Origin of the sequence: Prauserella salsuginis (assembly GCF_024648885.1) — a bacterium.
Taxonomy (GTDB): Bacteria; Actinomycetota; Actinomycetes; order Mycobacteriales; family Pseudonocardiaceae; genus Prauserella; species Prauserella salsuginis.
The window spans coordinates 57,672-114,020 of the sequence record NZ_JANBBF010000002.1 but is presented as its reverse complement, the minus strand read 5'-3'; the positions used below and the strand labels follow the sequence as shown (position 1 = coordinate 114,020).

Annotated in this window: 56 protein-coding genes and 4 tRNA genes (2 of these 60 running past the window's edge); 48 read left to right on the top strand and 12 right to left on the bottom strand. The window is 70.1% G+C overall.

Going from position 1 to position 56,349, the window contains the following annotated elements:
* Positions 1–295, bottom strand: the 5' portion of a protein-coding gene (locus LY40_RS01180) for a cation:proton antiporter regulatory subunit (RefSeq protein ID WP_183786537.1). It extends 188 nt beyond the left edge of the window; the window shows 295 of its 483 coding nt (coding positions 1–295); its start codon is at positions 293–295; the stop codon falls past the left edge of the window.
* Positions 296–442: 147 nt separating this feature from the next.
* Between LY40_RS01180 and mbhE the strand changes: the two genes are divergently transcribed.
* From mbhE to LY40_RS01125, 11 genes are all read left to right on the top strand, one after another.
* The gene (gene mbhE / locus LY40_RS01175) at positions 443–2,809 is read left to right on the top strand and encodes a hydrogen gas-evolving membrane-bound hydrogenase subunit E (protein WP_258935652.1); all 2,367 of its coding nucleotides are present in this window, start codon (positions 443–445) and stop codon (positions 2,807–2,809) included.
* Positions 2,809–3,378, top strand: coding sequence for an MnhB domain-containing protein (locus LY40_RS01170; protein WP_183786597.1), 570 nt, complete (start codon positions 2,809–2,811; stop codon positions 3,376–3,378). The genes mbhE and LY40_RS01170 overlap by 1 nt, the downstream gene beginning before the upstream one ends.
* A 7-nt stretch (positions 3,379–3,385) precedes the next feature.
* The gene (locus LY40_RS01165; RefSeq protein ID WP_183786535.1) at positions 3,386–3,859 is read left to right on the top strand and encodes a Na(+)/H(+) antiporter subunit C; all 474 of its coding nucleotides are present in this window, start codon (positions 3,386–3,388) and stop codon (positions 3,857–3,859) included.
* A complete protein-coding gene (locus LY40_RS01160; protein WP_183786534.1) occupies positions 3,856–5,388 on the top strand; it encodes a Na+/H+ antiporter subunit D in 1,533 nt (510 codons plus the stop codon). Before LY40_RS01165 ends, LY40_RS01160 begins: the two co-directional genes overlap by 4 nt.
* A complete protein-coding gene (locus LY40_RS01155) occupies positions 5,388–6,089 on the top strand; it encodes a Na+/H+ antiporter subunit E (protein ID WP_258935651.1) in 702 nt (233 codons plus the stop codon). Before LY40_RS01160 ends, LY40_RS01155 begins: the two co-directional genes overlap by 1 nt.
* Positions 6,086–6,352 carry an MrpF/PhaF family protein gene (locus LY40_RS01150; RefSeq protein WP_183786532.1) on the top strand — a complete coding sequence of 89 codons (267 nt, stop codon included), beginning with the start codon at positions 6,086–6,088 and terminating at the stop codon, positions 6,350–6,352. Before LY40_RS01155 ends, LY40_RS01150 begins: the two co-directional genes overlap by 4 nt.
* Positions 6,349–6,690, top strand: coding sequence for a monovalent cation/H(+) antiporter subunit G (gene mnhG, locus LY40_RS01145; RefSeq protein WP_183786531.1), 342 nt, complete (start codon positions 6,349–6,351; stop codon positions 6,688–6,690). The genes LY40_RS01150 and mnhG overlap by 4 nt, the downstream gene beginning before the upstream one ends.
* A 177-nt stretch (positions 6,691–6,867) precedes the next feature.
* Positions 6,868–7,572, top strand: a complete 705-nt coding sequence (cmk, locus tag LY40_RS01140) for a (d)CMP kinase (protein WP_183786596.1) — start codon at positions 6,868–6,870, stop codon at positions 7,570–7,572.
* Positions 7,569–8,252 (top strand): lysophospholipid acyltransferase family protein, encoded by a 684-nt coding sequence (locus LY40_RS01135; protein WP_258935650.1) that lies wholly within the window; start codon positions 7,569–7,571, stop codon positions 8,250–8,252. Before cmk ends, LY40_RS01135 begins: the two co-directional genes overlap by 4 nt.
* Before the next feature lie 2 nt (positions 8,253–8,254).
* Positions 8,255–9,700, top strand: coding sequence for a ribosome biogenesis GTPase Der (der, locus tag LY40_RS01130; RefSeq protein WP_183786529.1), 1,446 nt, complete (start codon positions 8,255–8,257; stop codon positions 9,698–9,700).
* Positions 9,701–9,813: 113 nt separating this feature from the next.
* A complete protein-coding gene (locus LY40_RS01125; RefSeq protein ID WP_183786528.1) occupies positions 9,814–10,716 on the top strand; it encodes a proteasome assembly chaperone family protein in 903 nt (300 codons plus the stop codon).
* Positions 10,717–10,789: 73 nt separating this feature from the next.
* On the opposite strand, the gene LY40_RS01120 is transcribed toward LY40_RS01125, so the two are convergent.
* The gene (locus LY40_RS01120) at positions 10,790–12,064 is read right to left on the bottom strand and encodes a benzoate/H(+) symporter BenE family transporter (protein WP_258935649.1); all 1,275 of its coding nucleotides are present in this window, start codon (positions 12,062–12,064) and stop codon (positions 10,790–10,792) included.
* Between the two features lie 153 nt (positions 12,065–12,217).
* Positions 12,218–12,805: a TetR/AcrR family transcriptional regulator gene (locus LY40_RS01115; RefSeq protein ID WP_258935648.1), complete on the bottom strand. Its 588-nt coding sequence runs from the start codon at positions 12,803–12,805 to the stop codon at positions 12,218–12,220.
* 69 nt (positions 12,806–12,874) lie between these two features.
* On the opposite strand from LY40_RS01115, the gene LY40_RS01110 reads away from it, so the two are divergent.
* Entirely contained in the window at positions 12,875–14,251 is a 1,377-nt protein-coding gene (locus LY40_RS01110) for an MFS transporter (protein ID WP_258935647.1), read from the top strand.
* Positions 14,252–14,336: 85 nt separating this feature from the next.
* On the opposite strand, the gene aztA is transcribed toward LY40_RS01110, so the two are convergent.
* Entirely contained in the window at positions 14,337–15,158 is an 822-nt protein-coding gene (gene aztA / locus LY40_RS01105; RefSeq protein WP_258935646.1) for a zinc ABC transporter ATP-binding protein AztA, read from the bottom strand.
* A 66-nt stretch (positions 15,159–15,224) separates the two neighbouring features.
* On the opposite strand from aztA, the gene aztB reads away from it, so the two are divergent.
* The 19 genes from aztB to LY40_RS01010 all read left to right on the top strand — a co-directional run bounded on the left by aztB (position 15,225) and on the right by LY40_RS01010 (position 36,602).
* A complete protein-coding gene (aztB, locus tag LY40_RS01100; RefSeq protein ID WP_183786523.1) occupies positions 15,225–16,091 on the top strand; it encodes a zinc ABC transporter permease AztB in 867 nt (288 codons plus the stop codon).
* Between the two features lie 8 nt (positions 16,092–16,099).
* Positions 16,100–17,272, top strand: a complete 1,173-nt coding sequence (locus tag LY40_RS01095; RefSeq protein ID WP_258935645.1) for a YncE family protein — start codon at positions 16,100–16,102, stop codon at positions 17,270–17,272.
* A complete protein-coding gene (aztC, locus tag LY40_RS01090) occupies positions 17,269–18,204 on the top strand; it encodes a zinc ABC transporter substrate-binding protein AztC (protein ID WP_183786521.1) in 936 nt (311 codons plus the stop codon). The genes LY40_RS01095 and aztC overlap by 4 nt, the downstream gene beginning before the upstream one ends.
* A gap of 63 nt (positions 18,205–18,267) precedes the next feature.
* Positions 18,268–19,458, top strand: coding sequence for a zinc metallochaperone AztD (gene aztD / locus LY40_RS01085; protein ID WP_258935644.1), 1,191 nt, complete (start codon positions 18,268–18,270; stop codon positions 19,456–19,458).
* A 308-nt stretch (positions 19,459–19,766) separates the two neighbouring features.
* Entirely contained in the window at positions 19,767–21,722 is a 1,956-nt protein-coding gene (gene htpG / locus LY40_RS01080; protein WP_183786519.1) for a molecular chaperone HtpG, read from the top strand.
* Positions 21,723–21,937: 215 nt separating this feature from the next.
* On the top strand, positions 21,938–22,393 hold the full coding sequence (locus LY40_RS01075) for a hypothetical protein (RefSeq protein WP_258935643.1): 456 nt from the start codon (positions 21,938–21,940) through the stop codon (positions 22,391–22,393).
* Positions 22,393–23,988, top strand: coding sequence for a putative T7SS-secreted protein (locus tag LY40_RS01070; protein ID WP_183786517.1), 1,596 nt, complete (start codon positions 22,393–22,395; stop codon positions 23,986–23,988). Before LY40_RS01075 ends, LY40_RS01070 begins: the two co-directional genes overlap by 1 nt.
* Positions 23,989–24,027: 39 nt before the next feature.
* Positions 24,028–24,558, top strand: coding sequence for a hypothetical protein (locus LY40_RS01065; RefSeq protein WP_258935642.1), 531 nt, complete (start codon positions 24,028–24,030; stop codon positions 24,556–24,558).
* The gene (locus tag LY40_RS01060; protein WP_258935641.1) at positions 24,555–25,049 is read left to right on the top strand and encodes a YbaB/EbfC family nucleoid-associated protein; all 495 of its coding nucleotides are present in this window, start codon (positions 24,555–24,557) and stop codon (positions 25,047–25,049) included. The genes LY40_RS01065 and LY40_RS01060 overlap by 4 nt, the downstream gene beginning before the upstream one ends.
* Before the next feature lie 87 nt (positions 25,050–25,136).
* Positions 25,137–25,847, top strand: coding sequence for a hypothetical protein (locus LY40_RS01055; protein WP_258935640.1), 711 nt, complete (start codon positions 25,137–25,139; stop codon positions 25,845–25,847).
* Positions 25,848–26,118: 271 nt separating this feature from the next.
* Entirely contained in the window at positions 26,119–27,093 is a 975-nt protein-coding gene (locus LY40_RS01050; RefSeq protein ID WP_258935639.1) for a YdcF family protein, read from the top strand.
* 150 nt (positions 27,094–27,243) lie between these two features.
* On the top strand, positions 27,244–27,741 hold the full coding sequence (locus LY40_RS01045) for a winged helix-turn-helix transcriptional regulator (RefSeq protein ID WP_258935638.1): 498 nt from the start codon (positions 27,244–27,246) through the stop codon (positions 27,739–27,741).
* Between the two features lie 161 nt (positions 27,742–27,902).
* Entirely contained in the window at positions 27,903–28,427 is a 525-nt protein-coding gene (locus LY40_RS01040; RefSeq protein ID WP_258935637.1) for an SRPBCC family protein, read from the top strand.
* The gene (locus LY40_RS01035) at positions 28,427–29,473 is read left to right on the top strand and encodes an LLM class flavin-dependent oxidoreductase (protein ID WP_258935636.1); all 1,047 of its coding nucleotides are present in this window, start codon (positions 28,427–28,429) and stop codon (positions 29,471–29,473) included. Before LY40_RS01040 ends, LY40_RS01035 begins: the two co-directional genes overlap by 1 nt.
* A gap of 223 nt (positions 29,474–29,696) precedes the next feature.
* Positions 29,697–31,040, top strand: a complete 1,344-nt coding sequence (gene gdhA, locus LY40_RS01030; protein WP_258935635.1) for an NADP-specific glutamate dehydrogenase — start codon at positions 29,697–29,699, stop codon at positions 31,038–31,040.
* 367 nt (positions 31,041–31,407) lie between these two features.
* Positions 31,408–32,592: a PucR family transcriptional regulator gene (locus LY40_RS01025; protein ID WP_258935673.1), complete on the top strand. Its 1,185-nt coding sequence runs from the start codon at positions 31,408–31,410 to the stop codon at positions 32,590–32,592.
* A gap of 477 nt (positions 32,593–33,069) precedes the next feature.
* Positions 33,070–33,975 carry a hypothetical protein gene (locus LY40_RS01020; protein ID WP_258935634.1) on the top strand — a complete coding sequence of 302 codons (906 nt, stop codon included), beginning with the start codon at positions 33,070–33,072 and terminating at the stop codon, positions 33,973–33,975.
* Positions 33,975–35,738, top strand: a complete 1,764-nt coding sequence (locus tag LY40_RS01015) for a GMC family oxidoreductase N-terminal domain-containing protein (protein WP_183786508.1) — start codon at positions 33,975–33,977, stop codon at positions 35,736–35,738. The genes LY40_RS01020 and LY40_RS01015 overlap by 1 nt, the downstream gene beginning before the upstream one ends.
* Before the next feature lie 192 nt (positions 35,739–35,930).
* A complete protein-coding gene (locus tag LY40_RS01010; protein WP_183786507.1) occupies positions 35,931–36,602 on the top strand; it encodes a class I SAM-dependent methyltransferase in 672 nt (223 codons plus the stop codon).
* Positions 36,603–36,694: 92 nt separating this feature from the next.
* Here LY40_RS01010 and LY40_RS01005 read toward each other — a convergent pair.
* The 4 genes from LY40_RS01005 to LY40_RS00990 form a co-directional block, all read right to left on the bottom strand.
* Positions 36,695–36,769, bottom strand: a tRNA-Val gene (locus LY40_RS01005).
* 1 nt (position 36,770) lies between these two features.
* A tRNA-Cys gene (locus LY40_RS01000) sits at positions 36,771–36,842 on the bottom strand.
* A 54-nt stretch (positions 36,843–36,896) separates the two neighbouring features.
* Positions 36,897–36,969, bottom strand: a tRNA-Gly gene (locus LY40_RS00995).
* Between the two features lie 151 nt (positions 36,970–37,120).
* Complete coding sequence (locus LY40_RS00990; protein ID WP_258935633.1) at positions 37,121–37,546, bottom strand: SsgA family sporulation/cell division regulator; 426 nt, start codon at positions 37,544–37,546, stop codon at positions 37,121–37,123.
* A 454-nt stretch (positions 37,547–38,000) separates the two neighbouring features.
* Between LY40_RS00990 and LY40_RS00985 the strand changes: the two genes are divergently transcribed.
* The 4 genes from LY40_RS00985 (at position 38,001) to LY40_RS00970 (ending at position 41,675) form a co-directional block, all read left to right on the top strand.
* Positions 38,001–38,072, top strand: a tRNA-Val gene (locus tag LY40_RS00985).
* Between the two features lie 277 nt (positions 38,073–38,349).
* Entirely contained in the window at positions 38,350–38,961 is a 612-nt protein-coding gene (locus LY40_RS00980) for a malonic semialdehyde reductase (RefSeq protein ID WP_258935632.1), read from the top strand.
* Positions 38,962–39,061: 100 nt separating this feature from the next.
* Positions 39,062–41,101, top strand: a complete 2,040-nt coding sequence (gene thrS / locus LY40_RS00975; RefSeq protein WP_258935631.1) for a threonine--tRNA ligase — start codon at positions 39,062–39,064, stop codon at positions 41,099–41,101.
* Positions 41,091–41,675 carry an HIT family protein gene (locus tag LY40_RS00970; protein WP_372497792.1) on the top strand — a complete coding sequence of 195 codons (585 nt, stop codon included), beginning with the start codon at positions 41,091–41,093 and terminating at the stop codon, positions 41,673–41,675. Before thrS ends, LY40_RS00970 begins: the two co-directional genes overlap by 11 nt.
* Before the next feature lie 327 nt (positions 41,676–42,002).
* Here the strand turns inward: LY40_RS00970 and LY40_RS00965 are convergent, their stop codons facing one another.
* The gene (locus LY40_RS00965; RefSeq protein WP_258935630.1) at positions 42,003–42,548 is read right to left on the bottom strand and encodes a YceI family protein; all 546 of its coding nucleotides are present in this window, start codon (positions 42,546–42,548) and stop codon (positions 42,003–42,005) included.
* A gap of 236 nt (positions 42,549–42,784) precedes the next feature.
* Here LY40_RS00965 and LY40_RS00960 point away from each other — a divergent pair, with 236 nt between their 5' ends.
* From LY40_RS00960 to LY40_RS00935, 6 genes are all read left to right on the top strand, one after another.
* Complete coding sequence (locus LY40_RS00960; RefSeq protein ID WP_258935671.1) at positions 42,785–43,354, top strand: MarR family winged helix-turn-helix transcriptional regulator; 570 nt, start codon at positions 42,785–42,787, stop codon at positions 43,352–43,354.
* Between the two features lie 192 nt (positions 43,355–43,546).
* Entirely contained in the window at positions 43,547–44,155 is a 609-nt protein-coding gene (gene pgsA, locus LY40_RS00955) for a phosphatidylinositol phosphate synthase (protein ID WP_258935629.1), read from the top strand.
* Complete coding sequence (locus LY40_RS00950) at positions 44,152–45,078, top strand: phosphatidylinositol mannoside acyltransferase (protein ID WP_183787534.1); 927 nt, start codon at positions 44,152–44,154, stop codon at positions 45,076–45,078. Before pgsA ends, LY40_RS00950 begins: the two co-directional genes overlap by 4 nt.
* A 5-nt stretch (positions 45,079–45,083) precedes the next feature.
* On the top strand, positions 45,084–46,226 hold the full coding sequence (locus tag LY40_RS00945; protein ID WP_258935628.1) for a glycosyltransferase family 4 protein: 1,143 nt from the start codon (positions 45,084–45,086) through the stop codon (positions 46,224–46,226).
* Positions 46,223–46,753 carry a LemA family protein gene (locus LY40_RS00940; protein ID WP_183787532.1) on the top strand — a complete coding sequence of 177 codons (531 nt, stop codon included), beginning with the start codon at positions 46,223–46,225 and terminating at the stop codon, positions 46,751–46,753. Before LY40_RS00945 ends, LY40_RS00940 begins: the two co-directional genes overlap by 4 nt.
* A 291-nt stretch (positions 46,754–47,044) precedes the next feature.
* Entirely contained in the window at positions 47,045–47,473 is a 429-nt protein-coding gene (locus tag LY40_RS00935; protein ID WP_258935670.1) for an XdhC family protein, read from the top strand.
* Positions 47,474–47,508: 35 nt separating this feature from the next.
* Here the strand turns inward: LY40_RS00935 and LY40_RS00930 are convergent, their stop codons facing one another.
* On the bottom strand, positions 47,509–49,632 hold the full coding sequence (locus LY40_RS00930) for an elongation factor G-like protein EF-G2 (RefSeq protein ID WP_258935627.1): 2,124 nt from the start codon (positions 49,630–49,632) through the stop codon (positions 47,509–47,511).
* A 187-nt stretch (positions 49,633–49,819) separates the two neighbouring features.
* Between LY40_RS00930 and pdxS the strand changes: the two genes are divergently transcribed.
* Positions 49,820–50,737 (top strand): pyridoxal 5'-phosphate synthase lyase subunit PdxS, encoded by a 918-nt coding sequence (pdxS, locus tag LY40_RS00925; RefSeq protein ID WP_258935626.1) that lies wholly within the window; start codon positions 49,820–49,822, stop codon positions 50,735–50,737.
* 91 nt (positions 50,738–50,828) lie between these two features.
* Here pdxS and LY40_RS00920 read toward each other — a convergent pair whose 3' ends face one another.
* Positions 50,829–51,155 (bottom strand): carboxymuconolactone decarboxylase family protein, encoded by a 327-nt coding sequence (locus LY40_RS00920; RefSeq protein ID WP_258935625.1) that lies wholly within the window; start codon positions 51,153–51,155, stop codon positions 50,829–50,831.
* A 614-nt stretch (positions 51,156–51,769) separates the two neighbouring features.
* Positions 51,770–52,408 (bottom strand): helix-turn-helix domain-containing protein, encoded by a 639-nt coding sequence (locus LY40_RS00915; RefSeq protein ID WP_258935624.1) that lies wholly within the window; start codon positions 52,406–52,408, stop codon positions 51,770–51,772.
* Between the two features lie 67 nt (positions 52,409–52,475).
* Between LY40_RS00915 and LY40_RS00910 the strand changes: the two genes are divergently transcribed.
* From LY40_RS00910 to ruvC, 6 genes are all read left to right on the top strand, one after another.
* Positions 52,476–53,213, top strand: coding sequence for an AzlC family ABC transporter permease (locus LY40_RS00910; RefSeq protein ID WP_258935669.1), 738 nt, complete (start codon positions 52,476–52,478; stop codon positions 53,211–53,213).
* Positions 53,210–53,533 carry an AzlD domain-containing protein gene (locus LY40_RS00905; RefSeq protein WP_258935623.1) on the top strand — a complete coding sequence of 108 codons (324 nt, stop codon included), beginning with the start codon at positions 53,210–53,212 and terminating at the stop codon, positions 53,531–53,533. Before LY40_RS00910 ends, LY40_RS00905 begins: the two co-directional genes overlap by 4 nt.
* A gap of 203 nt (positions 53,534–53,736) precedes the next feature.
* Entirely contained in the window at positions 53,737–54,375 is a 639-nt protein-coding gene (pdxT, locus tag LY40_RS00900; RefSeq protein ID WP_258935622.1) for a pyridoxal 5'-phosphate synthase glutaminase subunit PdxT, read from the top strand.
* Positions 54,372–55,124, top strand: a complete 753-nt coding sequence (locus LY40_RS00895; RefSeq protein ID WP_258935621.1) for a YebC/PmpR family DNA-binding transcriptional regulator — start codon at positions 54,372–54,374, stop codon at positions 55,122–55,124. Before pdxT ends, LY40_RS00895 begins: the two co-directional genes overlap by 4 nt.
* 219 nt (positions 55,125–55,343) lie before the next feature.
* Positions 55,344–55,880, top strand: coding sequence for a DUF4262 domain-containing protein (locus LY40_RS00890; protein ID WP_258935620.1), 537 nt, complete (start codon positions 55,344–55,346; stop codon positions 55,878–55,880).
* A gap of 125 nt (positions 55,881–56,005) precedes the next feature.
* Positions 56,006–56,349, top strand: the 5' portion of a protein-coding gene (gene ruvC, locus LY40_RS00885) for a crossover junction endodeoxyribonuclease RuvC (RefSeq protein WP_183787012.1). It continues 268 nt past the right edge of the window; the window shows 344 of its 612 coding nt (coding positions 1–344); its start codon is at positions 56,006–56,008; its stop codon lies off the right edge, out of view.

The window sequence follows — 56,349 nt, the reverse complement described above, 5'->3', positions numbered from 1 at the left end:
CGTAGGGCGAGGCGGCCTTGATGGTCAGCTGCCGGGTGCTGATGCCGGGCAGGTCCTTCTGCTCCTCGGTGAGTTGCGCGACCAGTTGGGGCGCACCGAGCAGGTTCGCCAGCGCGCCCGCCTCGTCGGCGGTCAGCGGCAGCGACGCCAGGCACGCGTCGGGATCGTCCGACTTGGAGACGATGAGGTCGGTCGTGCCGTCGCGGTGGTTGACGACGCCGATCCGACGGCCGTTGCCCGCGACGAATTCCTTCCGGACACCGATGCCCGGCAGTGGAGTCACTTCGACGTTCACGGCTCCACCGTAACCCTGGGCGCCGGAAGTGGGACGGAGGTCGGCACCGTCGCCGCGTGACCATCCATTCTGGCCGGTCGCGCGGAGTGATCGTTCAGTTCGTAGGATGTCGGTATTGCGGGCCGACCGAGGGGACGGTGAAACCGGGTGCTGGTGGCGATCGTGGCGCACTTCGCACTCGCCGCGGTCCTGCCGCTGGTCGCGCGCCGCTACGGCAGGGCCGCCTTCGTGGTCGGCGCTCTCGCTCCGGCTGCGACCCTGGTCTACACGCTGGCCAGGGTTGGTGAGGCCGTCGGAGACGCTCCGCCGCTGGAGACGGTGGCCTGGGCACCCGCCATCGGCCTCGAATTCACCGCGCGCTTCGACGAACTCGCACTACTGCTGATCCTGCTGGTGAGCGGCATCGGCGCGGTTGTGCTCTGCTACTACGCCCGGTACGCCAAGGTCGACGATCACCGCACCACCGCCCGTGACTCGGCGCTGCTGGTCACATTCGCGGGCGCGATGCTCGGACTGGTCCTGGCCGACGACGTCATCTCGCTGTACCTGTTCTGGGAGCTCACCACGGTGTGCTCGTTCCTGCTCGTCGGCGGGGACGGGGTCGCGAAACGGCTGCGCACGTCCGCGACGCAGGCGCTGCTGGTGACGACGCTCGGCGGGCTGGCGATGCTGCTCGGACTCATCCTCCTGGGCACCGCCGCGGGCACGATGCGGATCTCGGAGATCCTGGCGGACCCGCCGTCGGGCGGCGTCGTCACCGCGGCGCTCCTGCTGATCCTGCTCGGCGCGCTGACCAAGTCCGCGCAGGTGCCGTTCCACCCGTGGCTGCCCAGCGCGATGGTCGCGCCGACGCCGGTCAGCGCGTATCTGCACGCCGCCGCGATGGTGAAGGCGGGCGTCTACCTCGTCGCCCGGTTCTCGCCGGCGTTCGCCGACCATCCCGCGTGGTGGATCCCCGTCGTCGGGTGCGGGTTGTGGACGATGCTGCTCGGCGGCTTCCGCGCGCTGCGGCAGTACGACCTCAAGACACTGCTGGCCTACGGCACGATCAGTCAGCTCGGGTTCCTCATGGTCATGCTCGGCTCGGGCACGTGGATGTCGGCGCTCGCGGCCGGCACGCTGATCCTCGCGCACGGACTGTTCAAATCGGCGCTGTTCTTGACCGTGGGCATCATCGACAAACGCGCGGGCACCCGCGACATCCGGGAACTGTCCGGCCTCGGCAGGCAGTGGCGGGTGCTCACGACCCTGGCGACGCTCGCGGCGATGTCGATGGCCGGGCTGCCCCCGTTGCTGGGATTCGTCGGCAAGGAGGTGGCGCTGGAGGCGCTGTTCGGCGGCGGCACCATCGACGTCCTCGTGGGGATCGGGGTCGCCGTGGGTTCGGTGCTGACGGTCGTCTACAGCCTGCGCTTCGTCCGCGGCGCGTTCGGCACCAAACCCGACACGGCGCCCGCGGCACCCGTGGCGTGCGGACGCATCATGACCGGCCTGGTGGCCGTGCCCTCCCTCGCCGGGCTGGCACTCGCGTTCGTGCCGGGCGTGATCGAGCCGATCGAGGCGGGCTACGCCGACCTCTACGGCAGCGATCCCGGCTATCACCTGGCGCTGTGGCACGGCATCACGCCGGCGCTGTTGATCAGCGCGGGCATCGTCGTCACCGGCGTGCTCGTGCACCGCTACGCGGGTGTGCAGCGCCTGGGCGGTCACGTGCCCGAGCCGCTGCGAGCCCAGACCTGGTACGGCAGGTCGGTCGACGGCCTCGAATTCCTGGCGCGGGGCGTCACCGGTCGCATCCAGGTCGGTTCCCTGCCGGTGTATCTGGGCGTCATTCTCACCACGCTCGTCGTCGTCCCCGGCGCGGGACTGCTCGCGGGCGGCGTCGAGTTCGGTGAGCTGCGACTGTTCGACAACTGGCTCCAGGTGCCGATCACGCTGCTGGTGCTGGTCGCCGCCGCCACGTCACTGCTGGCGCGGCGCCGGCTCACCGCGGTGCTGCTCGCGGGCGTCGTCGGATACGGCATCGGCGCGTGGTTCGTCGTCGACGGCGGCGCCGACCTCGCGCTGGCGCAGTTCCTCGTCGAAACGCTCACGCTCGTCGTGTTCGTGTTCGTCATCCGCCGCTTCCCACCCCGTTTCGCCGAGGACAAGGCGTACGTGCACGGCCGGTGGGTCAAAGCGGCGATCGCCGGGGTCGCGGGCACGTTCGTGGCGGTCCTGGCGGTGCTGTACTCGGGCTACACCGAGGGCATGCCGGAGGCGAGCCGGCAGTACATCGAACGAGCCGAGGACGAGACGGGCGCGACGAACGTGGTCAACGCGATCATCGTCGACTTCCGTGCCTTCGACACGATCGGCGAGATCACGGTGCTCGCGGTGGCGGCCACCGGTGCGGCCAGCCTCATCCTGGCGCGGTCGCGCAAGCGCGGCCGCACCGACGATCGTCCCGACACGGCGGACACCGGCGGTGCCGCCGACGGCTCCGCCACCGAGACGCCGGAGGTGAGGTCGTGATGGACCACCGCCCCGATGACGCGCGCAAGCCGGTGCCGTGGACCGAATGGGACACGCCCCGTGAACGTTGGCTGATGACCGAGCAGGACGCCTACTCGTGGCCCCGGTCGATGTTGCTCGAGGTCCTGGCCCGGGTCCTGTTCCCGACGGTGCTCGTGTTCTCGGTGTATCTGCTGCTCGCCGGGCACCACAACGCGGGCGGCGGGTTCAGCGGCGGCCTGGTCGCCGCGCTGGCGTTCGTGCTCCGCTACGTCGCGGGCGGTAGCGCCGAGCTGGCGATGATGGTGCGGGTGCGCCCGCCCGTCGTGATCGGCACCGGGCTGGCCATCTCGGTGCTCACCGCGCTCGCGCCGGTGTTGTTCGGCGAACCCGTGCTCGCGTCGGCGATGTGGAAACTGCATCTGCCCGTGCTCGGCGAGCTCAAGATCACCTCGAACCTGGCGCTCGACCTCGGTGTGTACCTGTTGATCATCGGCGTCGTCGTGGACCTGTTGCGGACCGTCGGCGCGGGCACGGAGGTCGGCGGCCCCGGTGTCGACGACGAGGAACTCGAGGAGGAGAGGGGATGAGGCGGCCGTGACCATCAACATCACCATGGCCGTGACCCTCGCCGGCCTCTACTCCATCGGTTTCTACCTGCTCATGCAGCGTTCGCTGATGCGCGTGATCCTGGGCATCGTGATCCTCGGTCACGGGGCGAACCTGTTCCTGCAGGTGGCGGGTGGTCCACCCGGTGAGCCGACGTTCGCGGGTACCGCCGTGCTCGAGGCGATGGTCGATCCGCTCCCGCAGGCGCTCGCCCTCACGGCCATCGTGATCACGTTCGCGCTCACGACGTTCCTGCTCGCGCTCGCCTATCGGTCCTGGGCGCTGCTCGGTCACGACGAGGTGCAGGACGACGTCGAGGACCGCCGCATCGCCGAGGCCGAACGCGCTGCCAGAGAGGTCGAGGAGGAGACGCCCGAGAGCGAGCGGGTCGCCGGGTTCGAGGCGCCGGAGGCGCCCGAGAGCCGGCCCGGCGAAGACGACGAGGAGGCCAGGCTCCGATGACGTTCCTCGTCGCACTTCCCGTGTTGTTGCCGTTGTTGGCGGCGGCACTCTCGCTGGTCGCGGGCCGCTCCCCGCGCGTGCAGCGACTGATGGGTGTCGTCGTGTTGACCGCCATCGCCGCGGTCGCGGCGGTGTTGCTCGTGCGCGCCGACAGCGAGGGGCCGGTCGTCCTGCGCCTTGGCGGGTACGGCCCGCCGTTCGGGATCACCCTCGTCGCCGACCGCCTCGCCGCGCTGCTGCTGCTCGTCTCGGCGCTCGTGACTCTCGCGGTGCTGATCTTCTCGGTCGGCCAGCGCATCACCGACTTCGGGCGGAGAACGGCCTCGACGGCGTTCCACCCGATGTACCTGGTGCTGTGCGCGGGCGTGTCCCTGGCGTACCTGACCGGCGACCTGTTCAACCTGTTCGTCGCGTTCGAGATCATGCTGGGCGCGTCGTACGTGCTGATCACGCGGCGCGTGACCGCCCAACGGGTTCGGCCGAGCATGACCTACGTCATCGTCAGCCTCACGTCGTCGCTGTTGTTCATCACGATGATCGCCCTGGTCTACACGGCCACGGGCACCGTCAATCTCGCCGCGATGCCGGAGAAGATCGCCGCGCTGCCGGCAGGGGTGCAGTCGAGCCTGGCGGTGTTCATCGTCGTCGTGTTCGGCATCAAGGCGGCGATCGTGCCGTTGCACTTCTGGCTGCCCGACAGCTACCCGACGGCACCCGCGCCGATCACCGCCGTGTTCGCGGCACTGCTGACCAAGGTCGGCGTGTACGCCCTGATCCGCACGCAGACGCTCGTGTTCGTGCACGACGACAGCTGGGCCGTGTTGCTCGGCGTGGCGCTGGTGACGATGCTTGTCGGGGCGCTCGGCGCGATCGCGCAGAACGACCTCAACCGTATGTTGTCGTTCCTGCTCGTCAGCCACATCGGGTACATGCTGTTCGGACTTGCGCTGTTCACCGTGATCGGCCTGGCCGGCGTGATCCTCTACGTCGTGCACCACATCACGGTGCAGGGTGCGTTGTTCCTGGTCAGCGGTCTCGTGACCCGGCACACCGGGACCGTGTCGTTGCAGGCGATGTCCGGGGTCGCCAGGGCGTATCCGCTGGTGGCGGTGCTGTTCGCGATTCCGGCGATGAGCCTCGCCGGCATTCCGCCGTTCTCCGGCTTCGTGGCCAAGATCGCGCTGCTGCAGGCGGGCGCCGCGGTGGGCACTCCGATGGCGATCGCCGTGACGGCAGGCGCTGTCGTGACGAGCCTGCTGACGCTCTACGCCGTCACGAAGATTTGGGTCGGCGCGTTCTGGGGACCGCCGACCGAACCGTTGCCGGACGACGATCCGAACGACGACGTGACCGTGGGCACGGGCTCGACCTCGGCGGCGATGCTCGGTGCGACGGGCGGTCTCGTCCTGATCAGCGTGTTGATCGCCGTGTTGGCGGGCCCACTCGCCGACATGAGTGCACGCGCGGCCCACGACCTGCTGCACGACGAGGGCTACCGCTCCGCGGTGCTCGGAGAGGGGAACGGCTGATGCCCCGGCGCGGCAGGCACGGCACCCGCGTCGCCCCGTCGCTGGTGATCTGGCTCGTCATCGTCTGGATGTTGCTGTGGGGCACGTTCGACGTGGCGACGGCGGTGTACGGCCTCGTCGTGGCGCTGATCGTCCTCGTGTTGTTCCCGTTGCCCTCGCACCGGTGGAACATCTTCCGCAGACCGTGGCGGCTGGCGGTGCTGGCCGGGTACGTCCTGGTCGACCTGTTCGGCTCGGCGCTGCGGTTCGTGGCGGATGCCGTGCGCAACTCGGGCAGGGTGTCCGCGGCGATCATCGCGGTCCCGGTGCTGTCCGACGTCGACCACATCATCGCGTCGGCCGCGAACGTCGTGTCCCTCGCGCCGGGCAAGTTCGTGCTGCAGATCGACCGGCCCGGCGGCATCTGGTACGTCTACACGACCGGCGTGCGCGCTGCACAGGACGCCCACAAGGCCTACGACGACGTGGTCGACATGCAGCGGGTCGTCGTGTGGGCGTTCGGCGACGAGCAGGAGGCGCCGGAGGCGCGAAGCCGTGCCGAGGAGGCGAAACGGCAGCGGGACCGCACCGCGGCCAGCAGGCCGCAGGAGCCGGCTCCCATCGAGGCGGTCGCTGAGTCGGAGGCCGAGGCCCGTGGCGCCGATGCCGACACCGATGCCGATGCCGGTGACGGTGACGAGAACAGGCGGGAGGACCGATGAGCATCGTCTTCGCGATCACGTTCGGCCTGTTGGCAGTGGCGGGCCTGCTGACGCTGCTGCGCATCGTGCGAGGTCCGCGCACGCTCGACCGGATCCTCGCCGTGGACGTGCTGGTGGTGCTGATCGTCGCGGGAACGGCGGTGGGCATGGCGATGTCGTCACGGGGCATCTACATCGCGCTGATCGTGGTCGTCGCGCTGCTCGGGTTCGTAGGCACGATCTCGGTGGTGCGGCTGGTCGAGCGCAGGGAGGAGTACCGATGAGCGTGCGGGACTGGATCAGCGCGGTGGGGCTCGTCTCGGGTGCGCTGTTCTGCGTGATCGGTGCCTGGGGCATGGTGCGGCTGCCGGACACGCTGAGCAGGCTGCAGGCGGCCACGAAGCCGCAGACGCTCGGGCTGCTGCTCATCCTCGCGGGCACGGCGGTGCGGCTCGAACCGCACTTCGCTGCCGGTCTCGTGCTGGCAGGGCTGTTCCAGGTCATCACCGCGCCGGTGCTGTCGCAGCTGTTCGGGCGCGCCGCCTACCGGACCGGTGGCGTCGACCGTTCGACACTGGTGGTCGACGAGCTCTCGCAGCGCCTGCGTGCCGGGCGGGAGTGACCACCAGGCAGAATGGGACGGCAGCACAGCGCGGCACGCGACCGGGACGCGGCGCGGCACGGATCGTGGTGCGCCGGCGACGGCGGCACGGGGCGGCGTGGGTGAGCGGTTCCCCGCGGGTGCGCGTGAACGCAGGCGAGTAGCGAGGAGACGTCGGTGACGGGAGCCCTACGCGGCGTGGTCGCCCTCGACGGGCCGTCGGGGACGGGGAAGACCACGGTGGCGCGGAAACTGGCGGCCAAACTGGGCGCCGGGTACCTCGACACGGGTGCGATGTACCGCGTGGTGACGCTGGCGGTCCTCGATGCGGGTGTCGACCCGCACGACACGGACGCGGTGGTGGCGCTCGCGCGGTCGGTCCGGTTGGACGTGGCGACCGATCCGGGCAGGCCGGAGGCGCGGCTCGACGGCACGGACGTGGGAGAGGCGATCCGGACGCCGCGGGTCGACGCCGCGGTCTCGGCCGTCTCGGCAGTGCCGGAGGTGCGGGACCTGCTGGTGCAGCGGCAGCGGACCCTCATCGAGGAGGCGTCGCGTGACGAGGGCGGCATCGTCGTCGACGGACGGGACATCGGCACCGTCGTGGCGCCGGACGCACCGCTGAAGGTGTTCCTCACCGCGGCGCCGGAGGTCCGCGCGGCGCGAAGGGGTGCCCAGGACACCGCGGCGGGGCGGGAGTCCAACCAGGCCACCGTGCTGGCGTCGGTGGAGCGCCGGGATCGGCTGGATTCGAGCCGTGCGGCCTCGCCGCTACGGCCCGCCGACGACGCGGTCGAGTTCGACACGTCGGAGCTGTCGATCGAACAGGTGCTCGTGGCGCTGACCGAACTGGCCGGCACGCGTGGGCTGCTCGGCGAGGACGTGGCGGAGCCGTGCCGGTGAGCGGACCGGCGGATCCGGCGCGATCCGGCGAACTGCCGGACGGTGCCGTGCCGTGGTTGCACGACTTGGGCCGGACGATCGCCCGGCACCTGTACCGGCCCGCGTACCGGTTGCGCGTGGCTGGCATGGAGCGGGTGCCGCGCACCGGCCCCGTGGTGCTCGTGGCCAACCACAGCACGATGATCGAACCACAGTTGCTGTTCGGTCTGCTGCCACGGCGGTCGGTGTTCCTGGTCAAGGACGAGATGTTCGACGCGGCCGCGGGGCCGTGGCTGCGGCGGATCGGGCAGGTTCCGGTCACCAGGGGAGCTCCGGACCGGACGGCGCTGACGACGGCGACCGGCGTGTTGGCCCGTGGCGGGCTCGTGGGAGTCTTTCCCGAGGGCACCCGCGGCGCCGGTGAGGTGACCTCGGCACATCACGGTGCGGCATGGCTGGTGCGCAACTCCGGTGCGGTGGTGCAGCCCGTCGCGGTGCGCGGCACGTTGCGTCCGCCGGAGCTGCGGCGCAGACGGCTGCGCCCCGCGGTGGACGTCGTCGCGGGGGAACCGTTCACACTGGAGGTCGGGCGCGGCCGCAGCGGGCTGGCCGACGCGACCGAGCACATCCGCGGGACGCTCGCCGACCTGGTCTCCCGCGTCGACGCGACCAGGCACAGCGACAGGGAAGAGAAGCAGTAGCGATGACCGAAGCAGACGGCACGGCCTCCGGTGAGGTCGACGGCACCTGGTCCGACGAGGCCGAATTCGCCCGTCTCGACGAGCTGGGCGCCCAGTCCGGGACCGACGACGGGGAGGTCGTGGGCGCGCAACCCGTGCTGGCCGTGGTCGGCAGGCCGAACGTGGGCAAGTCGACGCTGGTCAACCGGATCCTGGGCCGCCGCGAGGCGGTCGTGCAGGACGTGCCGGGCGTGACCCGTGACCGGGTTGCCTACGACGCCCTCTGGGGCGGCAGGCGGTTCACGCTCGTCGACACCGGCGGCTGGGAACCGGACGCCGACGGCCTGCAGCGCTCGGTGGCCGCGCAGGCGGACCTGGCGATGTCCACATCGGACGCGGTGCTGCTGGTGGTCGACGCGACCGTCGGGGCGACCGCCACCGACGAGGCCGTCGCGAAGGTGTTGCGCCGGTCGAAGCGCCCGGTGATCCTCGCGGCGAACAAGGTCGACGACCAGCGGCTGATCGCCGAGACGGCGTCGCTGTGGTCGCTGGGCCTCGGTGAACCGCACCCGGTGAGCGCGCTGCACGGCCGCAGCTCCGGTGACCTGCTGGACACGATCCTGGAGGTGCTGCCGGAGGCGCCGCGGGAGCGGCGCGCACCCGTCGCGGGACCGCGCCGGGTGGCCCTCGTCGGCAAGCCCAACGTCGGGAAGTCGAGCCTGCTGAACAAACTCACCGGCGAAGAGCGGTCCGTTGTGGACGATGTCGCGGGTACGACGGTCGACCCGGTCGACTCGCTCGTGGAACTCGACGGGCAGGACTGGCGCTTCGTAGACACCGCGGGCCTGCGCAAGCGGGTCCAGACGGCCAGCGGCATGGAGTACTACGCGTCGCTGCGGACCAAGACCGCGATCGACGCGGCCGAAGTGGTGATCGTGTTGCTCGACGCGAGCGAACCACTGTCCGAACAGGATTTGCGGATCATCACGATGGTCTCCGAGGCGGGCCGCGCGCTCGTGCTCGCGTTCAACAAGTGGGACCTGGTCGACGACGACCGCAGGCATCAGCTGGAACGGGAGATCGATCGCGGCCTGGTGCGAGTACCGTGGGCGGAGCGGGTCAACGTGTCGGCGCTGACCGGGCGCGCGGTGCGCAAGCTCGCACCGTCGCTGCGGACGGCGCTCGCCTCGTGGGATCAGCGGGTCCCCACGGGTCAGCTGAACAGCTGGCTGTCGGATCTGGTCGCGGCGACGCCCCCGCCGGTGCGCGGCGGTAAACAGCCGAAGGTGCTGTTCGCGACCCAGGCGGGAATCCGGCCGCCTACGCTGGTGTTGTTCACGACGGGCTTCCTCGAGGCCGGCTACCGCCGGTTCGTCGAGCGCAAGTTCCGGGAGCGGTTCGGGTTCCACGGCTCACCGGTACGGATCAACGTCCGGGTGAGGGAGAAGAAGCCGAAGAAGCAGCGGTAGCGACGGGCGCACTGGGGCGCCGGCAACCACCCATCGCGGCTGGTGCGCGCCCCGCCTCGACACGGCCGGGCAGTGCGGATCGCGACGCGATGGGCCGAGGAGGAGGTGGCGACATGACCGATGCGGACGAGTTGTACGTGGTCGATTCCGACGTGCCGGTGCTCGACGGTGCGGTCCTGCTGTACCACCTGGACGGATACGTCGACGCGGGCAGCGCGGGCGAACTGCTGACCGAACACCTCACCGAGACGTTCGACGGTCCGGTGGTGGCGCGATTCGACGTCGACCGGCTGATCGACTATCGGTCGCGGCGGCCCGCGATGACGTGGGACGGCGACGGCTGGGCCGATTACCAGGTGCCGGAGTTGACGGTGCGGCTGCTGCACGACGCCGACGAGACCCCGATGTTGCTGCTCACGGGTCCGGAACCGGATCGCGAGTGGGAACTGTTCGCCGAGGCGGTGCGCCGGCTGGTCGAGCGGTGGAAGGTCCGGCTGAGTGTGCAGTTCCAGGGGATCCCGATGGCTGTGCCCCATACGCGACCGCTCGGGGTGACCGCACACGCGACGCGGACGGAGTTGGTGCGCCAGTTCAGCCCGACGTTCAACCGGGCCACGGTGCCGGGCAGCGCGGAGGCGCTCGTCGAGTTCCGGCTGGGGCAGGCGGGCCACGATGCGGCGGGGTTCGCCGCGCACGTGCCGCATTACCTGGCGCAGTCGCGCTATCCGGTGGCGGCCTTGACCCTGGTCGACGCGGTGCAGAAGGTCGCGGGTCTGCAGCTGCCGGACGACGCGCTGCGGGAGGCCGCGCGGCGCGCCGAGGTCGAGGTCGAACGCCAGGTCAAGGATTCGGACGAGGCGGCGAGCGTGGTGCACTCGCTCGAGGAGCAGTACGACGCGTTCACCTCGGCGGAGAACAACCTGCTGGTCGGCGACGCCGAGATGCCGACCGGCGACGAGCTGGCGACGGAGTTCGAGCAGTTCCTCGCCCAGCAGCCGGGCTCCGAGCAGGACTGACCCAGCAGGGCCGATCGGTCAGGTTGCCGGCGCCGCCCAGGGCGTCGGCGACCCGACCGGGCGCCGGTGCCGGTCAGGTCGTCCGGTCGGCGGCGAAATCCGCACGTTCCATGAGGGCCGAGACGGCGAGTCCGGCGAGCAGGCCCCAGAAGGCGGCGCTGATGTTCAGCGGGTCGACGTCGGAGACCGTCACGACGAAGGCGACGAGGGCGCCGAGGCTGAACCGGCCGCCGAAGGCGCTCACGAATGCCCCTTGCAGCGCGCGGAGCATGGCGAGGCCGCCGAGGACGGCGATGAATGCTTCGGGTGTGGCCAGCATGAGCCGCACGAACGCCGGTGCCAGCAGGCCGACGAGCATCGCGAGCACGCCGCACACCATGCCGGCGATGTAGTGGCGGCTACGTTGTCCGGACGCGGTGAGCAGTGCGTTCGTGGGCCCGGTCAGGCAGGTGGACACGGCGCCGACCGCGGCAGCGGGCAGTGACCACAGGCCGCAGGCCACGGTGGCGACGTTGATCGGCGGTCCGTGGCCCGCCTGCTTGAGCACGGCGATGCCCTGGCCGTTCTGTACGACGAGCACGGTGATCGCCAGTGGGACGACGAGTTCGACCATGGCCTGCCACGACCACTGCGGGGCCTGCAGCATCGGCTGGGCGAACCACGCGGCCTGGCCTGCCGGGTCGAACCGGCCGGAGAGCGCGACCGCGGCCACGCCGATGAGCAGCGCGCCGAGGATCGGCGGCATGTGCTTTCCGAGCCCGGTCACGACGCTGAGCAGCAGGAACGCCGCCACCATCGGCACGGCCAGGCCGGGATCGACACCGAACGCGCCGACGAGATCGAGGCCGAACTGCAGGAAGACGCCGGCGACCATCGCCATGACGATCGGCATGGGCAGCGCGGCCATGACGCGGCGTACCCACCCGGTGAGTCCGATGAGCAGGATCAGCAGCGCCGTGACGAGGAAGGCGCCGAGGACTTCGGCCCACGTCAGGTGATCGAGGGAGCCGCCGACCACGACGGTTCCGGGGATGGTCCAGAAGAACGCGAGCGGTTGGCGGTACAGCCAGGAGGCGAGCAGGGTCAGCAGGCCGTTGAGGAAGAAGATCCCGAAGATCCACGACGAGAGCTGCGCGGTGGATAGGCCGCCGGAGACGCCGACGGACATGATTACCGCGATGGGGCCCGTGGCGGCGAACACCATGCCGACGAGGCCGTTGGTGGCGTACACGGCGCCGGAATCGCGGCGCAGCGTGCGCAGGTCCGGCAACGGGCGGGGCGGGCGTTCGAATCGGTGCGTGGGTGGACCGGGTGGCGTGGCCGGTCGGTCGCCGTCGGTCCTGGTCATGCGCCCCTCCTCGGTCGCCTGGCCATCGTCGCGCGCCCGCGGTGGCGTGCTCGAGGGAGCGACGACCACAATGCGTACGCATACTGAACGTCCGTGCGAACAGCGTACAGAACGCGCGAGGTGGCACACCAGACGCGGCGGAGGCGTGGACGGTCAGGGGGACAGCCGAGGGCGAAGTCGTTCGAGGTAGTCCTCCGTCAGCGACTCGGCGTCGCGCCGGCCGATTCTGCCCGCCATCAACAGCGTTCCCAATCCGTGCGCGAGAGCCATGGCCTCCAGTGCGAGCAGGCGCGCGGACGCCGCGTCGAGGTGGGTGCCGGAGCGGAGTGTGTCGGCGAGATGGTCGGCGAGCCCGTCGAGGTGCCGCTGGTAGGCGCGGCCCGCCGCGCCCGGTTGTGTGATCGCGAGGGCTTCGAGGGACACGCCGACCCGGTGGAAACCCCTGCTCGCCTCGTCGGTGGGCAGTGCCTCGTGGAGGAAGTCCTGGACACGGCCGAGGGTCGACCGGGCGGGGTCGGCGGACAGGGAGCGCTCGCGCCACCGTTCGATACTGCGGTCGGCGAGGCGGTCGAGGGTCGCGCTCAGGAGTTCGTCCTTGGTGCGGCCGTAGTACTGCACGAGCCGGAGTGACACGCCGGCCTCGGTCGCCACGGCGCGCATGGTCACCGCGTCGATGCCGCCCCGCGCGAGGAGGCGTTCGACCGCACTCATGATCTCGTCCCTGCGCTGACCCTCGGACATCGACGGCTCCCTTCTCGCTCCGCTTGATACATTCGTATCATTCGTTGATACACCTGTATCAGGAAGGTGGTGCCCGCTGCGATGCGGCGACTCGGGCTGTGGGCGTCCTGTCTGGCGCAGCTGTCGGTGGTGCTGGACGTCTCCGTGGTGAACATCGCGCTGCCGTCGATCCAGGCCGAGCTGGGACTCGGGCGGGTCACGGCGTCGTGGGTGGCGATGGCCTACAGCCTCGGCTTCGCCGGGGTACTTCTGGTGGGTGCGAGGCTGGCCGACGTCGTCGGCACCGCGCGGCTGCTCGCCTGGGGCTCCGGGGTCTTCGCCGTGGCCGGCACGATCGGCGGCCTCGCCACCGAGGGCTGGGTGCTCGTCACAGCGCGGGCCGCGCAGGGGCTCGCTGCCGCCGTCGTCTCGCCCGCGACGTTCACGCTGCTCACGGTCACCCATGCCGAAGGCCCGGTCCGCACCCGCGCGATCGCGATCTGGACCGCCGTCAGCCTGGCAGGAGGCGGTGTCGGCAACCTCGTCAGCGGGGTGCTCACCGATCTGGTGTCGTGGCGCCTCACCCTGCTGATCAACCTGCCCCTCGGTGGCGCCGTGGTGGCCGCCGCGGTCGTGCTGTACCGGCGGAACGTCGACGACCGCCGCGGCGGGCGGATCAGTCTCACCGGTGCCGGGTTGGCGACCGGCGCCTTCACGGGCGCCGCCTACGCACTGTCGTCGGCAGGGGAGCCGGCCGCCGGGGTACTGCCGGTCCTGGCCGGAGGCGGCGCCGTCGTGCTGTTGGCGCTGCTCGTGATGCAGCAGCGGCGCAGCCGGTACCCGCTGGTGCCGACCGCGCTGCTGCGGGACCGGACCATCGCGGTCGGCAACGTCGCGACCGCGCTGACGGCTGCCTGTTTCCAGGTGGGACTGTGGTTCTTCCTCACCTACCGCATGCAGACCCAGCTGGGCTACACGCCGATGCAGGCCGGGATGGCCTTCGTCCCGCTGATCGTGGTCATGCTCGGAGTCAACCTCTGGGTCACGCCGCGCCTGATGCGGCGGCACGCGCCCCGGAGTCTCGTCGTCGCCGGGGTCGTGATCGCCGTGCCCGCGCTGTTCTGGTTCGCGGCGGTGGATCACGGCCCGTTCGCCGTGTCGTTCCTGGTACCGAGCGTCGCGATCGGGATCGGCGGAGGCCTGCTGAACACGCCCTTGGCCACCCTCGTCACGACCGGTGTCCGGGCAGGGCACACCGGTGCCGCGTCCGGCCTGATGAATACCTCGAAGCAGTTCGGCGGGGCGATCGGCCTCGCCGCGGCGTCCACCGCGACCGCAGCGGCCGGCACCGACACGGCCGCCTTCGTCCTGATGGCCCTCTCGCTGGTGGCCGTGGCCGCAGTCGTGGCCGGAATTCCCCGGCGTGACAGCACGTCGACGCCCGTCCCCGCCGAGCGGAGCGGGTGAGGACGCCGAGCGGAGCGGGTGAGGGCGCCGAGTCCGGTCCCGGTGTTCGCCGCCCACGCAGCGGCGGGGGTGCGTGCCTGCCCCATCACCTGCCGCGGTAGCGGTCCAGTCCCCAGGCGTGATCGACGACCTCGTGGGTAAGCACGTCGGCGGGCGGGCCCTCGGCGAGGACGCGGCCTCCGGCGAGCAGCACGCAATGGTCGGCGCGATCCGCGTCGGCGAGGTCGTGGGTCACGTGGACCGCGGCGGTTCCGTCCGCGGCGGCACTGTGGAGTGCCGCGGCGATCGCGTCCTGGGCGGCGACGTCGAGCCCGGCGGCAGGTTCGTCGAGCAGCAGAACCTCGGAGTGCTGTACGAGTCCCTGGGCGACGAGCGCGCGCTGGCGTTGCCCGCCGGAGAGTGTGCTGAGGCGCCGTCGGGCGAGGTGGGCGATACCGAGGTGGTCGAGTGCGTCCTCGACGAGCCGGTGGTCGTCGCGGCGGAGCCGGCGCCACGGTCCGCGGCGGGCCCAGCGGCCCATGCGCACGACGTCCCGCACGGTGATCGGCAGCTGCTCGGGCAGGCCGGATTGCTGGACGACCAGTGCGGGCCTGGTGGCCGTTGGCGTGGTCACCCTGCCGGAATCGGGCCTGACCACGCCTGCGATCACACCGACCATTGTGGACTTCCCGGCGCCGTTGGGGCCCACGATCGCGGTGACGGCTCCGCGGGGGAGGCGGGCGGTCACCCCGTGCAGGACGGTCGTGCCGTCGTATCCGGCGGAGACCTCGTCGAGTGCGACCTCGGCCGGTTCGGGTGCCGTCGTGTCGGTCCCGTGCGACGGCAGTGCGGGGCCCGCTCGGACACCGGCGTCCGGAGTGCGGCGCCCCGGGGGTCCTGCACCGGTGTCGTTCGTCGTCTGTGTCATGGCTCTCCTCGGGCACGACGGACAACTGATTGAAATGAAATTCGTTTTCAGTTTAGGCTACCGCGTGTGGAGTGGTTGATCGCGCCGTTCGAGGTCTCGTTCGTCCAGCGGGCGATGTGGGGAGGGATCCTCGTCTCGGCGATCTGTGCCCTGGCCGGGACGTGGGTCGTCGTGCGCGGCATGGCCTTCCTCGGTGAGGCGATGGCCCACGGCATGCTGCCCGGCGTCGCGGTGGCCTCCCTGGCGGGCGGCAACCTGATGCTCGGCGGAGCGCTGAGCGCCGTCGCGATGGCCTGCGGTGTCACCGTGCTCGGCCGGTCGCGGCGGTTCGCCCAGGACACGGCTATCGGCCTGCTGTTCGTCGCCATGCTGGCCGCCGGCGTCATCATCGTGTCGCAGGCGGACTCGTTCGCGGTCGATCTCACCGGCATCCTCTTCGGTGACGTACTCGCGGTGCGTGCGCAGGATCTGCTGCAGCTCGTCGCGGCGCTGGCGCTCGCCGCCGTCGTGTCGGTCGGCGGGCACCGGGCGTTCGTCGCGCTCAGCGTCGACCGGAGGACCGCGGCGACCCTCGGGCTGCGGCCCCGCGTGGCACACGGTGCGCTGCTGTTGTTGCTGACGCTGGCGATCGTGTCGTCGCTCCATGTCGTCGGCACGCTGCTGGTCGTGGGGCTGCTGGTGGCCCCGCCCGCCGCGGCGATGTTCTGGGCAGACCGGATTCCGCTGGTCATGCTGGGTGCCGCGCTCATCGGCAGCGCCGCCACGATCATCGGGCTGCTCGTCTCGTGGCATGCGGGCACCGCCGCGGGCGCCACGATCGCGCTCGTCGCCGTGGCGCTGTTCGGCCTCTCCGCCTCGCTCTCCCGGTTGCGCCCGTGCCGCGACGCGCCGCGCGCCGTTTCCACCGAATCCATTCCGGAAAGGACACCGTGATACCGCACGTGACAACGACAGCGTTCCGGCCACGCGCCGCGACCGCGTTCGCCGCAGTCCTCTGTGGACTTGCGTTGACCGCCTGTGGCGGGAACGCCGAGCCGAGCGGATCGCCCGCGTCCAGCACTCCGCACGGCTACGTCGAGGGCGCCGAGGAGGGCACGGAACCCCAGCTGCGGCTGGTGGTCGCCGACGGCGACGGGCGGGGCGTGCGGGTCGTCGACCTGCTGACCGAGGAGGTGACCGACCTCCCCGGCGGGGAGAGTGTGACCGGAGCCGTCACCGACGGCCGGTTCGCCTTTCTCGCCGGCGACGGGCGCACACGCGTGGTCGACAGCGGTGCCTGGACCGTCGAACACGGCGACCACAACCACTACTACCGCACGCAGCCCGGCCGAGCTGGCGTCGTCGACGGCACGGTGACGGGGGCGTGGTCGGACAGCGCCGTCACCGCACTCGCCCGCGAGGACGGCACCACGGTGCTGCTCGACAGGGAGAAGCTCGAAGCGGGCGAGGTCGGCGAGTGCGAGACGATCGACGGCATCGCTGTGCCCTACGAACAGCACCTCGTGGTGGCAGGCGACGACGGCCTCGTCGTGCGGGAACGTGACGGTGGCACGGTCGCCGACGTCGACGCGACGTGCGCCCGGCCCGCCCACGCCGCCGCGACCAGCCACGGCGTCGTGTTCGGCTGCGCCGACGGCGCGGTGCTCGTCGGGGAGGACGACGGCGAGTTCACCGCCGAGCACATCCCGTATCCCGAGGACGGCCCCGACGCAGCGACGTTCCACCAGCGGCCGGGCTCCGAGACCCTCGGCGCCGTCGGCGGCAGGCAGGGTGCGTGGATCCTCGACACCGGGGAGGGCGCGTGGACGTTCGTGAGGAGCGGCCCCGCCGCCGCCGTGGTGGCCACGGGTGCCGACGGGCCGCTGCTGGTCCTGACCGAGGACGGGGTGCTCCACGCCTATGACGCCGAGACCGGCGAGGAGACCGCGACGGCGCCGCTGCTCGACGGCGGCGCGCCCGACGGGGTCACCATCACGGCCGACACGAACCGCGCTTACGTCAACGATCCCGCCGCGTCGACCGTGCACGAGATCGACTACCACGACGATCTGCGCGTCGCTCGTACGTTCGACGTCGACGTCACGCCGTCGCAGCTCGTGGAGGCGGGCCGATGACGGCGTGGCGCGGGGGCCGGCTCGCGGCCGTGGTGGCCTCGCTGGTGTCGGTGGGCGCGCTGGCGCTGAGCGGGTGTTCGGCTGCGGGCGCCGGGGACGGCGGCATCGTGGTGACGACAAACATCCTCGGTGACGTCACGCGCGAGATCGCGGGGGACCAGACCGAGGTCACCGTGCTCATGCAGCCTGGTGCCGATCCGCATTCGTTCGCGATCTCGGCCCGGGAATCGGCGATCGTGGAACAGGCGGGCCTGCTCGTCCACAACGGGCTCGGCCTGGAGGAAGGCGTGCAGCGCAACGTCGATGCCGCGGTCGAGGCGGGCGTCCCGGCGCTGGCGGTGGCCGAGCAGGTCGACCCCGTCCGCTTCTCCGGCGGTGACTCCGGGGGAGAAGCGGACCCGCATTTCTGGACCGATCCGCAGCGCATGCGCACGGCCGTGGAGCACATCCGAGACCGCATCGTGTCCGATGTAGACGGAATCGACGAGGACGCGGTCCGTGCCAACGCGCGGGCGTACCTGGCGAAGCTGGACGAGTTGGACGGGTGGATGAACCGGCAGTTCGACCGCATCCCCGACGACCAGCGCACGTTGGTCACCAACCACCACGTCTTCGGATACCTCGCGCAGCGGTACGACTTCACCGTGCTGGGAGCGGTGATCCCCAGCGGCACGACACTCGCCTCGCCCAGCGCATCGGACCTCGAAGACCTGGCGGGCACGGTGCGCGAGGCCGGGGTGCGGGCGATCTTCGCCGACTCCTCGCAGCCGGACCGGCTCGCGCAGGTGCTGGCCGACCGTGCCGGCGTCGACGTGCAGGTGCGGTCGTTGCATTCGGAATCTCTCACCGGTGGCGACGGGGGCGCACCGACCTATCTCGCCATGATGCGCGCCAACACCGAGGCCATCGTCGACGGACTCACCGGCTCATGACCCTGCGCGGCGGGTCGAGCAGCGCCGCGCACACCGAATTGGTTCCCACCAGAAGGAGAAGAGATGAAGAGTACGGCCCGGACCAGGAGACTCGCCGCGGCCTCGGCGGCTGCCGCGATGGTCGCGGTGAGCGCCTGCGGCACGGACGAGCAAGCGGGCCAGGGCGGTGGTGGCGGTGAGCAGGGCGGTGGCGCCGATATCACCGAACCCGTGGTCACGACCTACGACGGCGGCATGTACGTACTCGACGGCGACACGCTCAAGGTGCAGGCCGACATCCCGCTGGAAGGCTTCAATCGGCTCAACCCGGCAGGGGACGACCGGCACGTCATGGTGTCCACATCGGAGGGTTTCCAGGTTCTCGACGCGGTGGGAGGGCAGCTGACCGACGTCACGTTCGGGGGTGCCGAGCCCGGCCACGTCGTGCGTCACGCGGACCGCACGGTCCTGTTCACCGACGGCACGGGCCAGGTGCGCAGCTTCGACCCGCACGACCTCGGCGACGGCAAGCCGGAGACGAAGGAGTACCGCACCGAGGAGCCGCACCACGGTGTGGCCGTCGAGCTGGACAACGGCGGCATGCTCGTCACCCTCGGCAACGAGGAGGAACGCAACGGCATCGCGATCCTCGACGAGAGCCGCGCCGAGGTCACCCGCAACGAGGACTGCCCCGAGGTGCACGGCGAATCGGCCGCCCAGGGCGGCGCCATCGCGGTCGGCTGCGAGGACGGCGTCCTGATCTACCGCGACGGGAAGATCACGAAGGTCGACAGCCCGACCGACTACGGCCGGATCGGCAACCAGGCGGGATCGCCCGAGTCGCCGATCGTTCTGGGTGACTACAAGCAGGACGAGGACGCCGAGCTCGAACGGCCCGAGGAGATCGCACTCGTCGACACCGAGAACGCGCAGCTGCAGCGGGTCGACCTGCCGGCGAGCTACACCTTCCGCTCGCTCGCGCGGGGCCCGGAGGGCGAGGCGCTGGTGCTCGGCACGGACGGCAAGATCCATGTCGTCGACCCCGACAGCGGTGAGCTGACCGAGTCGATCCCGGTGCTCGACGAGGAGTGGTCCGAGCCGATCGAGTGGCAGGAACCGCGGCCGGCGCTCTTCGTCAGGGGCGGCACCGCGTACGTGTCGGACCCGGATCAGAAGCAGCTCCACGCCGTGGATCTCGCATCCGGCGAGACAACCGCGACGGCAGACCTGGAGGCCGCCCCGAACGAGCTGAGCGGGGTGGTGCACGGGCACTGACGGCGCACTGGCTCCGGCCCGTCCCACGGGGCGGGCCTCACACCGGAACCCGGCGGTCACGGATCGCCGGGTTCCGGTGTGCGGAAGTCCGCCTGCGCGACGTCCGTGTCGGTCGTGGCGGTTGCGGGGCGGCGGTGGTCGTGGTGGTTGGCGGTGGTCGCGGTCGAGACGACCCGGTCACCGCGTGCGGCGAACGTGGAAGAGCAGGGGCGTCGCTCGCACGATGCACCCGTCGGTGATGATGGAGGGGGCGCATTCGCCAACGTCACATCACGAGTCATGTCATCACCCAAGGGGGTCCATCGCCGATGGCGGAGCAGGCAGTGGAGTCGGAGCAGCAGGCCGAGACGCACGAGTTCCAGGCCGAGGCGCGGCAGCTGCTGCGACTGATGGTGCATTCGATCTATTCGGACAAGGACGTGTTCCTGCGGGAACTGCTGTCCAACTCCTCGGACGCGCTGGACAAGTTGCGGCTCGAATCGCTCGTCGACAAAGACCTGGACGTCGACACCGAGGACCTGCACATCCAGCTGGAGCGTGACCCGGCAGCACGCACGCTGACGGTGCGCGACAACGGCATCGGCATGTCGCATGACGAGGTCGTCGGTCTCATCGGCACGATCGCCCGGTCCGGGACGGCCGAGCTGCTCGAGAAGCTCAAGTCGGCGCAGGAGACACAGGGCAGCGACCTCATCGGGCAGTTCGGCGTGGGCTTCTACTCGGCGTTCATGGTCGCCGACCGGGTCACCGTCGTGACCCGCAAGGCGGGCGAGACCGTCGGCACACGCTGGGAGTCCGAGGGCGAGGCGACCTACACGATCGCCGACGTCCCCGACGCGCCGCAGGGAACCGCGGTGACGCTGCACCTCAAGCCCGTCGACACCGACGACGGCATGCACGACTACACCGACACCGGCGTGCTGCGGCGGATCGTCACCCGTTACTCGGACTTCCTGGCCTGGCCGATCCGGATGGAGGTCGAGCGGGTCAAGAAGGGCGAGGACGGCGAGTCCGACGAGACCGTCGTCGAGCCGGAGACGCTGAACTCGATGAAGGCGCTGTGGGCACGGCCGCGCAGCGAGGTCACCGACGCCGAGTACCACGAGTTCTACAAGCACATCAGCCACGACTGGGCCGACCCGCTCGAGACGATGCGGCTGCAGGCCGAGGGCACGTTCGAGTACCAGGCGCTGCTGTTCCTGCCCTCGCGTGCGCCGTTCGACCTGTTCACCCGCGAGGCGAAGCGCGGCGTGCAGCTCTACGTCAAGCGCGTGTTCATCATGGACGACTGCGAAGAGCTCATGCCCGAGTACCTGCGCTTCGTCAAGGGTGTCGTCGACGCGCAGGACCTGTCGCTGAACGTCTCGCGCGAGATCCTGCAGCAGGACCGCCAGATTCGCGCCATGCGACGCAGGCTCGCCAAGAAGGTGCTGTCCACCGTGGCCGGTCTGGTGAAGTCGGAGGAGTCCGAGGACAGGGACAAATACCGCACGTTCTGGAGCCAGTTCGGCACCTGCGTGAAGGAGGGTCTGGTCACCGACCCCGACAGCCGACAGGACATCCTCGATATCGCCTCGTTCGACTCGACCCGCTCGGCCGACGAGCAGACCACGCTCGCCGAGTACATCGAGCGCATGCCCGAGGGCCAGGAACACATCTACTACCTGACCGGCCGCTCGCGCGAGATGGTGGAGAAGTCGCCCCACATGGAGGCGTTCACCAGCAAGGGCATCGAGGTATTGATCCTCACCGACCAGGTCGACGAGATGTGGGTCGACTCGGGTGCCGAGTTCCAGGGCAAGACGTTCCGGTCGATCGCGAAGGGCGAAGTGGACCTGGACGGTGACGGCGAGGGCGACGACTCCACCGACGAGGCGACGAAGGAGCAGTTCGCGGGCCTGCTGGAGTGGCTGCGCGAGACGCTCTCGGACGAGGTGAAGGACGTGCGCCTGTCGTCGCGGCTGACGACCTCGCCCGCCTGCATCGTCGGCGACGAGGGGGACCTGAGCCCCGAGCTGGTCCGCATCTATCGCCAGCTGGGCCAGCCGCTGCCGGACGTCAAGCGCATCCTGGAGATCAATCCGGAGCACGCGCTCGTGACCGGGTTGCGCGAGTCGCACGCGACGAACGCCGACGACCCGTCGCTGCCGGAGGTCGCGCAGCTGCTGTACGGAACCACCCTGCTGGCCGAAGGGGAGGAGTTGCCGGATCCGCACCGGTTCGCGCAGCTGCTCGCGGGCAGGTTGGCCGCCGGCCTCGGCTGAACGGGCCGTCGCAACACCGCACGCCAGGGGCGGGCCGGGGCATCCCGGCCCGCCCCTCGTGTATGCGGCAGGGGTGCCGTTGGGGAAGAGCGGACAAGAATTCACGCCGACCTGGGAACCGGGCGGGGCCGTACCGCGTCATGAACTACGTACGAGCGGTGGCCGGCGGCCCGTGCGGCCGGCGGGCCACCGAACAGGCGAAGGAGTTGGGGACCATGACAGGCTTTGATGCCGTTCCTGACGAACTGCGCGGGACCGCGGGACGGATCGGTGAGACCGCGGGGGGCGCGGCGAACCTGGTCTGGCAGGGCCCGAGCGGTAACTACGGGAACGACGCGGTGCAACAGGCGTGGCAGCTCTACATCGAGAGCATGCGCAAGCACTTCGAGACGCTGAAGGGCAAGGCCGACGAACTGGGAGGCCAGCTCGGCTCGGCCGCCGCCCAGTACCTCGAATCCGATGACGACACGCGCTCGTCGCTGGACACACTGGGGAACGCGGTCGAGAGCGCGGCGGGCGGTATCGCCGCCGGTGGAGCCGTGGGCGGCGCGGTCGGCGGTGCGGTCGGCGGGATCGCAGGCGGCCTCGGCGGTGCGGTCGGCGGTGCCGCCGCGGGCGGCATCAGCGCCGTTCTCGACGGCGGTGCGGGTAGTGAGGGACAGGAGCGGTGATGGCGGAACTGGGGCAGACCGACGATCCGAAGGCGCTCGTTCCGGGTGAACCCGAGGTGATCTCGTCCGATCTCGGTTCGTTGGTCGATCCGATCAACGTCGCCGACGACATCGGTTCGACCCTCGGCACGATCGACCCGGCAGGCTGGGTCGGCGATGCGGCGACGAGTTTCCGTTCGGTCTTCGCGGAGGAGCCGCCCAAGTGGGGGCAGGCTGCGGAAGCCGTCGGCCAGGGCGGCGAGCAGCTGGCGAACTACGCCGACATCCTGAACTGGGGGCAGGGTGAGGCGCAGCGCGCGATCGAGCTGTACCACCAGGCGCGGGCTGCCAGCAGGGCGGCGAAGGCCCAGTACGACGCGCAGCGCGCGCTGGGCCCGATGATGGACGGCCCGATGACGCCGTTCGAGGACCCGGGCGCGCCCGCCATGGCGGAGGCGCAGCAGATCCTCGACGCCGCGCGGAAGGCCGTGGCCGCGGAGGGCGGCATCGCGGCCATGGCGCTCGGCATGACCCACGACGAGGAGGGCCGGTTCCAGCACGGGTTCGGCGAGCAGGAGTTCGGAGCCGAGAACCGGCAGACGCAGCGGCGGTTCAACCCGGAGACCGGCCAGTGGGAGGACGTCGACCCGGGCGGCTGGCAGACCGACGAGAACGGCAACCGCAGCTACCAGAACACGGTCGGCGACGAACCGGCCGACAAGCTCATGCACGACGGCGCCAGGGAGCTGTTCGACAGCCTGGGCATCGACCTCCCCGGCCCCGGCATGCTCGGCATCGACCCGGTGCGCCACGAGGTCGGTGACGACGTCGAGGTCGCGGGCGGCGAGTTCGATGTGGGCGCCGAGTACGGCGACATGTCGGCCGGTGCATCCGGCTCGGGTTCGGTGCTCGGCGCCGGAGCAGGCGCGTACGCCGAGGTCACCGAGGACGGTTTCGCCGCCGGTGCGAACGCCGAGGCCTACCTGGCCAAGGGCGAGGTGGAAGGTGAGTTCGACACCGGGATGGGCGTGTCGGGCAGCGGCAGCGCCAGCGGTTTCGTGGGCGGCGACGCCAACGCCGAGGCGAGCGTCGACGCGCTCGGGGCACAGGCCAGTGCCGAGGCGTTCGTCGGTGCCAGGGGCGATGTCGAGGGCGAGATGAACTTCGGCGACCACGCCAGCGTGTCGGCCAGTGGTGAGGCCATGGCGGGTGCCGAGGCCTCCGCCGACGCCAGCGTCGGTCTCACCGGCGCCGACGTCAGTGCCGAGGCGTTCGCCGGTGCCAAGGCCAGCGGTGACGTCGGTGGTGAGGTCGCCGGTGTCGGCGCAGGTGTCAACGGCGAGGCATGGGCCGGTGTCGGCGCCTCCGCCGACGCCCAGTTCGGTATGGGTGACGACGGCAAGTTCCACATCGGCGCATCCGCCGGCGCCGCGCTCGGGGTGGGTGGCAAGGTCGGTTTCGACGTGTCGGTCGACCCGGGTGGGGTCGTCGACGCGGCGACCAGTGCCGGCGAGGCCGTGAGCGGCGCGGGCCAGGCCGTGGGCGACGCGGTCGGCGGCGCCAAGGACAAGGCAGGCGATGCGATCAGTAGCGTGGGCAATGCACTCGGCTTCTGAGTGCGGTGACCGCCCGTCGACGAGGAAGAAGGCGTGAGCATGGCAACGACGATCCCGGTGCCGATCGAGTTCTCCCTGCCGGAGGGCTGGGTCTCGGTGTCGCCGGACGAGATCGGTACGCCGAACGCGGCGTTCGTGGCGTTGCGGCCCGACACGGGCGGGGACGGCTTCACCGCGAACATCACGATCACCGGCGAAGTGCGGGACGGCGACGTGCAACTGTCCGATGTGGCCGCCGAGGCGGCCGAGCGGTTGCGCGGCGGTGCGTACGAGGTCAAGGTCGGCAACACGCAGGCCACGGGTACCGCCGAGAACCCGGTGTACACGCAGCCGCTGCGGATTGACGCCGACGTGGCCGGTCGCCGCCGGTATCTGGTGCAGTATCAGGTGTTCATGGGATTCACCGACACGGCCGATCCGACGCGTCGTGCGGTGATCGAGATCGTGCTCAGCTCCACACCGGAGACGTTCCAATCGGTGTTCGCCGATTTCGAGGAGTTCCTCGGCACGATCCGTCCCGATCAGGGCGGTGCCGGCAGCGGCTCCGGAACCACGGGAGGTTCGGCATGAACGAGACGGCCAAGCATCTGGTGCAGCGCATCCAGGCGGTCGACGACGCGGCGGCCGCGAACCGCAACCGGGCCGAGACCTACAAGGCCATGACCGAACAGTTGGCCGAGGTCACCGGCACGGCGAGCTCGCAGGACGGGATGGTGACGGTCGAGGCCGGACCGGACGGCACGGTCGAGCGGGTCACGTTCTCGGACGCGGTGCGCAGTGGCGTGGACCCGGCGGAGCTGTCCGCCAGGGTGCAACACACGATCGCGCTGGCGCGGGTGGCCGCCACCCGCGCGCAGGCCGAGGTGGTGCAGCGCGGTCTCGGCTCCAGCGACCTGCTGGACAAGGTGCTTGAGGAGGACAAGAAGCTGTTCGGCGACTCGCAACCGGTCGATCCGGGGCCGGATCCGCTCGGGGGCGGGTCGGCCCGCAGGCGGGGCGGGCGCGAACAGCTCAGCGACGACGAAGCCTTCGAGAGTTTCCGCGTGTTGCGGCGGAGCTGAGAACCCATGGACGAAACCGGGTGGCCGGGCAGCCGGCGCACCCGGTTTCGTGCGTCTGCCGACCGTGCGATGTGGAGGGTGTGACGAATGAGTGTGGGCGGGATCCTCGCGATCGTGTTCGGTGGCGTACTGCTGCTCGCCGCCGGGGTGATCGCGCTGATCGTCCTGGTGCGGCGCGCGGGCAAGGCCCGTGCGGCCATGTCGACGTCGGAGGCTCGGGCCGCGGTCCAGGCGAGAGGCTGGACCTTCGCCGAACGGGACGACTCGTACGTGCCGCTCTACGATCGGCAGTACGACCGCACGGGATGGGCCGAACCGTTCCACCGACCGCCGCGCGCGACGGGGGCGACGGACGTCATCACGGGCACGCATCGGGGCAGGCCGTTCGTCGCTGCCACGTTCCAGACCGTGCACGACGGGAAGCATCGGCCGGAACGTGCGATCTGGGTCGCCGCTCCCGCGCCGCACCCGATGCTGAGTGCGACGCGGATCGTCGGGCCACAGAACACGATCAATCGCACGATCGGTATGGGCGGCGTGCAGCTCGGCGACGAGGAGGTCGACCGGAGCTTCGAGGTGCATTGCGACGACGAGGCGTTCGCGCGCGCGGTGTTCGGCCCGGAGCTGAAGGCGCTGCTACTGCACGATTCGCGCTCGTTCCGGGGCTTCGTGCTGCGTGGGGAGTATCTCGACGTGTTCGACCCGGTCAGTGATCACCGCGATCCCGAGGAGCTCGTCGCGGCTCTGGAGTTGCGCTGCGACATGCTCGACCGGATCCCGGTCTGGCCGCGCGGCTGACGTCCGAGCCCTTCGATCCTGCCCGCGACGGTGCCGTGGCGGCCGGACGCCGGTGGTTCGTCGCCGCGGTGGTTGTCGCCGTTCGTGCCGGTTCGCGGCCGGGCGGGGCACCGGTCGCTGTGGTCTAATGCCGTCCATGGTGGATAGTCGAGGCGCGTCCGACGCGGCGGGCAGCTGATGGCTTTCGGATCCGTGCGTCGTGTTCCGGCCACCACGGCGTCGACACGGGAGCTCCCGTGAGTGTGTCGCCGGTCGCGTCGTCCCTGCAGCGTTGTTCTTCACGGCGTTCCTGATCAGCTTTCTGCGTGATCGGCGCAAACTGCGCAACGGGGTGTATCTGTTCCTCGCGTTGGCGTCCCTCGCCGTGGCGATGCTGCTGGTGGTGGGCACGGTCTCGGAGGGCGCGGCACGGGTGCTGCTGGTGATCGGGGTGCTGCTGATCCCGTTGTCGGTGCTGGCGTTCGGGGTTTTCCTGATCGCCAGCGGCGTGACGATGCTCCGCCGAGAGGGACGGCGACTGGCGAACCTGGTGTCGCTACTGGCCGGGATCGGCATCGTGGCCTACGTCCCGGCCCAAGTTCTCGTCGGCCTGATCGACTGGAAGCCGCTGACGGTGACGGCCACGGCGGTGACGGGCGTGTTGTTCTACGTGTCGTTCCTGTTCGTGTGTTTCCTGCTGTACTCGGTGGTCTACGGCCGGATCTCCTCCCGGCGTCCCGTCGACTACGTCGTGGTGCTGGGGGCGGGGCTGCTGGACGGACGGCGGGTGCCGCCGCTACTGGCGAGCAGGCTCGGTCGCGGCCGTGAGGTGTTCGACGAACAACGTGCTCGCGGCGGCGACCCGATGCTCGTCACCTCGGGCGGGCAGGGACCGGACGAACAGGTCCCGGAGGCCCACGCCATGCGCGACCACCTCGTCTGCCGCGGCGTGCCCGCCGACCGGGTGCTCGTGGAGGATCGTTCCACGACGACGTGGGAGAACCTGACGTTCAGCGCCGAACTCATGCGGGCCCGCAAGGCCGATCACCGGTGTGTCGTCGTGACCAACAACTTCCACGTCCTGCGGGCCGCGCTGCTCGCGCGGAAGGCGAAGATCGACGGGCAGGTCGTCGGTGCTCCGACGGCGTGGTACTTCTGGTCCAGCGCGGTCGTCCGCGAGTTCATCGCGGTGCTGGTGGCGCACCGCGTGTTCAACGGCGTGGTGTGCGGCCTGATCGTCCTGTCGCAGGTGCTGGGCGCGCTGTAGGCGGGTTCGAGGCAGCACGCTGTGGCTCCGTCGGGCACCCACGTTGGGAGCCCTCGGGCCGCGTCGGCGACCGACGGCGCCGCGCGTGGCCGCCCTCGGGTTCCGCCCACGCAGGTGAGTTGTTATGTGAAACGCTGTACGGTGACCGCTATGAGGCGGACGTCTTTCGCGAACTGGCCGTGTTCGATCGCCCGGACGATGGATCTGCTGGGCGACGCGTGGACCCCCCTGGTGTTGCGGGAGGCCTTCTACGGGATCCGTCGTTTCGACGACTTCCAGGAATCGCTGGGCATTGCGCGTAACACGCTGACCGATCGGTTACGGCGGCTGGTGGACGAGGGCCTGCTGGAAAAGCAGGCCTACCAGCATGTTCCGGTGCGGTACGACTACGTGTTGACCGAGAAGGGACGCGACTTCTACGGCGTGCTCGCTGCGATGAACCGTTGGGGCGATCGTTGGCTGGCGGGGGAGAAGGGGGTGCCCGTGGTCCTGCACCACGATCGGTGTGGCCACGACACCCAGCCCGAGATCGTGTGCGGGGCGTGCAAGGAGCCGCTGCGCGCGGAGGAAACCAGTAATCGGATGGGCCCGGGGTACCCGGCGGCGCTCGCCGAACGACCGGATGTGCAGCGGCGTTTCGCGGAGTGAGGCCGCAACCGGAGGAGCGGGATGCGGGTCCGCTCGGTGGCCGTTTCCGGCCGGCCGAAATGTTCCCGGCCGGCCGAGCGCTTGACGCGTTAGTTCAAATAAGCAACTCTGCTGGTCGGGAATTGTTGTGACGTGGGCCGAGGGGAAGAGGTCGGACGACTATGGAATGGACCGGCGCGCGGTACGAGGACATGCCGACGGTGCAGGTGGAGACCCGGATCAACGCTTCGCCGGAGCGGGTGTGGACGCTCGTGTCCGACATAGAGCTGATGCCCGAGTTGAGCCCGGAGCTTCAGTCGGTGGAGTGGCAGCACGGGGTCACCGGGCCCGCCCTCGGGGCGCAGTTCATCGGGCGCAACGAGCACGACGCGCTGGGCAAGTGGAGCACGACCTCGCACATCGTGGACCTCGACCCGCCGAGGACCTTCGGCTGGGCGGTGGAGGATCCGGACAACCCCACCGCGACCTGGCGGTTCACGGTCGTGCCCGACGGTGACGGCACGCTGTTGCGGCAGTGGATGCAGCTGGGTCCTGCGCGTTCGGGGCTGTCGCTGGCGATCGATCGGATGCCCGACAAGGAGCAGAAGATCGTGTTCGTCCGGCTGCGGGAGTTCGAGACCAACATGACGGCCGCGGTCGAGGCGATCAAGAAGCTGGTGGAGGACACCGGGCAGGTGGACCGCTGATGCGGACGGCGACCACGATCGAAGGGTCGGGCGGTTCGTGGCAGGAGCTGGTCGAGTACGTGGTGGAGGCCGAGAAGCTCGGGCTGGACATCTGCTGGGTGGCCGAGGCGTGGGGTTCCGACGCGCCGTCCCCGCTCGGATATCTGGCGGCGCGCACGGATCGGATGTTGCTGGGTTCGGGGGTCATGCAGGTGGGCACCAGGACGCCGGTGGGCATCGCGCAGGCGGCGATCACGCTGTCGCAGCTGTCCCAGGGGCGCTTCCTGCTCGGGCTGGGGTCGTCGGGTCCGCAGGTGATCGAAGGACTGCACGGCGTGCCGTTCGCGCGCCCGTTGGCGCGCATGCGGGAGACCGTCGAGGTGATCCACCGGGTGCTGGCCGGGGAGAAGATTTCCTTCGAAGGGCGGCACGTCGCGATCCCGCTACCGGGCGGGGAGGGAAAGCCCATGCGGCTCTCGACGCGCGCGGAGCACGAGATCCCGATCTACCTGGCCACGTTGTCACCGGCCATGCTCACACTGACCGGCGAGATCGCGGACGGCTGGCTGGGCACCAGTTTCGTACCCGAAGGTGCCGCCGACGCATACTTCGCACATTTGGACGCCGGACTTGCCGAAGCCGGGCGTTCTCGTGCGGAGCTGGACATCTGCCAGGGCGCGGAGGTGGCGTTCGCCGACGATGAGGACGACTTGCGCGAGATGCTGGGTGAGCGGAAGAAGAAGCTCGCGTTCAGCCTGGGCGGCATGGGCTCGGCGAAGACCAACTTCTACTACAACGCCTACGGCCGGCAGGGCTGGGCCGATACCGCCGCAGAGATCCGGCAGCTGTGGCAGTCCGGGGACCGCGACGGCGCTGCCGAGCTCGTCACCGACGAGATGGTGCTGGGAACGACACTGATCGGCACCCGGGACATGGTCCGTGACCGACTGCGGGTGTGGCGGGACGCCGGTGTGGACACCGTGCGGTTCTATCCCGCGGGCGACTCGCTCGAAGACCGATTGGACACGTTGGCCAACGCCATCGAGCTGGCGCGCGGCCTGGACTGAACCGCCTGGACGCTCGGGCACCGGACGCCCGGGCACTCACCGGGGTGACCCGCGGCAGCGGAGTTTCCACTGCTTCCGCGCTGGTGGCCCGGTGGTGTGTGTCCTTCGTCATGTTGATCGAACTGCGGGCTCCGGATGAAGTGGACGGATCGCGTGTCGATCCGAGGTCGCGCGGCGGCCCGCTGCCGGTGGAAGTCGGTGGATGTCGGTGGAAGGAGTCCAGGTGGTCCTGCACGAGCGTCTCGAGCCCGTTTACGCGAACGTGGTGGAGCGCAACCGCGGTGAGGACGAGTTCCACCAGGCGGTCCGCGAGGTGCTGGAGAGCATCGGACCGGTCGTCGACCGGTACCCCGAGTACGCCGACCAGAGGATCATCGAACGGATCTGCGAACCGGAACGCCAGGTCACCTTCCGGGTGCCGTGGGAGGACGACCACGGCGAGGTGCACATCAACCGCGGCTTCCGTGTCGAGTTCAACAGCGCCCTCGGCCCGTACAAGGGCGGTCTGCGTTTCCACCCCTCGGTCTATCAGGGCATCGTCAAGTTCCTCGGTTTCGAGCAGATCTTCAAGAACGCCCTCACCGGACTGCCGATCGGCGGCGGCAAGGGTGGTGCGGACTTCGACCCCAAGGGCCGCTCCGACCGGGAGATCATGCGGTTCTGCCAGAGCTTCATGACCGAGCTGCACCGGCACATCGGCGCCGACACCGATGTGCCCGCCGGCGACATCGGCGTCGGCGGCAGGGAGATCGGCTACCTGTTCGGCCAGTACAAGCGCATCACGAACCGGTACGAATCGGGGGTGCTGACCGGTAAACACCTCTCGTTCGGCGGTGCCCGTGTCCGCACGGAGGCCACCGGTTACGGCTGCGCGTACTTCGTGCGGGAGATGCTGGCCGCCCGCGGACGCTCGTTCGACGGGATGCAGGTCGTGGTCTCGGGCTCGGGCAACGTCGCCTGTTACGCCATGGAGAAGGTGCACCAGCTCGGCGGCGTCGTCGTCGCCTGTTCCGACTCCTCCGGTTACGTCTACGACGAGAACGGGATCGACGTCGAACTGGTCAAACGGCTCAAAGAGGTCGAGCGGACACGGATCGGCGACTACGTCGAGCGCCGGCAGGCCGCGAAGTTCGTCGCCGACCGCAGCATCTGGGAGGTGCCGTGCCAGGTGGCGCTTCCCTCCGCGACGCAGAACGAGCTCGACGCGACGGACGCGGCTCAGCTGATCGCGAACGGGTGTATCGCGGTCGGTGAAGGTGCGAACATGCCGGCGACTCCGGACGCGGTCCGGATGTTCCAGGAAGCCGGCGTCGCGTTCGGGCCGGGCAAGGCGGCGAACGCGGCCGGGGTGGCTACCTCGGCGCTCGAGATGCAGCAGAACGCCTCGCGCGACAGCTGGAGCTTCGAGTTCACCGAGCAGCGGCTCGAACAGATCATGAAGGACATCCACGCCCGCTGCTACACCACCGCCGACGAGTACGGCATGCCCGGAAACTACGTCGCCGGAGCCAACATCAACGGTTTCACCAACGTCGCGGACGCGATGCTGCGACTCGGCATCATCTGAGGAGCCGGTCAGCGGCCGAAGCCGGAGCCGCGGCCTGCTCTTGCTTCGACGGCCTCCCGGAATGGCCCATCGAACGGGAACGTTCCGCAGCGTCAGACAGGTCGAGGGGCGTGCACACGTGTTCCTGACGATCGCGTCCCCGCTCCGGCATCGCTGGTCGAGGGCACCACGACGGTGGGCGCGGCACCGGCCCGCGGTCGGTCGAGACAGGCCCGGTGGGCCCCTCGATCTCGTCGGCCCGTCCGCTGACGACCACCTCGTGGCGCCAGGTCGGTCAGTACGGGTGACCATGGTCCGCCGCCACCGGTGAGCAGCGGTGTGGGTCGCCCTGTCGTGCGCCTGCTCCTACTCTGACCCGGTGACTTCGATGGCAATGTTGCCCGAGCCCGCTCCGGCCACGCGAGAACTCGCCCGGCGACTGCTCGCACGGGCGCCCGAGCTGGCGAACCTGTTGCGCGACACGATCGTGCAGAACGACGACGTGTACGCGACCACGGACCGGGTAGCGCCCGAGGAGCTGCTCCGCTCGTGCCGGGACAACATGCTGCGTTCGTTACAGTCCCTGTCCGGCCAGGTGCCGGACGGCGACGATCTGTTCGACGCCGCACGGCTGACGGCGCGGCGCCGGGCTGACGCCGGCTTCCCACTCGAGTCGCTGTTGCACGCATTCCGGCTCGGTACCGAGGTGCTGTGGGCGGCGTTGCTGGACGAGGCCAGGACCTCCGCGCCCGACGCCCTCGGAGAGTTGTTGGACGGCGCCGTACAGGTGATGCAGCTGATGGACGTCATGTCGTTGGCCACCGCCACCGAGTACCGGGCGCGCCAGTCGGCTGCGCAGCGGCGGGACTCCGAACGGCGACAGGCGGTGCTGGAAGGCCTGTTGGACGGTCGCGGCGGCGATCCGCTGGTCGCCGACGAAGCGAACCGGGTGCTCGGGCTCACGTCCACCACCCGGCTGGCCGTTGTGGTGGTCGGCCACGCAGGGCCGTCCACCTCGCCGTCCCACTCACCCGCTGATGCGCTGACCGCGTTGGGTTTCGCCTCGCAGTGGCAACTCCGGGCCGACCGGGAGGTCGGGCTGGTGGAGCTTGGGTCGGCCCCGTTGTCACGCCTGGTAGGTCAGCTCGGCCGGGTCGTGGAGGGCAAGGCGGGCGTCTCGCCGGCGTTCACCGGCCTCACCGAGTCGGCGTCGGCATACCGATTGGCGGAGCTCGCGTTGGACACGGTTCCCGAGGGTCGCGCCATGGTCGCAGCGTTCGAGGACCGGCTGCCGGAGGCGTTGCTGGCTGCGAACCGTCCGATCGCGGACCGGATCCAGGAGCACGCGCTGGGACAGCTGCTCGTACTCGACCCGGACAAGCGGGATCTGTTGCTGCGGACGCTGGACTGTTGGTTTCGGCGGGACGGGGCCGCTACCGAGGTCGGCGACGAGTTGAACTGTCATCGCAACACCGTGTTGCAGAGGCTGGCCAGGATCGAGGCACTCACGGGCCGGTCACTGCGCGACCACCGCGATCAACTGTTGCTGCGGTTGGCCGTGCTGGACCGATGAGGCCGCGGCGGCCGGGCAGCGTCACGACCGTCGTAGAGGTACGCCGGTCGGTGTGGAGCGGGTCCGGGCGGGTGCCATGACTGCGCCTCGACGGTGACCTGATCGCCGTTGAGCGTGAACGTGGAGGTGGGCACGACTCGCCTCCGCAGGGCTTCTGCAGGGGTGCTGGTGGGCAGACCGACGGTGGACAGGCGTCGAAGTCGACAGGGAAGCGGCGAGGCCGCTCGCCGGTGGACCTGCGGTACCAGGCGACAGTGGACGTGATCGTCGACATCCTGTGCGGATGCCGCCGAGGTCGACGTCGGTTGTGCCGTCGCACAGGTTCGGTCGCGTGGCGGCCGGCTGAGTCGCCCGATCGTATGGCGATGTGTGCACGCGCACACCAGGGCGGCGTTCAAGTGTGTGCGGAGCGCCGATGCAGTGGCGGGCCGAGTTGACCACGGTGTAGGAGGCCCGACGCTGTGCCCAGGAGGTTCCATGAACACAGATCCGCACGATCGGCGTACCTTTCTCGCCCGGATCGGCTTGCTGGGTGCCGTAGCCGGCGCCGGCGCGCTGTTGCCGGGAGCCGTGGCCTCGCCCGGTGCCCGAGCCGCGTCCGGTGCCCGAGCCGCGTCCGATCCGCTGCTCGGGCTGGTGAACACGGCACTGGCCGAACTGGCCAGAGACACCCTCAACGGGTTGGCCGTGTTCGTGGTACCCGGCCCGGATGCCTACTCGGCGGCCCAGGGGACGCGTCGCGATGAGCCGGGCGCCATGGAGGCGAACACCCCGGACTTCCTGATCGAATCGCTCGACAACTACGTCCCCGTTCCTGATCAGCTGGCCGGTCCGTTGGCCAGCGCGTTGGCCAACGGACTGGCAGATGTGGACGTGCCGCTGCCCGATGGGCTGCGCCCGCTGCCGACCGGCGAGCTGCTCGATCTGGACCAGGCTGTCCGCACGTTGCTGCGCAACGACGAGACCGTGCCGTTGTCGTTGGTGATCGCCTTGTTGCTGAACAGCCTCGCCACCCTGGTCAATCCGGCGGCGGTCGGCGGCGCGTTCCTCTCGCCGTTCGCGCGACTGTCGTTCGCGGAGAAGGCCGAGGCATTCCGAATGATGGAAGAACCCGCCGCAGGTCTGGTGTCGGCGATCGACGACGAGCTGTCCGGACCACTCCAGGGAACGGCATCCGGGCTGTTGGAGTTCATCGCGGGCGCGCTGCTGGAGTTCTCCGCGTTCGGCACCTACTGCGAGTCGTCGACGTTCGACCCGGCGAGCCTGAGCGTGACGAGCACCCCGGTGGGATGGCGATTGAGCGGCTACGACCCGGGCGTGATCGCCGGCTGGGACGAATTCCAGGGCTACTACCAGGGACGCAAGGAAGTGAGTGCACGCTGATGCGCGACGTCATCGTTATCGGAGCCGGCGGCGGCGGGGCCGTCGTCGCAAAGGAGCTCGCCGCGCACGGCCTGGATGTGCTGGTCGTCGAGGGTGGACCCCGGCACGCTCATCCCCGACAGGAATGGAGCCGGCTGGAAAACGACGCGAACAACCCGCTCACCGGCTATCTTCGGGTCGGCCAGGCGGACCGCAGCAAACCGGCGGCGTACCGGGAGTTGCCACAGAACTCGTTCCTCTGGCAGGTGTCCGGGGTCGGCGGCACGACACAGCACTACTTCGGAAACAGTCCGCGCGCCTATCCCGGTGTCTTCGCCGGTTACCAAGGGCCGGACACCGACATGTACGACGTCCAACATCGATTCCCGTTCTCCTACAGCGACTTCGTGCCGTACTACGAATGGGCCGAGGCGACCCTGCCGGTGCATACCGCGCCGGTCGGGACCAAGGAGAGCGTCTACCTCCGCGGCTGCGAAACGCTCGGACTTCCGGTGCAGGACACGAAGACCACACTCGGTCCGTCCTACCGTCCGCAGGAGAACGCCATCCTCCCGCCGGGCGGCCGCGCCGGGCTGACCACCGATCCCGCTGAACTGCGGCACCCGACCTCGACCGGCTGCACGTTCTGTGGACATTGCTTTCAGGGCTGCGCGGCCCCGATCGACGCTCCGCGGAACCTGTTCGCGAAGCGCTCCACCGACAACAGCTACATTCCGATGGCACTCACGGCCGATGCGTGGTCCCCCGGTGGGAAGCCGATCACACTGGTGACCGATGCGACGGTCACCAAGGTCCGCACCGAGCGGGACGTCGTCAGGGGAGTGACCTGGCAGGACAACGCGACCGGCGAGGTGAGCTCGGAGGACGCAGCCGTCGTGGTGATGTGCGGCGGCGCGGTGGAGACTCCGCGGTTGTGGTTCAACAGCGAGCTGCCCAACCCCAACGACTGGGTCGGCCGCGGCTTCACCGATCACTACCTGGACTGGACCTTCGGTCTGTTCGACTCCGACGTCGGCTCGTCCAAGGGGCCCTCTTCCGCTGCCCGCACCGACTACCCCGGCTACGGCATGAACATGAACGTCGGCCTGATGCCCGGCATCGAGGCGTTCGCGATGACCTTCTCCGACAGCGGAATCCGCGGCCACTACACCAACGGCCGCGGCCTCACCGGTCCGTGGGACGGCGAGACGGGCCGGCTCGTGGGACCGGAACTCAAGGATGTCCTGATGCACGGCCTCGACCGCATCCTCAACGTGGTCAGCATCGTCGACGACGACGTCACGGCTGACAACCGTGTCACTCTCTCCGCCCTGCCCGCCGACGAGAACGGAGCCGTGCCGAAGGTGCGGTTCGTCAATCGGGGACGCAGCAAGCGCAGCGTTCGCAATCGCGAGTTCCTCGCGCACCGGGCCGCCGAGTTGTTGCGTGGTGCCGGCGCCACGAAGGTCTACCGGATGGATTGGCCTGCGTTGCCGCTGCACACACACTCCACCATGCGCATGGGGCACTCGGAAGCTGACTCGGTGGTTGACCAGACCGGTGAGACACGCGCGGTGAAACGACTGTTCATCGCCGACAACTCGGCGCTGTCCAACGCGGCCGGGGGACCGAACCCGACACTCACCACGCAGGCACTGGCCACCCGCACCTCCGAGCACATCTTCCAGCGCTACTTCGGAGGGGACCCGTGGGTCCGCTCACAGGCCCCCACCGTCTCGACGGATGGTCGAGTGACCCGTCGACTGAGTGAGCTCGGCTTGTGAGGCAGGCGAGGACGGGGTCGGCAGACATTCGCCACGCCGATCACCGTTCGCCTACCTCCGCGGCGACGAGGCCGAAGGAACCGCGGCCAGCTGCCCCGACATCAGTGGCGAAAAAAGCGCCCTACGCTCGCGAGGTCGCCGCCACCACCGCCGCGTGCACTGTGTCGTGAGGCGAGTATGGACAATGGTGCTATGACGAGGTGGTGGGAAGACCGAACGTCGAGGGTGGACAACGACGGCTCGACGACCGCGCGCCGACGGCGACCGGAGCACGGCCGCTTCGCCGGTGAGTTCCTCCGCCACCCGATGCGTGCCGGTGCCGTCATGGCGACGGCGACGGACTGTGTAGCCGGTTTCCTCGACGAGGTCCCCCTGGCCGGTGCCCGTACGGTGGTCGAGCTCGGCGCGGGGTCCGGTGCGATCACCGCGGAACTCGCGGGGCGGTTGCCGGACTCGTCGCGATTGCTGGCTGTGGAGGTCAGTCCGGCATTGACGGCTCAGCTGCGGACCCGCTGTCCGGAGGTGGACGTGGCCTGTGCGTCGGCGTTCGACCTGCCGGATCTGGTACGGGCGCGCGGCCTGCTACCGGTGGATCTCATCGTGTGTTCGGTGCCCTGGACGGTGATGGGGGAGCAGCGGGACCGCTTCCTGGGCGCCGCGCGTGAGACGCTGGCCGACGGTGGGACGTTCAGTACGTTGCTGGTCGCGCATCGTGCTCGGGAACGCGGCGTGGCTGCGACATGGGTCGGGCGGCATTTCTCGGACGTCAAGGCGGGACGGGTGCTGTGGGGGAATCTTCCGCCGCTGCGTGCGCTGCATTCCAGCACCCGCCGACACGACGGCAACCGGACTCCCGTGCGGTAGCGACTGTTCGGACACCGGCAAGCCGGACACGGCAACGACGGACACCAGCAACGAAAAACCCCCATCCCGGTTGCCCGGGATGGGGGTTGAAGTGGTGCGCGATACTGGGATCGAACCAGTGACCTCTACCGTGTCAAGGTAGCGCTCTCCCGCTGAGCTAATCGCGCGAGGCGGCGGCGGGAATCGAACCCGCGTACAGGGCTTTGCAGGCCCTTGCCTGAACCACTCGGCCACGCCGCCGCGGTTGTGAATCAGGCTCGCACCCGATTCAACTGCGGGTAGCCGCCGCAGTCGAGCGGACGACGGGACTCGAACCCGCGACCCTCACCTTGGCAAGGTGATGCGCTACCAGCTGCGCTACGTCCGCATTTTCCGGCTGGGAAGTAACTCTCCGTGGAGGGCTGTTTCCCCGGGGTGTTCCCCGCTGCCGTGGTGTGTGAAGAACTCTACTGGACGCCCACACGGTCGTTTGCACGGGGGTCACTTTGTGTCGCCGCCGGGCGGTGTGGGCGCCGTGATCAGCCAAGATCGTTGGGGATCAGCCGCGTGAGGGCCTCGTCCACGTCGACCCAGAGGTGCTCGTTGCCCGGCAGGACGACGTCGTAGGTCCGGTCGAGGAAGTCGGCGAGCTCCTCGGCCGAGGATTCGAACATCGCGTGCCCGGACGGCGAGGTCAGTTCGATGAGGACCGACTCGGGGTCCTCGGTCGACGGCCGGATGTGGACGTCGCCGTCGCCCGCGTCCGCGAGCAGCCCGTCGGCGATGAGGTCTCGCGCGAAGACCCACTCGACCCAGCCCGCGCGTCCCGTGCGGAATGCGGCGACGACGGCGTAGGGGTCGCGCGTGTCGTAGCGCAGCTCCACCTTCACCGGAACGGGAGGCGTTTTCGGTGCCAGCAGGTCGAAGACCGCGTTGGACCGGAGCGTCACGTGATCGTTTCGCATGGTCGTACCCTTCTGCTCCCTTCCCGGCCGGTTCGGCCGAGGCTTGACGGTGAGACGCAGCCGAAGCCCAATTCGCTCGCCGTAATCGCCGAGACCACTCGGACGAGTTAAGCCGTGTTGTGCGCGTCACTTCCGGTCGAACCCCGACCGCGCTCCGGCGGCCGTACGGCACGTGTGTGGCACATGCGCCGCCCATACTGGCGGGTTTGCCTCGCCGGCGGTAGGACTCGACTCGCCCGTGTTGTCCACGACATACCCGGTCATCGTCGGCCAGGTGTCCATAACGGCCGTCGTATCCAGCCGCTTCTACGGAGTGTTTCCGCATGTATGCGCACCGTGCGGACTCAAGGACCACCCGTTTGTCGGTCCTCGAGCGGTGTCCGCTACAGTTGTTCGCACAACAGCACAGAGCGCGAGACGCACGGAGTGCGCAACTCCAAGCGTGAAACTCCAAGCGCGATTAGCTCAGCGGAAGAGCGCTTCGTTCACACCGAAGAGGTCACTGGTTCGATCCCAGTATCGCGCACCGCACATACGGCGCACCTGCCCAGGCAGGTGCGCCGTTGTCGTATGCCCGGGGTTCGGCGGAGGGCTGACGCGTCGGGCGGGCTACCGCTCGTCGGTTCCCTTCGCTGATTGTTGCGTTTTCAACGATGCGCCTGCCGAGTTCCCGTCGTCGACCGAACGTGATGTGCGGCATAGGCGCAACGGGAAGTGGTCAAGGGTTCAACTATGTTGTCGTGGATGGAAGCGGCGCCGAAGGGCGTCGCTCGATCACCCGACGACGAATGGGGAGAACCTCGATGACGACCAGCGCGACCACGCAGGCCCTCGAGCTGTCCGCCGACGCGCAGGATCTGCTGTTCCGCGACGCGCGTACGGCCAACACGTTCAGCTCCGAGCCCGTGACCGACGAGCAGCTGCGTGCGATCTACGACCTCGTGAAGTGGGCGCCGACGTCCATGAACAATCAGCCCCTTCGCGCGCTCGTCGTCCGCAGTGACGAGGGCAGGCAGCGGCTGCTCAAGCACATGGCCGACGGCAACCGCCCCAAGACCGAGGCCGCCCCGGTCACCGTCGTGCTCGCCGCCGACGCGGACTTCCACGAGAACCTGCCCGCCGTGTTCCCGCACGCACCGGGCGTCAAGGACCTGTTCAACGATCCTGACGGCCGCGAGCCGGTGGCGAGGCTGAACGCCTCCCTGCAGGTCGGCTACTTCATCCTCGGTGTCCGCGCGGCCGGCCTCGCGGCGGGCCCGATGACCGGGTTCGACGGCGCCGGGGTCGACGCCGAGTTCTTCGCCGACAAGCCGTGGAAGTCGCTCGTTGTGGTGAACATCGGCAAGCCCGGCGAGAACGCCTGGCAGGAGCGGCTGCCGCGGCTCGGTTACGACGAGGTCGTCGCCGAGGCCTGAGCCTCACGCCGACCCGGCGGGCGGCGAACCGGCGGCTGGGGCCCGGTGGCTAGCATTGACACGGCAAGTACCTGTGTTAATGCGTCGCAAGGAGTTCACCGTGTCCCAGCCGTCGTTCGCCGCCTCCGAAGCCACCGAACGCGTGGTGGTGCCGGCGGGCACTACGGCGGGCTCCGCGGTGCGCGAGGCGGGCCTGCCGAGCAAGGGGCCCGACGCCGTGATCGTCGTGCGTGACGCCGACGGCGCGTTGCATGACCTGGCCTGGGCACCCGACGGCGACGTCGAGGTCGAGCCGGTCGCGGCCAGTACCGAGGACGGCCGGAGCGTCATCCGCCACTCGGCAGCGCACGTGCTGGCCCAGGCCGTGCAGCAGCAGTTCCCGGAGGCCAAGCTCGGCATCGGCCCGCCGGTCAAGGACGGCTTCTACTACGACTTCGCCGTCGACACTCCGTTCACGCCGGAGGACCTGCAGGCGCTCGAGAAGCGCATGAAGCAGATCGTCAAGGGTTCGCAGCAGTTTTCCCGTCGTGTCGTCGGGTCGATCGACGACGCGAAGGCCGAGCTCGCCGACGAGCCGTTCAAGCTCGAACTCGTCGACCTGAAGTCCGACAAGGACACAGTGGATACCGACGAGGTCATGGAGGTCGGCGGCGGCGAGCTGACGATCTACGACAACCTGGATCCGCGCAGCAAGGAACGCGTCTGGGGTGATCTCTGCCGCGGTCCGCACGTGCCCACGACGAAGTTCATCCCGGCGTTCAAACTCACCCGCAGCGCGGCCGCGTACTGGCGCGGCGACGAGAAGAACCAGCAGCTGCAGCGGATCTACGGCACCGCATGGGAATCGACGGAGGCGCAGGACGAGTACCTCGAGCGGATGGCCGAGGCCGAACGGCGCGACCACCGCAAGCTGGGCGCCGAGCTCGACCTGTTCTCGTTCCCCGAGGAGATCGGCTCCGGCCTGCCGGTGTTCCATCCGAAGGGCGGCATCATCCGGCGGGAGCTGGAGAACTACTCGCGCCGCCGCCACGAGGAGGCGGGCTACGAGTTCGTCAACACCCCGCACATCACCAAGAGCGACCTGTTCGAGACGTCGGGGCATCTGCCGTACTACGCCGACACGATGTTCCCGCCGCTGAAGTTCGACGACGAGGACTACTACCTCAAGGCGATGAACTGCCCCATGCACAACCTCGTCTACCGCTCCCGCGGGCGCTCGTACCGCGAGCTGCCGCTGCGGTTGTTCGAGTTCGGCACGGTGTATCGCTACGAGAAGTCCGGTGTGGTGCACGGCCTCACGCGCGTGCGCGGGCTGACGATGGACGATTCGCACATCTACTGCACCAAGGAGCAGATGCCGGGGGAGCTGCGGTCGCTGCTGCGGTTCGTGCTGGACCTGCTCGCGGATTACGGCCTGTCGGACTTCTACCTCGAGCTGTCCACGCGTGGCGACTCGGACAAGTTCATCGGTGAGGACTGGGAATGGGAGGAGGCCACCGCGACGCTGCGGGAAGCCGCCGAGGAGTCCGGCCTCGAATTGGTTCCCGACCCGGGTGGCGCCGCGTTCTACGGTCCCAAGATCTCGGTTCAGGCCAAGGACGCCATCGGGCGCACGTGGCAGATGTCGACCATCCAGCTGGACTTCAACCAGAACAAGCGGTTCGGGCTCGAGTACACCGCACCGGACGGCAGCAGGCAGCGCCCGATCATGATCCACCGTGCGCTGTTCGGCTCGATCGAGCGGTTCTTCGGTGTGCTCACCGAGCACTACGCGGGTGCCTTCCCGGCGTGGCTGTCGCCGGTGCAGGTCATGGGCATCCCGATCGCCGACGAGCACGTCGAGCACCTGCGCGGGGTCGAGAAGGCGTTGCGTGCCAAGGGGATCCGGGTCGACGTCGACACGAGCGACGACCGGATGCAGAAGAAGATCCGTAACCACACCACGCAGAAGGTGCCGTTCCTGGTGCTGGCCGGCGGTAAGGACGTCGACGCGGGCGCCGTGTCGTTCCGGTTCCGTGACGGGAGTCAGATCAACGGGGTTCCGGTGGACCGCGCGGTGCAGGCGATCGACGACTGGATCACCCGGCGCGAGAACGCCTCGCCGACGGCCGAGGCGCTGGAGGCTCTTGTTGGCCGGTGACGCGGCCGGTGGGCACGGCGCGGGTGCCGGCGGCTCCGGGGAACCCGCGCTCGAAGGCCAGGACGGTGTCGGGGTCCGGGACGAACTGCAACGTCTCTGGACCCCGCACCGGATGGCCTACATCCAGGGCGAGAACAAGCCGTCGGGTGACGAGGTCGACGGCTGTCCGTTCTGCCGCATCGTCGGGACCGACGACGAGGACGCGCTCATCCTCGCGCGCGGCTCGGTCGTGTACGCGGTGCTGAACCTGTACCCGTACAACCCGGGGCACCTCATGGTCGTGCCGTACCGGCACGTCGCCGACTACACCGAGCTCACCGCCGACGAGACGCGCGAGCTCGCGGAGTTCACCCAGCACGCCATGAGGGTCATCCGGACGGTCTCGGCCGCCCACGGGTTCAACATCGGCATGAATCAGGGCGTGATCGCGGGAGCCGGTATCGCCGCGCACCTGCATCAGCACGTCGTGCCGCGATGGGGCGGGGACTCCAACTTCATGCCGGTCGTCGGCCAGACGAAGGTGCTGCCGCAGCTGCTCGGCCAGACCCGGCAGTTGCTCGCCGACGCCTGGTGACCGGGCCGCACGCGACGACGCCGCGGGGCGGGGGCTCGCGTGAGACGTGCGCGAGACGGCAGTCGCGCGTCGTCGGCTGTGGGGGACGGGGGAACTCGTCTGCCTGAGTGCAGGACACGCGGGGCTGAGTGCAGGACACGCGCGAGGATGCAGCCGCGCGTCAGCGTGCCGGTGAAGGGTGGCGGCCGGGCGACGGGTGGGCGCAGGCCATGCGCGAGAAGGGCTCGCCTTCCCGGGGATCGGGAGCAGGCGAGCCCTTCTCGTTCGGCCGTACCGGGCAGGCGGGTGCCACGCGGGCGGCTGCCGCCGTCGCTCGGTTGTCGGTGCTCAGTTGTCGAGGACGGCCTCGATGTCGAGTTCGATCCTGACCTTGTCGGCGACGACGGCGGTCGGGAACTGCGACGCCACGTCGAAGTCGGTGCGGTTGATCTCGGTCTTCGCCTCGATGCCGACGACCTTGCTGCCCTCGGTCATGCCGTCGCCGAACCCGCCGAGTTCCGCCTCGAGCGAGACCGGCTTGGTCACGCCGTGCAGCGTCAACTCGCCGTCGATGACGTAGCCGTCACCGGTGGCTCGGATTCCGGTGGAGCGGAACGACAGCGTGGGGAAGCGCTCGACGTCGAGGAACTCGTCGCTCTTGACGTGGGCGTCGCGCTGGTCGTTCTTCGTGTGGATGCTGCCGGCCTGGATCCTGGCCTCGACGGAGGAATCGGTGATGTCGTCCCCGGTCACGATCGTGCCCTCGAAGTTCGTGAACTGGCCGCGGACCTTGGAAACACCGAGGTGCCGGGTGATGAACGTGACCTCGGAGTGCACGGGGTCGATGGTCCAGGTGCCCTTGGTGTAGCCGGGGATCTGCGTTGCTGCGCTCATGAGTGGTGTCCTCCACACGTGTTGTCTGTTCGTCTGCCTGCGGCGCCCTGTCCGCTGCGGACGCCGTGTCGCGGGCCCGCGTTCGGCGGGGCAGGTCGCTCGCGCCCCTTCGGCTTCCTCGGTATCCGCACTCTCAGTACCACGGATTCGCGGTGCCGGCCCGGATTCGAAAGCTCTTTGTTGAGCGCTCAACTACAACTGTAACGCATGTTGGTTGAGGGTTCAACCAGAGTATGATGGTGGGTATGGACGAAGCGCGACAGCACGAACCGCGATGGCTGAGCGACGACGAGCAGGGCGTGTGGCGCGCCTTCCGGCAGGCCGTCGGCATGCTCAACGCGCACACGGAGACCCAGCTCCAGCACGACGCGGGGATGCCGCAGGCCTACTACGAAGTGCTGGTCGAACTCTCCGAATCGCCGGATCAGGTGATGCGGATGAGTGACCTCGCCATCGCCACGCGTTCGTCCCGCAGCCGCCTTTCCCACGCCGTCGCGAAGATGGAGGCCAAGGGCTGGGTGCGCAGGGAGGCGTGCCCGACCGACAAGCGCGGGGCCTTCGCCCACCTGACGCCCGCCGGGTTCGAGGCCATCAAGGCCGCGGCGCCGGGCCACGTCGAGGCGGTTCGCGCCGCGGTGTTCGACCAGCTGACCGCGGAACAGGTGCGCATGCTCGGTGAGATCAGCGAGGCGATCCGGGACGGCCTCCGGCCGCGCTGTCCCGAGGTGGAACGACGCCTCTCCGCCGAGGACGGGGACCCGGCGGCCGAAGACGGTGACGGGGACGACACCGGCAGGGCTGCATAGGTCCGGACCAGCGTCCCCACGGGCGTCGCGGCCGCCGCACGGGTGGCCGTTCCGGCGGCCGGCGCGGGAAGTCGATAGGGTTTCCGGCGGTGCGCCAGTTCGCCGGGGGTCACCCGACCATGTGACACCCGGCAGGCGGCCGCCGTCCCGACCGACGTCCCCCGGACCGACCTGCACGCCTCGTAGGACCAGATGCTGAACATCTTCGCGCGCGCCTCGGTATCACGCGTCACCGATCCGATCGGTGCCGCGCTGGTGCGTGCCGGGCTCACGCCCAACGCCATGACGCTCATCGGCACCGCCGGTGCGCTCGGCTGCGCGCTGGTGTTCTTCCCTTCCGGCATGCTGCTGTGGGGCACGTTCACGGTGTGGGGCTTCGTCATGCTGGACCTGCTCGACGGTGCGATGGCGCGGGCACGGGGCAGTACGCCGTTCGGGGCCGTGCTCGACGCGACATGTGACCGGCTGGTCGACGGCGCGCTGTTCGGGGCCATCGCGTGGTGGGCGTTCGCGAGCGGGCACGATCGCATCGCCGTGGCAGCACTGATCTCGCTGGTCCTCGCGCAGGTGATCTCGTACGTGAAGGCGCGCGCGGAGGCTTCGGGGTTCACCTCGGCCGACGGTGGGCTCATCGAACGCGCCGAGCGGTTGATCATCGCGCTCGTCGGCACCGGCCTCCAAGGGTTCGGCGTTCCCGTCGCCGTCGAGGTGTCCCAGTGGCTGCTGGCGGTGCTGTCGGTGATCACGCTGGTCCAGCGGATCGTCGGCGTGGCGCGTTCGGCCGCGGAGGGGCACTCGTGACGGGGCTCGCCGGACGGCTCGCCGACGCAGGCTTCGCCACGGGCTGGCGGGTGGTTCCGAAGCTGCCGAAGGCCCTCGCCGGCGTCGCCTTCTGGGGCGTGGCCGACCTCGCCGCGCGCCGCGGTGGCGGCGGCGTGCGGCAGTTGCGTGCCAACCTGCGCCGCGTCGTCCCGCGGGCCGGGGAGACCGAACTGGACGATCTGACGCGCCGGGCGATGCACTCCTACGCCCGCTACTGGCACGAGGCGTTCCGACTCCCGTCGGCCGATCCCGCGGCGGTGCTGGCCGATGTGGACATCAGCGGGACCGAGTACCTCGAAGCCGCGCTGGCCGAGGGCAACGGCGCGGTCGTCGCCCTGCCGCACACGGGCAACTGGGACGTCGCGGGTCTGTGGGCCGTACAGCAGATCGGCAGGCTCACCACGGTCGCCGAACGCCTCGAACCGGAGTCGCTGTACCGCCGGTTCGTCGAGTACCGCGAATCGCTGGGCTTCGAGGTCATCCCCGCCGACGGAAGCGTCTCGTTCCGGCTGCTGCTGCAACGGCTGCGGGAGAACCGCGTCGTGTGCCTCGTCGGCGACCGGGACATGACGAACACGGGCACCCCGGTGACCTTCTTCGGTGAACCGGCGCGGTTCCCCGCGGGGCCGGCACGGCTCGCCGCGAGCACCGGTGCGGCACTGCTGCCCGTCGGTTCCTGGTACACCGACGACGGCTGGGGCCTGCGCATCCACCCACGAATCCGGGTCGCCAACCGGGCCGAGGCGCCCGCAGCCACCCAGGCGCTCGCCGACGTCTTCGCCGGCGACATCGCCGCTCATCCCACCGACTGGCACATGCTGCAGCCGTTCTGGCCGGCCGACCGCGAGGACGCGGTCGCCGACGGCACCGCAGGCGAGGAATCCGCCGCGGACGCGGGGTGACCGGCATGCGGATCGGGATCGTCTGCCCCTACTCGTTCGACGTGCCCGGCGGTGTGCAGGGACACGTGGTCGACCTCGCCAAGGCGCTCCGCAACCGCGGGCACGCCGTGTCGGTGCTGGCCCCCGCGGACGAGGACGCCGAGCTGCCCGACTTCGTCCATCCGGCCGGCCGGTCGCTCGCCATCCCGTACAACGGCTCGGTCGCCCGGCTGCAGTTCGGCCCCGTGTCGTACGCCCGCGTGCGGCGATGGCTGCGGGACAACCGGTTCGACGTGCTGCACCTGCACGAGCCGGCGGCACCGAGCCTGTCGCTGCTGGCACTGAAGGTCGCCGACGGGCCGATCGTGGCGACGTTCCACACCTCCACGCCGCGCTCCCGCACTCTCTCGGCGTTCCAGCCCGTGCTGCGGCCACTGCTGGAGAAGATCACCGCCCGGATCGCCGTGTCGGCGCTCGCCCGCCGGGTACAGGTCGAACATCTCGGCGGCGACGCCGTGGAGATCCCGAACGGTGTCGACGTGCCCTCGTTCGCCAGGGCGAGGCCGCTGGAGGGCTATCCGCGCGCCGGCGGCACCGTTGGATTCGTCGGCCGCTACACCGAACCGCGCAAGGGCATGGGCGTGCTGCTGGAGGCCCTGCGCGGCGTCGTCGCCGGCCTGCCCGAGGTGCGGCTGCTCGTCGCGGGCAGGGGAGAGGCCGACACGCTGCGCAGACAGGCGGGTCGGGAACTGGCGGGTCACCTGGAGCTGCTCGGGCAGGTCGACGACGAGACCAAGGCCCGGGTCCTCCGCAGCGTCGACGTCTACTGCGCGCCGAACACGGGCGGCGAGAGCTTCGGCATGATCCTCACCGAGGCGATGGCGGCCGGTGCGCCCGTACTGGCCAGTGATCTGGACTCGTTCCGGCGCGTCCTCGACGACGGCCGCGCCGGAGTGCTGACGCCGACCGGCGACGCGGCCGCGCTGGGCGGCGAGTTGCGGCAGCTGCTGACCGACCCGGATCGCCGTGCCCGGCTGTCGGCTGCCGGGACCGACCGCGTCGCGTTGTACGACTGGCGCACGGTCGTCACGCAGGTGCTGCGTGTCTACGAGACCGCCATCGCCGCCGACCCCCGCAAGGTCGGCCCGGACCGGGACGTGGGCGCATGACGGTGTTCGTGGTCGTGGCGGCGCTGGCCGTGCTCGTGGTCGCCGTCGGCCTGTTCCTGCTGGCGACGGCGAACCGACTCGACCGGTTGCACGTGCGGATGGATGCCGGCTGGGCGGCACTCGACGCGGCACTCGCGCGGCGGGCCGTCGTCGCGCGCACCGTGGCGGCTTCGGCGCCGGCGGCCGCACTCGGACGACTCGGCGGCGAGGAACTCGTCGCGGCGGCGCGCGCCGCCGAACGTGCGGCGTGGACCGATCGTGAACCCGCAGAGAACGAGCTCACCCGGCTGCTCGGCGCGCTCGACCGGTCCGAACTGCCCGGTCCGCTCGCCGACGAGCTGGCCGATGCCGAACACCGCATGGTGATCGCGCGCCGGGTCTACAACGACGCGGTGCGCGACACGCTGGCCCTGCGCAGGCGGCGCAAGGTCCGCTACTTCAAACTGGCGGGCACTGCGCCGCAGCCCGAGTACTTTGACATCGCCGAACCCGAACCGGCACCCGCGCCGCCTGCGCACGATTCCTGATACCGCGGCGGTGGCTGTCACACTGGTGGTATGGCAACGACACCGGAAGCGCCGGACACGTCCGAGAAGCCGGGTGCGACCGAGCAGACGGGCACATCCGAGAAGGCGGGCACATCCGAGACGACTCAGCCCGCCGCGGGAGGCGCAGCCCGAGCGGACACGACCGCAGAGCCGGACACGACAGCCGAGCCCGATGCGGCCGCCGAGCCCGATGCGGCCGCCGGGCCGGATGCGTGCGAGGTCGCCCACGGGGAACGCGACGCGGGGCAGGACACCCGCACCCTCGTCGCCGTGTTCGCCACGCCGGTCGCCGACTATCTACTGCGCTACGCCGCGGACGCCGGCTTCCGGACGCTGCTCGTGGAACCCGACGCCAAGCGCGTCGCGGACGCTCCCACGGAAATCCCTGACCTGTCGGATGTTCCGGACACGGCCGACATCGTCGTCACCGATCACCACCGTGACGAGCTCGGCGCGATGCTGCAGGACGCACTCGCCCAGCCCGCGCGGTGGGTCGGCGTCATGGGCAATCCCCGGCACGAGGGGCCGCACCTCGCCGCACTGCGGCAACTCGGCGTGAGTGAGGACGACATCGCCCGCGTGCACCGGCCGATCGGGTTGAACATCGGGTCGCGGACACCGCCGGAGATCGCGATCGCGACGCTCTCCGGCCTGCTCGCCGACCGCAACGACCGCCCCGGCGGTTTCTCCTTCAGCTGACACCCGTCATCGCGTGCGCGGCACCGGCCACGCCGTCACCGCAGGGCCGCGGCGTGGTCGGGGGCCGGGTCGTAGCGCACGTGGTGACGGCTGAACGTCGCCGTGCCGGACGTGATCGAGCGCAGGTCGACGGCGTACCGGAGCAGTTCCGTCGCGGGTACCTCGGCGCGTATCACCGTCGTGCCGCCCCCGGGCGCCTCGGTGCCGAGCACCCGGCCCCGGCGGGACGACAGATCGCCGAGAACGGCGCCGAAGTAGGTGTCGGGTAGCCGGACCTCGACCTCGTCGAGCGGTTCGAGGGCCGTCAGTCCCGCGGTGGCGGCGGCCTTGATCGCCAGCGCACCCGCGGTCTGGAACGCCGCGTCGGAAGAGTCGACGCTGTGTGCCTTGCCGTCGACGAGCGTGACGCGTACGTCGACGATCGGGCGGCCCTCGGTGATGCCCGCCGCGAGCTGGGCCCGCACGCCCTTCTCGACGCTGGGGATGAACTGGTGCGGCACCGCACCGCCGACGACGCGGTCGGCGAACTCGACGCCTGCGCCGCGGGGGAGCGGTTCGACCTCGATGTCGCACACGGCGTACTGGCCGTGGCCGCCGGACTGCTTGACGTGCTTGCCGTGGCCGGTCGCCGCGCGGGCGAACGTCTCCCGCAGCGGGATGCGCACCGGCTCGGTGGTCACGTCGGCGCCGCCGTCGCACAGCCGGGCCAGCACGACGTCGGCATGCGCCTCGCCGGTGCACCACACGACCAGCTGGCTGGTCTCGGCGTTGCGCTCGAGTCGCAGGGTCGGATCGGCAGCCACGAGCCTGCCGAGGTTGCGTGCCAGCGCGTCCTCGTCGCTGCGGTTCGCGGCGACGACCGCCATCGGCAGCTGCGGTTCCGGCATGTCCCACGGTGTGATCAGCAACGGATCGTCCGGTGTGGACAGCGTGTCGCCCGTCTCGGCCGAGGAGATCTTGGTGAGCGCGCAGATGTCGCCTGCGACCGCGTACGGGATCTCGCGGAGCGCGGCGCCGAAAGGGCTGTAGAGGTGTGCGAGCCGCTCGTCCTCGTCGTGGTCGGCGTGCCCCCGGTCGGCCAGGCCGTGGCCCGAGACGTGCACGGCGCGGTCGGGCTGCAACCTGCCGGAGAACACGCGTGCCAGTGACACGCGGCCGACGAACGAGTCGACGGTGGTGCGGATGATCTCGGCGGCCAATGGTCCTTCCGGATCGGGTGCGAGACGTGGCTGCGGGATGCCCTCGGGAGAGGCGGCGAGCGGGACGGCGCGTTCCAGCGGTGACGGACACGCGGCTGCGATGCCGTCGAGCACCTCGGCGAGCCCGACACCGGTTTCGGCGCACACCGGGATCACGGGATGGAACGCGCCGCGGGACACAGCAGTCTCCAGGTCGGCGATGAGTGTCTCCTCGGGAATGTCCTCGCCGGCCAGGTAGCGATCCATGAGGGATTCGTCCTCGCTCTCGGCGATGATCCCTTCGATGAGTTCGTCGCGGGCCGTGGCGAGGCGGTCCAGATCGGCGGGGTCGGGGTCGCCGACGACGGGAGGGTGGCCGGATGCGTAGTCGTACCGGCGCCCGGTGATCAGGCCGATGAGCGCCGTGCCCTCGCGCGAGGGCAGGTACAGCGGCAGTACGCCGTCGCCGAACGCCTCGGCGCAGGCGGCGATCTCGCCGTCGACGTCGGCCCGGGCGTGGTCGAGACGGGAGACCAGCACCGCGCGCGGCATGCCGACCCGCGCGCACTCCTGCCACAGCGTCACGGTGGCGGCATCCACCCCGTGCCCGGCGGAGACGACGAACAGTGCGGCGTCGGCGGCGCGCAGCCCGGCGCGCAGTTCGCCGACGAAGTCGGCGTAACCGGGGGTGTCGATCAGGTTGATCTTGACGTCGCCGCGCGTGGCGTCGCGGTGCAGTAGGGGTGCGACCGCGAGCCCGACCGAGCGCTGTTGGCGGAGCGCCACCGGGTCGTGGTCGAACACGGCCCCGGTCTCGGAGGACGGTGTGCGCCCGCCGGAACCGGCCGCGGCGACGAGCGCCTCGGCCAGCGTCGTCTTGCCCGCGCCCGAGGGCCCTACCAGCGCGACGTTGCGCAGCCGGGCCGGGTCGTCCACCGCCGCAGCGCCCGCATCGCCTCCCTTGCCCTGCTTCTCGGTCATCACGGCCTCCTCGCGGCTCGCCGGCACCTGTGTGCTCGATCACACACCCGTCGGGCGCTGTCGGCAAGACGGGGTGACCGGCCGCATGGAGTGGCCTGCTGAGAATGCTGCGAAATGGCCACCCTGAGGGGGCCACATGCGGCCTACGCTGAGGGTGTTCCACCCGATCAGACGAAAGGTTCCTTCCGTGTCGACGTCGACGTCCACTGCCCAGTCGCCCACCTCCGAGACCGGCACCGCCCGCGTCAAGCGCGGCATGGCCGAGATGCTCAAAGGTGGCGTGATCATGGACGTGGTCACGCCGGAGCAGGCGAAGATCGCCGAGGACGCGGGCGCCGTCGCCGTGATGGCCCTCGAGCGTGTGCCCGCGGACATCCGCGCCCAGGGTGGTGTCGCGCGGATGAGCGATCCGGACCTGATCAGCGGCATCGTCGACGCGGTGTCGATCCCCGTGATGGCGAAGGCGCGGATCGGGCACTTCGTCGAGGCGCAGGTGCTGCAGTCGCTCGGTGTCGACTACATCGACGAGTCCGAGGTGCTCACGCCCGCCGACTACGCCAACCACATCGACAAGTGGGCGTTCACGGTGCCGTTCGTGTGCGGTGCGACGAACCTGGGTGAGGCGCTGCGGCGCATCACCGAGGGTGCCGCGATGATTCGCTCCAAGGGCGAGGCGGGCACCGGCGACGTGTCGAACGCGACGACCCACATGCGCCAGATCCGTGCCGAACTGCGCAAACTGGCGGCACTGCCGGAGGACGAACTGTACGTCGCGGCGAAGGAGTGGAAGGCGCCCTACGAGCTGGTGCGTGAGGTGGCGGCGACCGGGAAGCTGCCCGTCGTGCTGTTCACCGCGGGCGGGATCGCGACCCCCGCCGACGCCGCGATGATGATGCAGCTCGGCGCCGAGGGGGTGTTCGTTGGCTCGGGCATCTTCAAGTCGGGCGACCCGGCGCGGCGCGCCGAGGCGATCGTCAAGGCCACGACGTTCCACGACGACCCGGACATGCTGGCGAAGGTGTCCCGCGGGCTGGGCGATGCGATGGTCGGCATCAACGTCGACGACGTCCCCGAACCGCACCGTCTCGCCGAACGCGGCTGGTGACCGCGGCGCCGCCCGGTGGTGGCAGGTCGGGTCTCCGGCTCGTCCACCGCCGGGCGGCGCCGGCTGTGCCGGTTGTGTCGTGCGGCGCGGGCTACTCGTCGTCGATGGCTTTCATCGCCTTCCATCCGTGTGTGACGCCGCCGCCGGCGCGCAGTGCCGCGGCGACCATGACCGCTTCGGCGACCGCCGCTTTGGATGCCCCGGCCTTGACCGCGCGCTTGGCGTGATCCTCGATGCAGAACGGACACTGCGTGGTCACCGCGACCCCGACCGCGATCAGCTCCCGGGTCGCCAGGTCGAGGTTTCCGGTGTTCTTGTCGAACACGGCTTTGTCGAACCCGAAGAAGGCCGAAACCATCTCCGGTGCGGCCTCCTTGATGTCGGCCATGAACGTGGCTTCCTCGTTGTGGGAGTGCATCTGCGATTCCTTTCGTGTGCCCTGTCGTGGCGGTGGCGCGGGTGCGCCGCGTGTGCATCCGGACGACGGGACCGCTTGGCGTGCTGCCGGAGCAGATCCCGCCGGAACGAGGTCGCCTACCGAGGGCGGCGGTGAATCCTCGAGCGTCGACGGGACGGGATGACGCCGGCTGTGCGATCCCGGTCGTGATCGTGGTGCCTCACGCCGAACCGAGGATACATATAGGGGGTACCCGTATTTGTGAGACCACTCGGTGGAACGCAACGGAAGACTCGGTCGCCCGTATCGCGGCGACGGCGTGGGGTGCGTTCGCGTGGATCTCCGGCACGCCGGCCGTCGTGGCCTACGCGCGTCGACCCTGGACGACGACGGATACGTGAGTGCCGGTGCTGATGCCGGTGTCGTGGCTGTGGTGGGTGCGTCATGCCGCGCCGTCGTGCGGCCCGGTGTTCTTCGCGCACTGACGAGTGCGCTCTTTCGGCGGTCGCCACGGGCGCCGGGTTCGATGGGCCGAACGGCACGTAGTCGAAGTCGGGGCGTGTCCGGCGTCCGAGTCGGTTCGGGCTCGCCGGTACCGCGATGCGCCTGCCTGCCCATGGCCGGGTGGGGCGGGCTCAGGTGTGTTCGGATACGAGGACCGCGGTGGTGCCGGGGTCGAGTGCCTCGAACACGTGCGGCAGGTCGCCGGGGTAGGCGATGTAGTCGCCCGGTGCGAGTTCGGCCGGGTCGTCGCTCGGTCCGACCAGGGCGCGCCCGGCGCTGAGCACGACGTGCTCGACGACACCGGGCATATGCGGATCCGATTCGCGCGCCGGCCCGGGCTCGGCGGTGATCAGGTACAGGTCGCGGCGCGCGTTCGGCGGACAGGTCGACAGGACGGTGGCCAGGTAGTCCGCGCGGTCGGCCGCGAACCGTGGTCCCTCGCCCGCGCGCACGAGCTGCACCTGTGGCCGCGCGGGCTGGACGAGCAGTGCGAACGGCACGTCGAGCGCCACGCTCAGCGCCCACAGCGTTTCGACGCTCGGGTTGCCCGCGGCGGATTCGAGTTGCGACAGCGTCGACTTCGCGACGCCGGCGCGGCGTGCCAGCTCGGTCAACGACATGCCGGCCCGCTGCCGTTCCCGCCGGAGTGCGGAGGCGATGTGGGTCAGCGGCCCCGTCGTCTCGGTTGCCGTCCCGCCTGCCGCTGCCGCGCCGGCCTGCGGCTCCGCGGTGGCGCGAGGGTGGTGGCGGGCGGAATCGGCGTCCGACATGTGTTCGCTCCATCGGTCCAAGTGTTCGCCTTGACGAACACATCACGGTTGTTCACTATGACAGGTGATGCGTTCGATGTGGCGAACACTAACAACTCGGCTCGGGCCCGGCCTGCTGCGCGACATCGTGCTGGTGTGCGCGGCCGACGGACTCGTCGGCGCGTCTTTCGGGGCGATCACGGTCGGGTCGGGACTGCCGCTGTGGCTGCCGATGCTCCTGTCGCTGGTCGTGTTCGCGGGTGCGGCTCAGTTCATGTTCGTGGGCCTGATCGCCTCGGGTGGTAACCCGATCGCCGCCGTCCTCGCCGGACTGCTGGTCAACGCCCGGCACGTGCCGTTCGGATTCGCCGTCGGCGACGTCTTCGGCCGAGGACTCGTGCGGCGCGCCGTCGGCGCCCACCTGATGATCGACGAAACGGTCGCCTTCGCTCTGGCACAACAGGACGCCGAACGGCGCCGGGCCGCCTTCTGGACGTGCGGCGTCGGGCTGTTCGTCTGCTGGAACGTCGGGGTCGTCGCGGGAGCCTTCGGCGGCACCGTCATCTCCGACACCGACGCCTTCGGGTTGGACGCCGCCTTCCCCGCGGTGCTGCTCGCGCTGGTGTTGCCGTCGCTGAAGGACCGGTCGACGCGGCTCGCCGCCGCCGTGGGGGTGGTCATCGCCCTGGCCACGTCGCCGCTGTTGCCTGCGGGCGTGCCCGTGCTGCTGGCGCTCGCCGGGGTGCTCGTCGCCCTCGGCGGCACGCCGGACGGTCCCCGCGATCCGGCTTCCGCTCCGCAGTCCCGTTCGGAGGACGCCACATGATCAGCCCGCTCGTGCTCGTCATCGCCACGGTCGTGCTGGGCGCCGGCACGTTCGCGTTCCGCTTCGCCGGACCCGCGCTGCGCAGTCGTGTCACCCTGTCCGACCGCGTCGAACACCTCATGGCGACGGCCGCCGTCGTGTTGCTCGCCGCGCTCGTCGCCACGTCGGCGCTGCTCGCCGACGGCGAGTTCGCCGGCGTGGCGCGGCCCGCGGGCGTGGCCGTCGGCGGTGTCCTGGCATGGCGGAAGGCGCCGTTCGTGCTCGTCGTGGTCGCCGCCGCGGCCACCGCCGCGGGCCTCCGGCTGCTCGGCGTGCCGTAACCGCCCCGGTACCGCGGTCCCGGGGCCGCGCTCGGCCCGCAGTTGCCGGGTGGCGGGGTCGAGGCGGGTACCCTGGACGGACCAACCCCGAGCGGCCGACCTGCAGCGCTGCCCACGGGCGGTGCACTGCCTGCAGCGCTCCGGCTCCGTGACGCTCCCGGAGTGATGCTCTCGGAAACGACGAGTTCGGAGGAACGATCCGCGTGAACGTCCGCCGCCCGACGATCGGTGTACTCGCCCTGCAGGGCGACGTACGCGAGCACGCCGGTGCGCTCGAACGCGTTGGCGCCACCGCGGTGCCGGTGCGCAGGCCGGAGGAGCTGGCGGGCGTGGACGGACTGGTCCTTCCCGGCGGGGAATCGACCACGATGTCGCGGCTGCTGGTGACCTTCGGGCTGCTCGAGCCGATCCGGGAGCGCCTGGCCGCGGGCATGCCCGCCTACGGGTCGTGTGCCGGCATGATCCTGCTGGCCCGTACGGTGCTCGACGGCAGGCCCGACCAGGAGCAGCTCGGCGCACTCGACGTGGTCGTGCGGCGCAACGCCTTCGGCAGGCAGGTCGATTCGTTCGAGGCGGACCTCGCCGTCGCCGGTGCCGGTGACCAGCCGGTGCACGCCGTGTTCATCCGCGCGCCGTGGGTCGAGAAGGCGGGCGAGGACGTGGAGGTGCTGGCCAGAGTGCCGCACACCGCGGAGGCGGGTGACGCGGCCGATAGGATCGTCGCCGTCCGTCAGGGCAGGGTGCTGGCAACGGCGTTCCACCCCGAGCTCACCGGGGACGACCGGGTGCACCGGCTGTTCGTGGGCATCGCGGAAGAAGACGTAGATCTGGAGGAGAGATGAGCGGCCACTCCAAGTGGGCCACCACCAAGCACAAGAAGGCCGCCCTCGACGCCAAGCGTGGCAAGCTGTTCGCGAAGCTGATCAAGAACATCGAGGTCGCTGCGCGTACGGGCGGGGGCGACCCGGACGCGAACCCGACGCTGTTCGACGCCATCCAGAAGGCGAAGAAGAACTCGGTCCCCGCCGACAACGTCGAGCGCGCGCGCAAGCGCGGCGCCGGTGAGGAGGCCGGCGGCGCGGACTGGCAGGAGATCACCTACGAGGGCTACGGCTCCAACGGTGTCGCCGTGCTCATCGAGTGCCTCACCGACAACAAGAACCGCGCCGCGGGTGAGGTCCGCACCGCGCTGAGCCGCAACGGCGGGTCGCTGGCCGACCCGGGTTCGGTGGCGTACCTGTTCGCGCGCAAGGGCATCGTGCTGATGAACAAGGGCGACAAGTCCGAGGACGACGTGCTCATGGCGGTGCTGGACGCGGGCGCCGAGGAGGTCAACGACCTCGGCGAGAGTTTCGAGATCGTGTCCGAGCCGGGTGACCTCGTCGCGGTCCGCACCGCGGTTCAGGAGGCCGGTTACGACTACGAGTCGGCCGAGCTGAGCTTCCAGCCGTCGGTGAACGTGCCGCTCGACGTCGAGGGCGCCAAGAAGGTGTTCAGGCTGATCGACGCGCTCGAGGACTGCGACGACGTGCAGAACGTCTACACCAACTTCGACGTCTCCGACGAGGTGATGGCCGAGGCGACCGCCTGAGTGTGGCCGCCTCGCGGGTTTCGTGAGGCCCGTGGCGGCCCCGGGTCGTGACAGCGCCCGGCGGCGCAGGTGATGCCTGTGCCGCCGGGCGCTGTCGTCGGGTGCCTGTCGTCATGCACGTGGCGTCGCGGTCGCTGTCTGATGCCTGCGTGGCCGCCGGAATCGGGGTGCGGTCGACGGGGTGCGGGCGGTGGGATCCGGCAGGGGGCATGCGGCAGAATGCACGCCGTGAGTGTCGAGACGCCGGACCCCGCGAACACCGCCGCCCCCGACGACGAACTCAGGGAGTGGATCGTCGCCGAGGCCGAACGGCGCGGCAACGCGGTGATCAGCGTGGCGGCCGACGAACGCGGCGCGGGCTACGCGTTCACGGTGTGCGCCTGGGCTATGCACGGCGTGCCCGAGGCCGTGGTGATCGGGCTGCCGCCGGAACTGGCGCCGGTACTACTCGACGCCTACGTCGATCGGGCGGCCACGGGCGAGGAGTTCCACTGCGGCGAGCTCTACCGCGACTTCTTCGACGGGATTCCCGTCACGTTCGAGCGCGTCAACCCGGGCCACTACCCGGAGTTCTTCGGCAGCGCGTTCGTGGTCTATCCCGAGGGCGACTTCCCCGCAGTGCAGATCATCGTGCCGACGCCGGACGGGCACTGGCCGTGGGCGGAGGCGGCACCCGAGGGCTTCGCCTCGTGGCAGCCGGTGCTCACCGAGAGCGGCGGACCCGAGAGCTGGACCCCTGGCGTTGACGGACCCTGAGTGTCGACGGTCCCTGAACGGTCCACTGCGTGCGGGACGTTCGCCCGGCGCGCCTGCGGGGCCGGTCGCGGCGCCGCCGGTAATCTGACGGCCTCGAACGGATGTTCCCGAACAGGGGGAGACAGGTGCGCGTGCTCGGTGTGGATCCCGGGCTGACCCGGTGCGGGCTCGGCGTCGTCGACGGTGGACTCGGCCGGTCGGTGACCTGTGTGGCCGTCGACGTGGTGCGCACGCCCGCGGACGCCGAGTTGTCGACGCGGCTGCTGCGGATCTCCGACGCGGTCGAGCACTGGCTGGACGTGCACCGGCCCGAGGCGGTCGCCGTCGAGCGCGTGTTCAGCCAGCACAACGTCCGCACGGTGATGGGCACCGCGCAGGCGGGGGGTGTCGTTGCGCTGAACGCGGCGCGCAGGGGGCTGCCCGTCGTGTTCCACACGCCGAGCGAGGTGAAGGCCGCCGTCACCGGGTC

What these genes read in the sequence shown, in the direction of transcription:
- LY40_RS01035 (WP_258935636.1), top strand. Translation starts at nt 28,427, where the DNA reads ATGCGGACGGCGACCACGATCGAAGGGTCGGGCGGTTCGTGGCAGGAG.
- LY40_RS01115 (WP_258935648.1), bottom strand. Translation starts at nt 12,805, where the DNA reads ATGTCCGAGGGTCAGCGCAGGGACGAGATCATGAGTGCGGTCGAACGC.
- LY40_RS00965 (WP_258935630.1), bottom strand. Translation starts at nt 42,548, where the DNA reads ATGAGCGCAGCAACGCAGATCCCCGGCTACACCAAGGGCACCTGGACC.
- LY40_RS00945 (WP_258935628.1), top strand. Translation starts at nt 45,084, where the DNA reads ATGCGGATCGGGATCGTCTGCCCCTACTCGTTCGACGTGCCCGGCGGT.
- LY40_RS00960 (WP_258935671.1), top strand. Translation starts at nt 42,785, where the DNA reads ATGGTGGGTATGGACGAAGCGCGACAGCACGAACCGCGATGGCTGAGC.
- LY40_RS01150 (WP_183786532.1), top strand. Translation starts at nt 6,086, where the DNA reads ATGAGCATCGTCTTCGCGATCACGTTCGGCCTGTTGGCAGTGGCGGGC.
- LY40_RS00895 (WP_258935621.1), top strand. Translation starts at nt 54,372, where the DNA reads ATGAGCGGCCACTCCAAGTGGGCCACCACCAAGCACAAGAAGGCCGCC.
- LY40_RS00910 (WP_258935669.1), top strand. Translation starts at nt 52,476, where the DNA reads ATGCGTTCGATGTGGCGAACACTAACAACTCGGCTCGGGCCCGGCCTG.
- LY40_RS01060 (WP_258935641.1), top strand. Translation starts at nt 24,555, where the DNA reads ATGAACGAGACGGCCAAGCATCTGGTGCAGCGCATCCAGGCGGTCGAC.
- LY40_RS00920 (WP_258935625.1), bottom strand. Translation starts at nt 51,155, where the DNA reads ATGCACTCCCACAACGAGGAAGCCACGTTCATGGCCGACATCAAGGAG.
- LY40_RS00980 (WP_258935632.1), top strand. Translation starts at nt 38,350, where the DNA reads ATGACGACCAGCGCGACCACGCAGGCCCTCGAGCTGTCCGCCGACGCG.
- LY40_RS00890 (WP_258935620.1), top strand. Translation starts at nt 55,344, where the DNA reads ATGCACGCCGTGAGTGTCGAGACGCCGGACCCCGCGAACACCGCCGCC.
- pgsA (WP_258935629.1), top strand. Translation starts at nt 43,547, where the DNA reads ATGCTGAACATCTTCGCGCGCGCCTCGGTATCACGCGTCACCGATCCG.
- LY40_RS01155 (WP_258935651.1), top strand. Translation starts at nt 5,388, where the DNA reads ATGCCCCGGCGCGGCAGGCACGGCACCCGCGTCGCCCCGTCGCTGGTG.
- der (WP_183786529.1), top strand. Translation starts at nt 8,255, where the DNA reads ATGACCGAAGCAGACGGCACGGCCTCCGGTGAGGTCGACGGCACCTGG.
- LY40_RS00905 (WP_258935623.1), top strand. Translation starts at nt 53,210, where the DNA reads ATGATCAGCCCGCTCGTGCTCGTCATCGCCACGGTCGTGCTGGGCGCC.
- LY40_RS01020 (WP_258935634.1), top strand. Translation starts at nt 33,070, where the DNA reads ATGAACACAGATCCGCACGATCGGCGTACCTTTCTCGCCCGGATCGGC.
- LY40_RS01010 (WP_183786507.1), top strand. Translation starts at nt 35,931, where the DNA reads ATGACGAGGTGGTGGGAAGACCGAACGTCGAGGGTGGACAACGACGGC.
- LY40_RS00930 (WP_258935627.1), bottom strand. Translation starts at nt 49,632, where the DNA reads ATGACCGAGAAGCAGGGCAAGGGAGGCGATGCGGGCGCTGCGGCGGTG.
- LY40_RS01070 (WP_183786517.1), top strand. Translation starts at nt 22,393, where the DNA reads ATGGCGGAACTGGGGCAGACCGACGATCCGAAGGCGCTCGTTCCGGGT.
- aztC (WP_183786521.1), top strand. Translation starts at nt 17,269, where the DNA reads ATGACGGCGTGGCGCGGGGGCCGGCTCGCGGCCGTGGTGGCCTCGCTG.
- LY40_RS01055 (WP_258935640.1), top strand. Translation starts at nt 25,137, where the DNA reads ATGAGTGTGGGCGGGATCCTCGCGATCGTGTTCGGTGGCGTACTGCTG.
- aztD (WP_258935644.1), top strand. Translation starts at nt 18,268, where the DNA reads ATGAAGAGTACGGCCCGGACCAGGAGACTCGCCGCGGCCTCGGCGGCT.
- LY40_RS01065 (WP_258935642.1), top strand. Translation starts at nt 24,028, where the DNA reads ATGGCAACGACGATCCCGGTGCCGATCGAGTTCTCCCTGCCGGAGGGC.
- LY40_RS01015 (WP_183786508.1), top strand. Translation starts at nt 33,975, where the DNA reads ATGCGCGACGTCATCGTTATCGGAGCCGGCGGCGGCGGGGCCGTCGTC.
- mnhG (WP_183786531.1), top strand. Translation starts at nt 6,349, where the DNA reads ATGAGCGTGCGGGACTGGATCAGCGCGGTGGGGCTCGTCTCGGGTGCG.
- aztA (WP_258935646.1), bottom strand. Translation starts at nt 15,158, where the DNA reads ATGACACAGACGACGAACGACACCGGTGCAGGACCCCCGGGGCGCCGC.
- LY40_RS01025 (WP_258935673.1), top strand. Translation starts at nt 31,408, where the DNA reads ATGGCAATGTTGCCCGAGCCCGCTCCGGCCACGCGAGAACTCGCCCGG.
- LY40_RS01160 (WP_183786534.1), top strand. Translation starts at nt 3,856, where the DNA reads ATGACGTTCCTCGTCGCACTTCCCGTGTTGTTGCCGTTGTTGGCGGCG.
- LY40_RS00990 (WP_258935633.1), bottom strand. Translation starts at nt 37,546, where the DNA reads ATGCGAAACGATCACGTGACGCTCCGGTCCAACGCGGTCTTCGACCTG.
- LY40_RS01075 (WP_258935643.1), top strand. Translation starts at nt 21,938, where the DNA reads ATGACAGGCTTTGATGCCGTTCCTGACGAACTGCGCGGGACCGCGGGA.
- LY40_RS01045 (WP_258935638.1), top strand. Translation starts at nt 27,244, where the DNA reads ATGAGGCGGACGTCTTTCGCGAACTGGCCGTGTTCGATCGCCCGGACG.
- LY40_RS01120 (WP_258935649.1), bottom strand. Translation starts at nt 12,064, where the DNA reads ATGACCAGGACCGACGGCGACCGACCGGCCACGCCACCCGGTCCACCC.
- LY40_RS00915 (WP_258935624.1), bottom strand. Translation starts at nt 52,408, where the DNA reads ATGTCGGACGCCGATTCCGCCCGCCACCACCCTCGCGCCACCGCGGAG.
- htpG (WP_183786519.1), top strand. Translation starts at nt 19,767, where the DNA reads ATGGCGGAGCAGGCAGTGGAGTCGGAGCAGCAGGCCGAGACGCACGAG.
- LY40_RS00940 (WP_183787532.1), top strand. Translation starts at nt 46,223, where the DNA reads ATGACGGTGTTCGTGGTCGTGGCGGCGCTGGCCGTGCTCGTGGTCGCC.
- LY40_RS01125 (WP_183786528.1), top strand. Translation starts at nt 9,814, where the DNA reads ATGACCGATGCGGACGAGTTGTACGTGGTCGATTCCGACGTGCCGGTG.
- LY40_RS01170 (WP_183786597.1), top strand. Translation starts at nt 2,809, where the DNA reads ATGGACCACCGCCCCGATGACGCGCGCAAGCCGGTGCCGTGGACCGAA.
- LY40_RS01040 (WP_258935637.1), top strand. Translation starts at nt 27,903, where the DNA reads ATGGAATGGACCGGCGCGCGGTACGAGGACATGCCGACGGTGCAGGTG.